At 62.8% G+C, this 57671-nt stretch carries 64 protein-coding genes (2 of these 64 only partly in view); 39 read left to right on the top strand and 25 right to left on the bottom strand.

Translation table 11 applies throughout. The annotated features are described in order from the left end of the window. Positions 1-595 carry the 5' portion of an LON peptidase substrate-binding domain-containing protein gene (locus VGF98_06840; GenBank protein ID HEY1681331.1) on the bottom strand. 131 nt of this gene lie to the left of the window's left edge, so the window shows 595 of its 726 coding nt (coding positions 1-595); the start codon lies at positions 593-595; its stop codon lies off the left edge, out of view. Positions 596-615: 20 nt separating this feature from the next. On the opposite strand from VGF98_06840, the gene VGF98_06845 reads away from it, so the two are divergent. The 3 genes from VGF98_06845 to VGF98_06855 are packed head-to-tail and all read left to right on the top strand — an operon-like array spanning position 616 to position 2356. Beyond that, a complete protein-coding gene (locus VGF98_06845; GenBank protein HEY1681332.1) occupies positions 616-1239 on the top strand; it encodes an O-methyltransferase in 624 nt (207 codons plus the stop codon). A gap of 26 nt (positions 1240-1265) precedes the next feature. Beyond that, positions 1266-1718, top strand: coding sequence for a flavin reductase family protein (locus VGF98_06850; protein HEY1681333.1), 453 nt, complete (start codon positions 1266-1268; stop codon positions 1716-1718). Then, a complete protein-coding gene (locus VGF98_06855; GenBank protein HEY1681334.1) occupies positions 1715-2356 on the top strand; it encodes an MBL fold metallo-hydrolase in 642 nt (213 codons plus the stop codon). The genes VGF98_06850 and VGF98_06855 overlap by 4 nt, the downstream gene beginning before the upstream one ends. Here VGF98_06855 and VGF98_06860 read toward each other — a convergent pair. Together VGF98_06860 and VGF98_06865 are read right to left on the bottom strand one after the other, a co-directional pair. Continuing rightward, entirely contained in the window at positions 2353-2832 is a 480-nt protein-coding gene (locus VGF98_06860; GenBank protein HEY1681335.1) for an iron-sulfur cluster assembly scaffold protein, read from the bottom strand. The two genes, VGF98_06855 and VGF98_06860, sit on opposite strands and share 4 nt — an antisense overlap. Before the next feature lie 21 nt (positions 2833-2853). Beyond that, on the bottom strand, positions 2854-3486 hold the full coding sequence (locus tag VGF98_06865) for a helix-turn-helix domain-containing protein (protein ID HEY1681336.1): 633 nt from the start codon (positions 3484-3486) through the stop codon (positions 2854-2856). Positions 3487-3602: 116 nt separating this feature from the next. Between VGF98_06865 and sufC the strand changes: the two genes are divergently transcribed. From sufC to VGF98_06900, 7 genes are read left to right on the top strand one after another with little or no spacing between them, the layout of a single operon-like run. Continuing rightward, positions 3603-4373 carry a Fe-S cluster assembly ATPase SufC gene (gene sufC, locus VGF98_06870; protein HEY1681337.1) on the top strand — a complete coding sequence of 257 codons (771 nt, stop codon included), beginning with the start codon at positions 3603-3605 and terminating at the stop codon, positions 4371-4373. Beyond that, on the top strand, positions 4366-5544 hold the full coding sequence (locus tag VGF98_06875; GenBank protein HEY1681338.1) for a SufD family Fe-S cluster assembly protein: 1179 nt from the start codon (positions 4366-4368) through the stop codon (positions 5542-5544). Before sufC ends, VGF98_06875 begins: the two co-directional genes overlap by 8 nt. Then, complete coding sequence (locus VGF98_06880; protein HEY1681339.1) at positions 5541-6803, top strand: SufS family cysteine desulfurase; 1263 nt, start codon at positions 5541-5543, stop codon at positions 6801-6803. The genes VGF98_06875 and VGF98_06880 overlap by 4 nt, the downstream gene beginning before the upstream one ends. 5 nt (positions 6804-6808) lie before the next feature. Further along, on the top strand, positions 6809-7198 hold the full coding sequence (locus VGF98_06885) for an SUF system NifU family Fe-S cluster assembly protein (GenBank protein HEY1681340.1): 390 nt from the start codon (positions 6809-6811) through the stop codon (positions 7196-7198). 18 nt (positions 7199-7216) lie between these two features. Next, on the top strand, positions 7217-7516 hold the full coding sequence (locus VGF98_06890; protein HEY1681341.1) for a hypothetical protein: 300 nt from the start codon (positions 7217-7219) through the stop codon (positions 7514-7516). A 35-nt stretch (positions 7517-7551) separates the two neighbouring features. Next, entirely contained in the window at positions 7552-7878 is a 327-nt protein-coding gene (locus tag VGF98_06895; GenBank protein ID HEY1681342.1) for a DUF485 domain-containing protein, read from the top strand. Further along, positions 7878-9503, top strand: a complete 1626-nt coding sequence (locus tag VGF98_06900) for a cation acetate symporter (protein ID HEY1681343.1) — start codon at positions 7878-7880, stop codon at positions 9501-9503. Before VGF98_06895 ends, VGF98_06900 begins: the two co-directional genes overlap by 1 nt. A 23-nt stretch (positions 9504-9526) precedes the next feature. On the opposite strand, the gene VGF98_06905 is transcribed toward VGF98_06900, so the two are convergent. Next, entirely contained in the window at positions 9527-10324 is a 798-nt protein-coding gene (locus VGF98_06905) for a hypothetical protein (protein ID HEY1681344.1), read from the bottom strand. Beyond that, positions 10321-10719, bottom strand: a complete 399-nt coding sequence (locus tag VGF98_06910) for a hypothetical protein (GenBank protein ID HEY1681345.1) — start codon at positions 10717-10719, stop codon at positions 10321-10323. Before VGF98_06910 ends, VGF98_06905 begins: the two co-directional genes overlap by 4 nt. Positions 10720-10778: 59 nt before the next feature. Between VGF98_06910 and VGF98_06915 the strand changes: the two genes are divergently transcribed. Together VGF98_06915 and VGF98_06920 are read left to right on the top strand one after the other, a co-directional pair. Next, on the top strand, positions 10779-11090 hold the full coding sequence (locus VGF98_06915) for a hypothetical protein (protein HEY1681346.1): 312 nt from the start codon (positions 10779-10781) through the stop codon (positions 11088-11090). 15 nt (positions 11091-11105) lie between these two features. Further along, a complete protein-coding gene (locus tag VGF98_06920; GenBank protein HEY1681347.1) occupies positions 11106-11924 on the top strand; it encodes a hypothetical protein in 819 nt (272 codons plus the stop codon). Between the two features lie 3 nt (positions 11925-11927). Here VGF98_06920 and VGF98_06925 read toward each other — a convergent pair whose 3' ends face one another. Further along, entirely contained in the window at positions 11928-12320 is a 393-nt protein-coding gene (locus VGF98_06925) for a hypothetical protein (protein HEY1681348.1), read from the bottom strand. A 241-nt stretch (positions 12321-12561) separates the two neighbouring features. Between VGF98_06925 and VGF98_06930 the strand changes: the two genes are divergently transcribed. The 6 genes from VGF98_06930 to VGF98_06955 are packed head-to-tail and all read left to right on the top strand — an operon-like array spanning position 12562 to position 20038. Next, positions 12562-13233, top strand: a complete 672-nt coding sequence (locus VGF98_06930; GenBank protein HEY1681349.1) for a sigma-70 family RNA polymerase sigma factor — start codon at positions 12562-12564, stop codon at positions 13231-13233. Then, positions 13220-13951 (top strand): MGMT family protein, encoded by a 732-nt coding sequence (locus VGF98_06935; GenBank protein ID HEY1681350.1) that lies wholly within the window; start codon positions 13220-13222, stop codon positions 13949-13951. Before VGF98_06930 ends, VGF98_06935 begins: the two co-directional genes overlap by 14 nt. A gap of 57 nt (positions 13952-14008) precedes the next feature. Then, positions 14009-15781 (top strand): hypothetical protein, encoded by a 1773-nt coding sequence (locus tag VGF98_06940; GenBank protein HEY1681351.1) that lies wholly within the window; start codon positions 14009-14011, stop codon positions 15779-15781. 30 nt (positions 15782-15811) lie between these two features. After that, positions 15812-17851 carry an elongation factor G gene (locus tag VGF98_06945; protein HEY1681352.1) on the top strand — a complete coding sequence of 680 codons (2040 nt, stop codon included), beginning with the start codon at positions 15812-15814 and terminating at the stop codon, positions 17849-17851. A gap of 7 nt (positions 17852-17858) precedes the next feature. Next, on the top strand, positions 17859-19496 hold the full coding sequence (locus tag VGF98_06950; GenBank protein HEY1681353.1) for a peptide ABC transporter substrate-binding protein: 1638 nt from the start codon (positions 17859-17861) through the stop codon (positions 19494-19496). Next, on the top strand, positions 19484-20038 hold the full coding sequence (locus VGF98_06955; protein HEY1681354.1) for a phosphoribosyltransferase family protein: 555 nt from the start codon (positions 19484-19486) through the stop codon (positions 20036-20038). The genes VGF98_06950 and VGF98_06955 overlap by 13 nt, the downstream gene beginning before the upstream one ends. Here the strand turns inward: VGF98_06955 and VGF98_06960 are convergent. The 3 genes from VGF98_06960 to VGF98_06970 are packed head-to-tail and all read right to left on the bottom strand — an operon-like array spanning position 20035 to position 23177. Beyond that, positions 20035-20823: an MBL fold metallo-hydrolase gene (locus tag VGF98_06960; protein ID HEY1681355.1), complete on the bottom strand. Its 789-nt coding sequence runs from the start codon at positions 20821-20823 to the stop codon at positions 20035-20037. The two genes, VGF98_06955 and VGF98_06960, sit on opposite strands and share 4 nt — an antisense overlap. Then, complete coding sequence (locus tag VGF98_06965; GenBank protein ID HEY1681356.1) at positions 20820-21275, bottom strand: peroxiredoxin; 456 nt, start codon at positions 21273-21275, stop codon at positions 20820-20822. The genes VGF98_06960 and VGF98_06965 overlap by 4 nt, the downstream gene beginning before the upstream one ends. A gap of 12 nt (positions 21276-21287) precedes the next feature. Then, complete coding sequence (locus tag VGF98_06970; GenBank protein ID HEY1681357.1) at positions 21288-23177, bottom strand: NAD-binding protein; 1890 nt, start codon at positions 23175-23177, stop codon at positions 21288-21290. A 2-nt stretch (positions 23178-23179) separates the two neighbouring features. On the opposite strand from VGF98_06970, the gene VGF98_06975 reads away from it, so the two are divergent. Beyond that, positions 23180-23776: a methyltransferase domain-containing protein gene (locus tag VGF98_06975; GenBank protein ID HEY1681358.1), complete on the top strand. Its 597-nt coding sequence runs from the start codon at positions 23180-23182 to the stop codon at positions 23774-23776. Here VGF98_06975 and VGF98_06980 read toward each other — a convergent pair. The 5 genes from VGF98_06980 to VGF98_07000 are packed head-to-tail and all read right to left on the bottom strand — an operon-like array spanning position 23773 to position 27887. Beyond that, positions 23773-24090, bottom strand: coding sequence for a rhodanese-like domain-containing protein (locus VGF98_06980; GenBank protein HEY1681359.1), 318 nt, complete (start codon positions 24088-24090; stop codon positions 23773-23775). The genes VGF98_06975 and VGF98_06980 overlap by 4 nt on opposite strands. 10 nt (positions 24091-24100) lie before the next feature. Beyond that, positions 24101-24886 (bottom strand): thiazole synthase, encoded by a 786-nt coding sequence (locus VGF98_06985; protein ID HEY1681360.1) that lies wholly within the window; start codon positions 24884-24886, stop codon positions 24101-24103. 1 nt (position 24887) lies between these two features. Next, a complete protein-coding gene (gene thiS / locus VGF98_06990; protein HEY1681361.1) occupies positions 24888-25088 on the bottom strand; it encodes a sulfur carrier protein ThiS in 201 nt (66 codons plus the stop codon). A gap of 3 nt (positions 25089-25091) precedes the next feature. Next, positions 25092-26228 carry a glycine oxidase ThiO gene (thiO, locus tag VGF98_06995; protein ID HEY1681362.1) on the bottom strand — a complete coding sequence of 379 codons (1137 nt, stop codon included), beginning with the start codon at positions 26226-26228 and terminating at the stop codon, positions 25092-25094. A 6-nt stretch (positions 26229-26234) separates the two neighbouring features. Next, on the bottom strand, positions 26235-27887 hold the full coding sequence (locus tag VGF98_07000) for an electron transfer flavoprotein-ubiquinone oxidoreductase (protein ID HEY1681363.1): 1653 nt from the start codon (positions 27885-27887) through the stop codon (positions 26235-26237). Positions 27888-27983: 96 nt separating this feature from the next. On the opposite strand from VGF98_07000, the gene VGF98_07005 reads away from it, so the two are divergent. Then, positions 27984-29033 (top strand): beta-eliminating lyase-related protein, encoded by a 1050-nt coding sequence (locus VGF98_07005; protein HEY1681364.1) that lies wholly within the window; start codon positions 27984-27986, stop codon positions 29031-29033. Here VGF98_07005 and VGF98_07010 read toward each other — a convergent pair. Then, positions 29030-29551, bottom strand: a complete 522-nt coding sequence (locus VGF98_07010; protein ID HEY1681365.1) for a hypothetical protein — start codon at positions 29549-29551, stop codon at positions 29030-29032. The genes VGF98_07005 and VGF98_07010 overlap by 4 nt on opposite strands. A gap of 59 nt (positions 29552-29610) precedes the next feature. Continuing rightward, positions 29611-30834, bottom strand: a complete 1224-nt coding sequence (locus VGF98_07015; protein ID HEY1681366.1) for an NAD(P)/FAD-dependent oxidoreductase — start codon at positions 30832-30834, stop codon at positions 29611-29613. Between VGF98_07015 and VGF98_07020 the strand changes: the two genes are divergently transcribed. Next, the gene (locus VGF98_07020) at positions 30809-31255 is read left to right on the top strand and encodes a hypothetical protein (protein HEY1681367.1); all 447 of its coding nucleotides are present in this window, start codon (positions 30809-30811) and stop codon (positions 31253-31255) included. The genes VGF98_07015 and VGF98_07020 overlap by 26 nt on opposite strands. Here the strand turns inward: VGF98_07020 and VGF98_07025 are convergent. Then, a complete protein-coding gene (locus tag VGF98_07025) occupies positions 31252-32418 on the bottom strand; it encodes a M20 family metallopeptidase (GenBank protein HEY1681368.1) in 1167 nt (388 codons plus the stop codon). The genes VGF98_07020 and VGF98_07025 overlap by 4 nt on opposite strands. A 190-nt stretch (positions 32419-32608) precedes the next feature. On the opposite strand from VGF98_07025, the gene VGF98_07030 reads away from it, so the two are divergent. The 15 genes from VGF98_07030 to VGF98_07100 are packed head-to-tail and all read left to right on the top strand — an operon-like array spanning position 32609 to position 46993. Continuing rightward, positions 32609-33547, top strand: a complete 939-nt coding sequence (locus VGF98_07030; protein ID HEY1681369.1) for a thiamine pyrophosphate-dependent dehydrogenase E1 component subunit alpha — start codon at positions 32609-32611, stop codon at positions 33545-33547. A 28-nt stretch (positions 33548-33575) separates the two neighbouring features. Beyond that, positions 33576-34601 (top strand): thiamine pyrophosphate-dependent dehydrogenase E1 component subunit alpha, encoded by a 1026-nt coding sequence (locus tag VGF98_07035; GenBank protein ID HEY1681370.1) that lies wholly within the window; start codon positions 33576-33578, stop codon positions 34599-34601. Then, positions 34592-35599: an alpha-ketoacid dehydrogenase subunit beta gene (locus VGF98_07040; GenBank protein HEY1681371.1), complete on the top strand. Its 1008-nt coding sequence runs from the start codon at positions 34592-34594 to the stop codon at positions 35597-35599. Before VGF98_07035 ends, VGF98_07040 begins: the two co-directional genes overlap by 10 nt. Then, positions 35599-36891: a dihydrolipoamide acetyltransferase family protein gene (locus VGF98_07045; GenBank protein ID HEY1681372.1), complete on the top strand. Its 1293-nt coding sequence runs from the start codon at positions 35599-35601 to the stop codon at positions 36889-36891. Before VGF98_07040 ends, VGF98_07045 begins: the two co-directional genes overlap by 1 nt. Before the next feature lie 11 nt (positions 36892-36902). Continuing rightward, positions 36903-37277 carry a 6-carboxytetrahydropterin synthase QueD gene (gene queD / locus VGF98_07050; protein ID HEY1681373.1) on the top strand — a complete coding sequence of 125 codons (375 nt, stop codon included), beginning with the start codon at positions 36903-36905 and terminating at the stop codon, positions 37275-37277. Then, a complete protein-coding gene (locus VGF98_07055) occupies positions 37243-37860 on the top strand; it encodes a 7-carboxy-7-deazaguanine synthase QueE (protein ID HEY1681374.1) in 618 nt (205 codons plus the stop codon). The genes queD and VGF98_07055 overlap by 35 nt, the downstream gene beginning before the upstream one ends. 8 nt (positions 37861-37868) lie before the next feature. After that, a complete protein-coding gene (locus VGF98_07060; GenBank protein HEY1681375.1) occupies positions 37869-38480 on the top strand; it encodes a hypothetical protein in 612 nt (203 codons plus the stop codon). Next, the gene (locus VGF98_07065) at positions 38477-39307 is read left to right on the top strand and encodes a 1,4-dihydroxy-6-naphthoate synthase (protein HEY1681376.1); all 831 of its coding nucleotides are present in this window, start codon (positions 38477-38479) and stop codon (positions 39305-39307) included. The genes VGF98_07060 and VGF98_07065 overlap by 4 nt, the downstream gene beginning before the upstream one ends. Before the next feature lies 1 nt (position 39308). Beyond that, a complete protein-coding gene (locus VGF98_07070; GenBank protein HEY1681377.1) occupies positions 39309-40535 on the top strand; it encodes a DUF1343 domain-containing protein in 1227 nt (408 codons plus the stop codon). Then, positions 40528-41940 (top strand): FAD-linked oxidase C-terminal domain-containing protein, encoded by a 1413-nt coding sequence (locus VGF98_07075; GenBank protein ID HEY1681378.1) that lies wholly within the window; start codon positions 40528-40530, stop codon positions 41938-41940. The genes VGF98_07070 and VGF98_07075 overlap by 8 nt, the downstream gene beginning before the upstream one ends. Then, a complete protein-coding gene (locus VGF98_07080) occupies positions 41937-43154 on the top strand; it encodes an FAD-binding oxidoreductase (GenBank protein HEY1681379.1) in 1218 nt (405 codons plus the stop codon). Before VGF98_07075 ends, VGF98_07080 begins: the two co-directional genes overlap by 4 nt. Before the next feature lie 6 nt (positions 43155-43160). Beyond that, on the top strand, positions 43161-44222 hold the full coding sequence (locus VGF98_07085; protein HEY1681380.1) for a DUF2600 family protein: 1062 nt from the start codon (positions 43161-43163) through the stop codon (positions 44220-44222). Positions 44223-44233: 11 nt separating this feature from the next. Further along, a complete protein-coding gene (gene pepP / locus VGF98_07090) occupies positions 44234-45547 on the top strand; it encodes a Xaa-Pro aminopeptidase (GenBank protein HEY1681381.1) in 1314 nt (437 codons plus the stop codon). Then, positions 45544-46389 carry a TIGR01777 family oxidoreductase gene (locus tag VGF98_07095; protein HEY1681382.1) on the top strand — a complete coding sequence of 282 codons (846 nt, stop codon included), beginning with the start codon at positions 45544-45546 and terminating at the stop codon, positions 46387-46389. The genes pepP and VGF98_07095 overlap by 4 nt, the downstream gene beginning before the upstream one ends. 34 nt (positions 46390-46423) lie before the next feature. Continuing rightward, on the top strand, positions 46424-46993 hold the full coding sequence (locus tag VGF98_07100) for a DUF1990 domain-containing protein (protein HEY1681383.1): 570 nt from the start codon (positions 46424-46426) through the stop codon (positions 46991-46993). On the opposite strand, the gene VGF98_07105 is transcribed toward VGF98_07100, so the two are convergent. From VGF98_07105 to trxB, 3 genes are all read right to left on the bottom strand, one after another. Beyond that, positions 46971-48398, bottom strand: a complete 1428-nt coding sequence (locus tag VGF98_07105; GenBank protein HEY1681384.1) for a serine hydrolase domain-containing protein — start codon at positions 48396-48398, stop codon at positions 46971-46973. The genes VGF98_07100 and VGF98_07105 overlap by 23 nt on opposite strands. Continuing rightward, complete coding sequence (locus VGF98_07110; GenBank protein HEY1681385.1) at positions 48395-48886, bottom strand: hypothetical protein; 492 nt, start codon at positions 48884-48886, stop codon at positions 48395-48397. Before VGF98_07110 ends, VGF98_07105 begins: the two co-directional genes overlap by 4 nt. 64 nt (positions 48887-48950) lie before the next feature. Next, the gene (gene trxB, locus VGF98_07115) at positions 48951-49889 is read right to left on the bottom strand and encodes a thioredoxin-disulfide reductase (GenBank protein HEY1681386.1); all 939 of its coding nucleotides are present in this window, start codon (positions 49887-49889) and stop codon (positions 48951-48953) included. Between the two features lie 85 nt (positions 49890-49974). Between trxB and VGF98_07120 the strand changes: the two genes are divergently transcribed. Continuing rightward, a complete protein-coding gene (locus tag VGF98_07120; GenBank protein HEY1681387.1) occupies positions 49975-50808 on the top strand; it encodes an MBL fold metallo-hydrolase in 834 nt (277 codons plus the stop codon). A 4-nt stretch (positions 50809-50812) separates the two neighbouring features. Here VGF98_07120 and VGF98_07125 read toward each other — a convergent pair whose 3' ends face one another. From VGF98_07125 to VGF98_07145, 5 genes are read right to left on the bottom strand one after another with little or no spacing between them, the layout of a single operon-like run. After that, positions 50813-51574, bottom strand: a complete 762-nt coding sequence (locus VGF98_07125) for an ABC transporter permease (protein ID HEY1681388.1) — start codon at positions 51572-51574, stop codon at positions 50813-50815. Then, entirely contained in the window at positions 51571-52311 is a 741-nt protein-coding gene (locus tag VGF98_07130) for an ABC transporter ATP-binding protein (GenBank protein ID HEY1681389.1), read from the bottom strand. The genes VGF98_07125 and VGF98_07130 overlap by 4 nt, the downstream gene beginning before the upstream one ends. Then, complete coding sequence (locus tag VGF98_07135; GenBank protein HEY1681390.1) at positions 52296-53021, bottom strand: metallophosphoesterase family protein; 726 nt, start codon at positions 53019-53021, stop codon at positions 52296-52298. The genes VGF98_07130 and VGF98_07135 overlap by 16 nt, the downstream gene beginning before the upstream one ends. After that, positions 53022-53858 carry a hypothetical protein gene (locus VGF98_07140; protein HEY1681391.1) on the bottom strand — a complete coding sequence of 279 codons (837 nt, stop codon included), beginning with the start codon at positions 53856-53858 and terminating at the stop codon, positions 53022-53024. It lies immediately after the preceding gene. A gap of 60 nt (positions 53859-53918) precedes the next feature. After that, entirely contained in the window at positions 53919-56198 is a 2280-nt protein-coding gene (locus tag VGF98_07145) for a bifunctional YncE family protein/alkaline phosphatase family protein (protein ID HEY1681392.1), read from the bottom strand. A 99-nt stretch (positions 56199-56297) separates the two neighbouring features. On the opposite strand from VGF98_07145, the gene VGF98_07150 reads away from it, so the two are divergent. Both VGF98_07150 and VGF98_07155 read left to right on the top strand, forming a co-directional pair. Continuing rightward, positions 56298-57365: a 3-oxoacyl-[acyl-carrier-protein] synthase III C-terminal domain-containing protein gene (locus tag VGF98_07150; GenBank protein HEY1681393.1), complete on the top strand. Its 1068-nt coding sequence runs from the start codon at positions 56298-56300 to the stop codon at positions 57363-57365. Continuing rightward, a protein-coding gene (locus VGF98_07155; GenBank protein HEY1681394.1) for an isoprenylcysteine carboxylmethyltransferase family protein crosses the window boundary here: on the top strand, positions 57362-57671 show its 5' portion. It continues 191 nt past the right edge of the window; only the first 310 of its 501 coding nucleotides appear in the window; the start codon lies at positions 57362-57364; the stop codon falls past the right edge of the window. The genes VGF98_07150 and VGF98_07155 overlap by 4 nt, the downstream gene beginning before the upstream one ends.

Here is a 57671-nt window from a genome sequence, read left to right on the forward strand (position 1 = left end):
CGGCCAACAGGCGTTCTTTGGTGGTCGGTAGTTCGAGCAATCGCTGTTTTACGTGTGCCGTCGCCGACAGCGCGTCGGCTATGAAAAACGACGCTTCGGTCGCATCGTCGGGAACGGCAGCCACCAACCCGGTATCCGGAAGATCGTCGGCCATGCGCACGTATTCTTCAAATAGCACCCGCACGCGGCTGCACTCGTCGTCCACCGCTTGTATTCCGTCGCCCAGTTCGTCGCCGATCGATCGCACTTCGCCGATCAGAAACGGACGGCGCGCGACGATTTCGTCGATGCGAAAACGATCGCGTCCGACGGCTGTAACGTACGAACGCCCTTGCGTTAACGCCGTTACGCCGACAATTTCAGCCACGCAACCGACGTGGCGTGGTATCACGTCGACGTCACCGGCTTCGGCGCCCTCGGCAATGAGCGCCACGCCGAAGCCTTCGCCGCCGGCGACGCACTCGGAAATCATCCGCTTGTAGCGTTCTTCGAAAACGTGCAGGTTCAACACGGAACCGGGAAACAGCACCGCGTTGAGCGGGAATAGCCGCAGACGGCTCGTCATCGCCGCAACTTCGGGGAGGGCGCGTTTCATTCCCGGCCAACATCCGGGCGATGGAGCAGACGACGCGCTACCTGGAAACGGCACATCGGCGTCCGCATCCGCTTTTGCTCGAGCTAGAGCAGCGTAGCCGCCAAGACGGCATCGCGCTCGTATCGCGCGAAACGGGCCGGCTGCTTTCGACCATCACCCACGCGATGCAGGCGAGCCGGATCCTCGAAATCGGAACTGGATATGGCTATGCAACCCTCTGGATGGCCCTCGCGCAACCTCGCATGGGGAAAATCTGGACGATCGACCCAGACACGCGCCGTACGGACTTGGCACGTTCCTATTTCAGACGCGCCGAAGAAGATGACTTTATCGAAATCTTCAACACGCCGTCGCTGGAGCTGCTCGAGAATTTCTCGCATCGCAACTTAGACATGGTGTTTGTCGACGCCCCGCTCGATCAATACGAGTCGTACCTCGACTTGATCGTTCCGATGCTCAAACTTTCCGGCCTTGCGATCTTTAACGGCTGTTTGCTCGGCGGCCGGGTGGCCGACGAGGACGACGACGCGCCCGACGTCTTGGTTGCGCGAGCGTTCAACGAGCGTTTTCTCGATCATCCGGAGTTAGACGCCACGTTGCTGACCGTCGGCGACGGTACGGCGATCGGCGCACGCAAACAATGACCGCCGGGGCCGAATTCCGCGCGGCCATGCGTCACGTTCCGAGCTCGGTCACCGTGGTCACGAGTTTACGCGATGGAGAGCCACGCGGCCTGACGCTGACGTCGTTCGCCAGCGTTTCGGTCGACCCGCCGGCGTTGCTGGTGTGCGTCAATCGCGAGGCGCGCAGCTATCTCTACATTTCCGAATCGAAAGTTTTTTGCGTCAACGTTTTGTCGGGCGAGCAGCGCCACATCGGAGAGCATTTTGCCGGTAAAGTGCGCGATCGCCAATTCGAAACGATCGAGTACGGCGTGGACGCCACCGGCGCACCGGTCTTAGCCAACGCTATCGCGCATTTCGATTGCCGCGTGCTCGAAGAGCATCACGTGGGGTCGCATTCGATCTTTGTAGGCGCCGTCGTATCGTGCTCGGCCCGCACCGGCTCTCCGCTGGGCTATTTCGACGGCGGCTATCGAGATTTCGGAATTCGCGTCGAGTGATTCGCGAAACGTTTGCCGTCGGTCCGCTGGATTGCAACTGCACGATCTTGGCCGACGAACGCAGCGGCGAAGCGATCGTCGTCGATGGTGGGGATGGCGTCGACGAGGTCGTCGCCCGCCTCAATAAACGCGGTTGGCGCGCGCAGTTTTTGCTGCACACGCACGCACACATCGATCACATCGGCGATCTCGGCCTTCTGCGGGAATCGACGGGTGCGAAAGGATTCTTGCATCCGGCCGATCTGCCGCTGTATCAAGCCATTGGGGAGCAAGCCGGCTGGATCGGTTTATCGGTCGCTCCGGCGGTCGTGCCGCTCGATGGAAAGTTGCACGACGGTCAGATCGTGGAGACCGGTGATTTTCGCGTCGGCGTGCTGCATACGCCCGGACATACGCCGGGAAGCGTCTGCTTCTCGATCGGCAACCGCGACGAAGCGACGTTGCTCACCGGCGACACGTTGTTCGCCGGTTCGATCGGACGCTGGGATTTAGGTGGCACTTCGATGGGCGACATCGTTTCGTCGATCCATCGCAAGTTGATGCCGTATCACGACGCGACGCTGGTGGTACCGGGCCACGGTCCGTTCACCACCGTGGGAACGGAGCGGGCGCACAACCCGTACCTCGCTTCGCGTTAATGCAGCTTGATCAGCAGTTTTTCATCCGGCACCGCGGCAACCACGGGCCCTGACGCCGGTTCGATCGCGCGAGCCGGTAACGACGACAGATCTTCGATGGCACCCGACGCGATTTTCGCACGGTAGTCGTCGATCGCCACGTGCAGCGCCTCGAGCGCGCGCTGCGGATAGTCTTTTTTCTTTTCCGGATAACCGTCGAGCTCGGCCTCGACCTGCTCGCCCGTAATCGCCGACGCTCCGTCGATCGTTTTACCGCGAGCCAGATCGACCACGAGACTGCACGTCGCGGTTCCGAATCCGCACCCGGTGGTGAAATACGAAATATCCTCGATCACCGCGCCCGGACCGACCTTCAGGAAAAAGTTATACATGTCGCCGCACGAGTCGCTAAAATACTCGCCGCTGGCGGTCGGATTTTCCATCGTGCGGAATCCGCTGCGTTCTTCGACCAAGCGCTGAAATTTCGGAAAGTCCATGATCCTCTTTCGACTACGGTTTTACGACTGCGGTTTCATTTCGAAGCGACACTCTTTGTCGCCGCGCGCCAGCGACTCCGTTTGTTCGGGCGCGCAGCCGACGGTTTCGTCGATGACGCGATGGATGACCCGGCACATCTGCGGATGCTCGCGAGCGACGCTGGTGTACGGGCAGGTATGTTCGTGCAAGGCGAAACCGCCCTCGATCGGCGTGTAATCGACCACGACGCCGTCCTCACGCAGCATATCTGTGAGCTGCGCGAGGCGGCCCTCCAGCGAGGGAGCGTTAACGTGCCGTCGCGCCCGTTCGACCGCTCGCTCGGACAGGCCGTCGAAGATACTGTCGATCGCCGGCGGACCGAACTGATCGCGCACCTCGCGCAGCACCGCCGACAACATGCGGCCGTGCGATTGCGGAAACAGCTCGGCGGCTCGATCCGTCAGCGAGAATTCCAACGTCGGCTTGGTGGGCCCTCGCCGTACGGCTTTCTCTTCGACCAAGCCGTCGCGTTCCAAGAGCACGAGTTGCTGGCGCACGGCGTTCGACGACAAGGCTAGCGAGGCGGCCAGATCTCCGGCCGAAGCCGTACTCCGGCGCCGCAGTTCCGTCACGATCCGTCCACGGGTTGACGAGAAAAACCGGCTGTCGTGCATCGACGCAATCGTACCACGCACCCGGCAGATAGTAAAGTTTCTCCTTGACTTTCTATGGAAGGCTGGGTACGATTACGCGTGCGCACTGCGCCCACACTACTGAGGAGGAACACTGGGTGTCCGACCGGGGCTTACGTATTGCCGATCTGCACTGCAGCGTCGAGGGCAAGGAAATTCTCAAGGGGATCGACCTGGCGGTCGAGCCCGGTAACGTGCATGCCCTGATGGGTCCGAACGGCAGCGGTAAGTCTACCCTCGCGTTCGCGCTGACGGGACATCCGCATTACGACGTCACCTCCGGTACCGCGTCGCTCGACGGCGAGAATCTGCTCGAGATGTCGCCCGACAAGCGAGCGCGCGCCGGTCTCTTTCTTTCGTTCCAGTATCCAGCGGCTATTCCGGGGATCAAGGTCGCCAACTTCTTGCATGCGGCCCGTCAAGCCGTGCGTCCGGACTCGCTTGCGCCGGCCAAGTTTCGCGCGTTGCTGCTCGAAAAAATGGACGTGCTGGGCATGGATCCGGCATTCATGGGGCGGTATCTGAACGACGGTTTCTCCGGCGGTGAGAAAAAGCGACTGGAAATGCTGCAACTCGCGGTGCTCGCACCGAAATATGCCATCCTGGACGAAACGGATTCGGGTCTGGATGTCGACGCCTTGCGCGACGTATGTGCGTCGGTGCAGGCGTTGCGCCAAACCGAAGAAGGTCGCAGCGCGGGCTTTTTGATCATCACGCACTATCCGCGCATTCTGCAGTACATCGCCCCGGACGTCGTGCACGTGATGATGGATGGACGGATCGTGAAAACCGGCGGCGCCGACTTGGCGCATCGCATCGAGAGCGAAGGGTACGACACGATCCGCGAAGAGATCGGCAGCGTTGTCTAGCGCGGTGGCGCCGGCCGGCTTGACCGGGCGACTGGCCACGCTCGATCCCGCGATTCTCTCGCAAGAACGGCGACTACAAGCGTTCGAGCAGTTCTCGCAACTGCCAAGCCGGCGCGAGCGGGTGGGACGATATTGGCGCATCGATCTGGAGACGCTGTCGCCCGATCCGGCGGCCGATGTCGCAGAGTCGTCGCCGCGCATCGACAATCCGAACGCTCGCATCGTCGCCTGCGATTTGCGCGTCGCAGCGACGGAATACGCCGAAGAATTCGCTCGCGCATTCGGCATGACCGAGATCGGCTCGTCGAAGTTCGGCGCGTTGGCACGCGCCTTCGCGCAGGGCGGTGCGTTCGTGTACGTGCCACCCAACGTCGCGGCAACCGAACCGGTCGTGATCGATTTCGATTTTGCACCCGGAACCGCAGCCTTCGCGTACACCGTCGTGTACGCCGCGGCCGGCTCGGAAGTGACCGTCATCGAGCGCTTCAGCGGCGCCCCCGCTTTCGCGTGCGGCGCGACCGAAATCGTTACGGATGAGAACGCGACCGTGACCTTCGCCAACCATCAAAACTTGACGGATGCGGCGCAATGCGTGCATTCGCGTTTCGCGCGTCCCGGAAAGGACGCGACCGTGCATTGGGCGTGCGCCGACACCGGAGCGGCGCTGACGGTCGGCGAGATCGCCGTTGCGATCGAACGGGAAGGCGTCGAAGCCGGCGTTACGTCGATCTTCTTCCCTAACGGCACCCAGCACGTCGACCTTGTCGCCCGACTGGACCACACGGTCGGAAATTCCGTTTCAGATACGGTCGTGAAATCGGCCGCGATCGGTTCGGGGCAGGCTCGCTTCGTCGGCGGCATTCGCATCGCCGAACGCGCCCAAGGCAGCGACGCCGCGTTGCGTGACGACGCGTTGCTCCTGTCCGAGCGCGCGCACATCGACTCCGTGCCGGCCCTGGAGATTGCCGCCAACGACGTCAAGGCATACCACGGCGCGACGGTCGGGGCGCTCGACGGCGATCAGATTTTTTACATGCAAAGCCGCGGCATCGCGGCCGCCGACGCCGAGCGCATGATCGCGATCGCGTTCTTCGAGCCGGCGATCGAGCGCTTTCCGACCCAATCGCTCCGCAGCAGCATTCGCGACGCCATCGAGGCCAAGCTGGGATGACCGTCGCCGCCCAACATGCCGGCGTGGATCCGAAGCTTGCGCGGATTATCGCCGATTTCCCGATCCTCAAGCGTCCGACGTCGCGCGGTAAACGCTTGGTCTATCTCGACTCTGCCGCCACGTCGCAAAAGCCGCAGGTGGTGATCGACGCATTAGTCGACTACTATCAAAACTACAACGCCAACATCCATCGAGGCGTATACGAGATCGCGGAGCGCGCAACCGATGCCTACGAGTCGGCCCGCGGCAAAGTCGCGCGTTTCGTTGGCGCCGAGGCACGAGACCTCATCTGGGTCCGCAACACCACCGAGGCGATCAATCTCGTTGCATATACGTGGGGCGCGCAAAACGTGGGCCAAGGCGAAGCAGTTCTCTCCACCGAGCTCGAGCATCATTCGGATTTGATCCCATGGCAAGAACTGTGCCTCCGTAACGGCGCCGAGTTTCGCCTAATTCCGGCCGACGAACGCGGGCTACTCGTGCTCGACGATCTGGATACGTTGTTGCGCGGCTGCAAGCTCGTCGCACTCGGTCACGTCAGCAATACGCTGGGCACGGTGGCTCCGCTCGAAGAGATCGTTCGACGAGCGCACGCTGCCGGCGCGCGGGTCTTAGTCGACGGCGCGCAAGCGGTGCCGCACTTCCCCGTGGACGTACGCGCGCTCGATGTCGATTTTTACGCATTCAGCGGCCACAAGATGCTCGGTCCAACCGGTATCGGCGCCCTGTACGGCAAACGCGAGATTCTACAGTCGATGCCGCCGTTCGAGTTTGGCGGCGATATGATCCATACGGTCGCATACGATCGCGCCACGTTCGCCGAACCGCCGTGGCGCTTCGAAGCCGGAACCGGTAACATCGCCGATGCGATTGCGCTTGGTACGGCGGTCGAGTATTTGACGCGCACCGGAATGGATTGGGTTCACGAGCACGAGCGCGAGCTCACGGATTACGCACTCGAACGCTTGGCCGAATTCGAGACCCGCGGTTTGCGCATATACGGCCCGCGCGACTCGCGACTGGCGGCCGGCATCGTCTCGTTTAACTTCGCCGACATTCACGCCCACGATCTCGCGTCGATCTTGGATACCGAGGGGATCTGTATCCGCGCCGGCCACCACTGCACGATGCCGTTGATGGGCAAAATGGGTTGGTCGGCGACCGCGCGCGCCTCGTTGTATCTGTACAACACGCGCGAAGACGTCGACGCGTTAGCCGCCGGGCTCGAGAAGGCGGCCGGCGTTTTTGGAATCGCGTAACCGGCGTGGATGATTTTTACCGCGATTACATTCTCGACCACTACCGTAATCCGCGTAACTTCGGCCATCTCGAGCATCCCGACGCACGCGCATCCGACGTCAATCCGTTGTGCGGAGACGCCATCGAAATGGAACTGCGCCTGGAGGGCGGGACGGTCGCCGACGTACGATTTTCCGGGAAGGGCTGCGCTATCAGTCAGGCATCGGCATCGATGTTAACCGAATCCATCAAGGGGATGAAGCTCGAGGACGTCGCGCGTCTGTCGAAGGAAGCCGTTCTCGAGAACGTCGGCATCGGTATCAGTCCGACCAGAATGAAATGCGCGATGCTCGGCCTGCGGGTGCTCAAGAGTGCCGCCGTCGGTGAAATCGCCGGCTGGCCCGACGAAGAGTAAGCCCCCGCGCGGCGCGTTTTGACCGCATTCCTCATCTTGACCGGCGTGCGGCTCGCGTTGGCAGTAGCGGGCGCGTTCGTCGCGATCGTCCTGATCCGGCTTCCGCGCCGGAGCGGCTTCGGCTGGATCGCTCGGTACTGCATCGCGCTGGCACTACTGGCGCTTAGCGTACTGCAGATTGCGTTTGCGTTTCCGCCGCGAGCCGCATCCGCGACGGCCGTGGAAATCGTCGCTGCCGGCGCGCTGATCGCCGCGTTGGCTATCGACGAATTGATCGGTTCCGACCTTCGGCGCGCGCTCCAAGGGACGCGCCGTTAGAGGTAGCCGCCTGCCCGTAGACAACTCGACTCGTCGTGTCGCACCATCCCATCGATCAAGAGATGTGGGAAACGCTGGCCGAAGAGCCTGAGTTTCGCGCGCTTACATCGCAACGCCGCCGGTTCGTAATTCCGGCCACCATCTTCTTTATCGTCTACTATCTTACGCTGCCGCTTTCGATTGCAATCGCGCCGCAGTTTATGAGCCGCCAGTGGGGAGCGCTGTCGATCGCGTACTGGTTTGCGCTCTCGCAGTTCGCGATGGCGTGGCTGTTGATGGCAGCCTACGTAATACGCGCGCGCAAGTTCGACCTTGCCGCCGCAAAGTTGCGGCATCGCGAAATGCACGAGATCCGCGGCTAATGCACGAACCGTCGCTGGTGATGTTTGCGGTCTTCGTGGCGATCACGTTGATCGTTACGGTCTGGGCGTCGGGCTCGACGACGACACGCAAAGGCTTCTATACGGCGCACCGCCGTATCGGCGGAATTCAAAACGGTTGGGCGATTACCGGCGACTATCTTTCGGCGGCGTCGTTTTTGGGCATCACCGGCCTGATCGCATTTTACGGGTTCGACGGATTCATGTATTCCGTCGGCTGGCTCGTCGCATATCTGGCGGTGTTGTTCCTGGTAGCCGAACCGTTGCGCAACGCCGGCAAATACACCATGGCGGATCTCATATCGTTCCGGCTTCGTGGCCGGACGGTACGCGCGCTGGCCGGCGTCTCGACACTCGCGATCACGCTCTTCTACATGATCGCGCAGATGGTCGGCAGCGGTTTGATCGTTTCGTGGCTGATCCCGCAAGTGCCGGAGTGGCTAGCGATCGGCATCGTCGGAATGCTCATGGTGATTTACGTTTCGTTCGGCGGCATGCTCGCGACCACGTGGGTCCAAATTATCAAAGCCGGGTTGCTGCTCATTACGGCTGCGGTCTTAACCGTGCTGGTCTTATCGCGCTTCGGTTTTTCACTCACCCACTTTCTGCACGCCGCGTCGGCGGTCCCCACCGGAACCGGCGTTACCAATTTACTCGCTCCGGGGCTGATGTTTCACGGCACGCAGGGCGCGTGGAACATGATTTCCTTGGGGTTAGCGCTAGTACTCGGCACCGCCGGTCTTCCGCATATCCTGATGCGATTCTTCACCGTGCCGTCGGCCAAAGCGGCGCGCACGTCGGTCGCGTGGGCGATGGTGTTGGTCGGCCTGTTCTACCTGGCAACGTCATTTATTGGATTGGGCGCGGCTACGCTCGTCGGCCAGCAGCATATCGGACAACGAATGTACGCCGGACAAGCGATCGAGTATATCGCCAAGCACGCGAGCGAAGCGCACGCGCTGAACTCGCAGCTGGCGCACAACGGCTTCATCGTGCCGGTCCTCAACAATAATCTCGCCGCCCCGCTGCTGGCTGGAGAACTGGGCGGGTCGTTGCTGTCGTCGTTCGTGGCTGCGGTCGCGTTTGCGGCGATTATCGCCGTCGTTGCCGGCCTGGCTATTACCGCGTCGTCGGCCTTCGCGCACGACATTTGGTTCAATCTGGTTCGCGACGGTGAAGGCGACGAAAGAGAGCATCTCTTCATCGCACGCGCGACGGCCGTCGTGGTCGGCGTCCTCGCCGTCATGCTTTCGATCGCACTGCGCACTTACAACGTCGCGTTTCTCGTCGGCTTGGCATTCGCGGTAGCGGCCAGCGCGAACGTTCCGGTGATCTTGCTGGCGCTGTCGTGGCGCCGCTTCTCGCGCGGCGGAGCGATCGCCGGGATGTTGTGCGGGTTAGGAGTTTCGCTAGCAGCGATTCTCACGAGCCCGATCGTGCTCGGCGCGCATGCGATCTTTCCACTCGAAAACCCGGGAATCATATCGATCCCGGCCGGCTTTCTCGGGGCGTTTGCGGGTTCGTTGATCTGGCCCGACGCGGAGGCCGAGGCGCTGTTCGATCGCCTGCGCGTGCGCGCGGCGACCGGCCTCGGCGCCGAAGTTTGATTCGCTGCCGCGGGTTGCCGGCGTTAATGTTCCTTGATCGCGTAGTGATCGGTAATTTGTAAACCCGACGTGCCGGGTTCGACACTGAACGTCACCGCATACGCCCCCGCCGCCGTTTGAACTTCTGCGGCGACGTGGTAGCCGGTGCCGCTCGCGGTCGATTTGAGCGACACGACGTGCGCGGTCGAGTCCATGAATACTTCGCCCGGCGTACCGCTTGAGAGATAGGTCGTCGCCAGGGCACGATTACCGCTTGCCAACGCCGATAGGTAGGATCGTACGACGCCTGCCGCGCGTTCCGACCCATCCGGTGCGGCGGGCGCCGGCGTTGCTGCGGGCGTCGCCGTGGGTTCAACGGCCGGTCTGGAAGGAACGCCGCGGTCGGGTTGCGGCGGCGCCTCTGCAATTTGATGCACGATCGCGCTGCTGACCGGATGTGGCGAGAGCGCGACCCGCGTTGTCTGGGTAGGCGATGCTTTGGGACTCTTGGACGGCTGCGGAGAGGTCGACGGTGAGGTCGACGGTGACGCAGTGGGCGACGGCGTGGACGATGCTGTGTGCGTGGGCGATACGGCCGGGCTGGGACTCGATCGCGGGTTCAGAACCGGCTGTTCGGTCGGCACCGGCGTAACGAGCAGCGGCGTCGATTGCGCAACCGTCGTTCCCGACGATTGTTTGCCGGGTCCGCCGCCGAAAAAGTGCGCGAGCAACGCGCCCAACAGCAAACCTGCGAAGACCACGACGAGCACCAGCGGGATTAACGGCAGGCCGCCCGATTCGCGTCCCTCGTCGGAACGGCGGCGGCGACGGTAATCGCTCACGATCCGGGTGCGAGCCGTTGCGACACGGCATCATACAGCCCCCGCGGCAACACGTCGACGAGATCCGGGCGTCGCTCGACGAACACCGCTGTGCTTTCTTTCAAGAGACCGGGGCTGGAGGCGGCGTAGTCCAAAATAGCCGATACCGCGTCGGTTTCGCGGGATGCGACACGTTCGAGGGTCGTTCCAGCTTCCTCGACAACGTCCTCAGACGACTCGCCGCGATCGCGAAACGCATCGAAAATGGATTCCACGAACGCCCCGCACGCTTCGTCAGGCATGTCGGGAACGGCCGCGCGATACTCCGCCGCGAGCTCGCCGTCGTCCATTTTCGCAACAAGCTTTTCAACGGTTCCGACGAGTAGTTCGGCAGGTACGTTGCCCAGGTGGGACACGGCGGTACCGTTTATTCCAAGCGGCAGGCAGCTCCTCGGCACGGACGAAAATGAGCGCCGTGATTCGCGTCAGGATACCGATGGATATCCGGGCCGTCGCCGACGGAGGGTCGGCGGCGTTTGCACTGGTCACGCCTCTGCGCGTACGCGACCTCCTGGCGATGGCGGTGCGTGAGGTGATTGGCTCGCGAGCGCCAGACGACAAGTTCGCACGCAGCGTCCGGCGCACGCTCAATGGGTTTCTGGCAGGCGACTATACCGTTCAGATCGACGGCCGCCGGTTCGCAGATCCCGAAGACGTCGTCGTTTGCGACGGCGTCGCCGACGTGCGATTCTTCCTCAACCATCGTCGCGAACGTTTGCATCGCTGACACGCCTGGCCGCTCTTGCGGCGCAATGTTAGTCTAGAAGTAGAATCGCACAAACGTTCCGGAACGGAGCCTCACATTTCTGCATCCCGCGTCGCCGGCACGCTCGCCGTTGTCGCTGGCCTTTTTTCCACGTTCGCACCAGCGCGAGCGGACGTTCGCTATTTCATCACCGGCCAAGACGTGTACGGGATCGGATCCGGAGTACAGGTTTCATCGGTGCGCTACTCCGGTGACCAGCAGCTGACGATCCGCCACGACGGCGCACGTATGAAGTACACGGTGCGCGCCGTTTATACTCGGTATGAAGGCGACGACGCGACCAAGCATACGGCCGTCTTCGAGCAAGAATCGCGTTCGGACGGATCGTTGCAAAATATGCTCGACGACGATCCAGATTTTTTAACGATTCTCAATCAGCCGTTCGCCATCTCGCTGGACCGTGCGACGCTGCAAGATTTGCGAACGCTTCGCGCGTCGGTTCCGTTTACGGCCGGTTCCCCGCTCGGGGATGGGGCGACGATGCGCGGCTTTCTACGGCCGGCGGGTGGTGGTCTCGTTGCCGGCCGGCCCGCGGTTGCGATCGTCTTCGACGCTCAAGGTTCGATGGACGGCGCGGTGCCTAGCCACGGGCAAACGCGTATGTCGGGACGCATTCACATGAATGGCATCGCGTATTACGCGTCGAGCGATGCGCTGTTGCTCGAACTCGACGCGACCTTGCGCGTCGATGCCAATTTGCGCGCACCCGGCGCGGCGCCGACGCCGGTGAAGATCGTCTACCGGCGCACGATTCGCGCCGAAGCCGCCGCATCGGATGCAGCGGCGCAGCACTAGACGCTAAAACGCGCCGACGAGTTCGACCTCGAGCGGATGCCGGAACGGCGATTCGCGCAACTGTGTGAACGGCGTAAAGGCCAAATGATTCTGGTGACAGTCGATCAACATCTCGATACCGCGCTTTACGCAGCCGGTTTCTTCGATGTATTTTGCAAGCTTTTTCGTGAAGTAGGCCTTCGGAGAGCGAAGGACTTTGGCGTAATACGGATCCTCCGTTAAGTCGTCGCGATACACGCCCTCTTCGGGAACGAGCCAAACGAACCACGGATCTTCATTCTGCCGGTAGCCGATCAGCACGAGTGGAATCGCTCGCACCGACTCGAGGTTCGGAAGAAAACTGCACAACGTGTACGCGTCGAATGCTATTTCCGTCGGTTCGATCGTTTGCATCATCGATTGAATCCCTTCATAAGCCGTACGCCCGCGCAAACAAAAACCGCCTCAGCGTTGCGTTGCTGAAGCGGCGTTTCAAGTCGATTGGCGGGCTGTACGGATGAGCGCCATACCCGGGGTATTGGCGAGCGAACGAGACGCTCCTCGGATGCCGGCGCTCGCTCGCGCCGTGAGGTTCGCTCAGGAATTACTCGGGCATATGTGAAACCACAAAGGAGGCTGCAGGGGTCCGGGTCACTGTATGAGTGCACTCGCCGCGCCGCTGCTGCAGGGAGTTTTCGTGCCAACAGCGGTTCCGACCGGGACCATGGCGGCCGCCAGGCTGCCGTCCGCGAGCGTGCCCACTATCGAGACGTTCGAACGGGTCGTCGACGACTACCAGCGCCGTCTCTACGGGTTCGCGCTTCGCATGACCGGCAACCGAGAGGATGCCGAAGAGATCGTGCAAGATGCCTTCGTGCGCGCCTATCGCGCCCTCGGCAAGATGTCGCTCGAGCAACGCTCCGAGCTGCGGCTTCAGCCGTGGCTGTACACGATCACCCTCAACGTCACGCGGAATCGCCTGCGCAGCAAGCGGCCGTCGAACGTCGCGCTCGACGCGCTGGCCGACCCGGATGCGCTTCTGCGGGAGTCCAACGAGGGACCGCCCCAGCCTGAAACCATCGTGGAGCGCAACGCCGAGGTCGCGCTGGTCGAACGCGCGCTCATGCAATTGCCGATGCACCTTCGCGCCGCAGCGACGCTGCGCTTCATCGAAGGCCGCAGCCATCCGGAGATCGCCGAGATCCTGCACCAGCCGATCGGCACGGTTAAATCGCACGTCCATCGAGCGGTACGTATTCTTCGCCGCATCCTCGGACCGCAAATCGGGAGATTGACCCCCCAAGGAGCACCGTTACATGCGCTGTCGTGACGTCGAAGCTATGTGGGACGAAATCCACGGCGACTGTATAAAGTCACTGCGGGAGACCGTCGCCGAGCACGTGCGCGGATGTATGCCCTGCCAGCTGCTGTTCGAACAGTACGAAGGCGTCGCGTACCGGCTATCGACGCTGCCGCAGCCCCAGCCGTCGTGCGATCTCACCAAGCGCGTGGTCGAGCACATCGCGGCACTCAAATTCAAGACGCGCGAACCACTGCTGCTATGCGCCGTCGACACACCGATCGGACGCGTCCACGTCGGATTCAAACAACGCCGGATCGCCTACGTCGGCATCGACACGGGCGAAACGCCCGATGAGGTGCGCGATCGGGTGGAGCGTCGCTTACGCCGTCCGGTCGCGATGGGTCAAGTTCCCACCTGGCTGCTCGAAACGCTCGACCACTTTTTCCACACCTGGCGCATCGAGGACGCGATGATCGATATCAGCGATCTCACGCCGTTCGAGCAAGCGGCGCTGCGCGCCACCGCGCAGATTCCGCCGGGTGAAGTCCGCTCGTATTCGTGGGTGGCCTCACAGATCGGCCGCCCTCGAGCGGCGCGCGCGGTCGGCCGCGTGATGGCGCGCAATCCGCTTCCGTTGCTTTTTCCATGTCATCGCGTCGTCGACTCGTCGGGCGCCTTGCACAATTATTATTACGGCTTGGACATGAAGGCGCGTTTGCTCAAGATGGAAGGCTACCCCGGTTAAGTAACCGAGTACCGAAGGGGAACGTTCGCACAAAGCCAACTCTGCCAACGTGCCGGAGTGTTATTTCTGAACGACCCACGTACCGCCGCCATCCCCGACGTTCACGGCCACGCCAAAGGCGAACATCGACCGTTCGCAGAGGAACGCCCGATCGCGTATTCCGCGCGGATGCTGTTCCTTTGGTTCTTCCACGCGTGTCGCCGCGGAATGCCGCGATTCTTGATGGCCGCCGACCACGTCAATTACCTGACGTTCGAAGATCCCGGCGCCGTCAATACGGTCCGCCGCGCGCTCAAACTGGCGGAGGCCGGCGATCTACACGGTGCGGCTGAAGCCGCCGGCGTCGACCCCGGGCACGCGTCGGTCGTCTCCGAAGCGTTGCGGCGAGGCATGCGCTTCTCGCTCGGCGCGGAGGTCGACAACGATCCGCGCGCCAGACCGGATGCCCAAAACATCATCGACGCCATGCGCCCCGACGGAATCATTCGCTGCGTCAGTTTTTTGACGATCGAACATCCCGAAAAGGGCTCGGATTTTAGCTGGTCCTTCGACGATGAGGAATTTGCATCGCTGCACGAGTCGTTCGGAACCGAACGCTTGTGGGAGCAGTACGTCGCCAAGCTGCTGGACGATCTTGAAAAGTTGCCGTCGCACGTCGCCGGCAACTTCTACATGCCGGCCCGCTTGGGCGGCTGGCCGGCACCCGAACGCCTCGAGGAATATGAAGACCGCCTGTTAGCGGTCTGTCACGCCCGCAAACTGGCCGTCGAAATCAACACGCGCTTCCTCTACCGCGAAACGTCGGACGAGCAAAAGAAAGCATTTCTCGACGCCAATGCGCGACTGGCACGCAAGGCTCAAGGGCTGGGAGTTGGCATCGCAATCGGTTCCGACGCGCATAGCCCCAAAGACCAAGGCAATCATTTCGATATCGTGCTGCGCATGCTCGACGACGCGGAGATTAACGAGTTGGTCTTCCCGGTCGGCGGCCGGCTCGCTCGCGTCGCATTACGCGCCACGCAGGAGCATCTCGAGGCGCACGATCGTTCCCGCGAAAAGAACGTGCCGGGCAGCAGCATCAGCGGATTCAGCCGCGCCGAACTCGGCCTCCCGGAACATATCGCAGTCCCCGGTAAAGGCCGAGCGAAAAAACGCGCCGGTGGTCCGGCGCGGCCGACCAAACGTGCGGCAGCCTCCGGAAAATCCTCGTCCAAGAGCACGTCCAAGCGCAGCGCCGACTCGAGCGAATCGTCGACGCAAGCAAAGGCTGCGCTCACCGAGCTCGGTGCCGATGCGACCGCGGAAACGCCAACGGCCAAGCCCGTGAAACCGGCGTCCAAGAACAAGGCCGCATCCAAAACGTCCGAAGCAAAAACGCCGGCAGTTAAAGCCGCTCCACCTGCGAAGGTCGCCGCCGCAAAGGCGACGCCGGTGCGCAAGGCCGCCGAGAAACCGAAAGCTCCCGAAAAAACCAAAGCGGTCGAGAAGCCGAAAGCCGCCGAGAAGCCCGTTGTCAAAGCCAAGGCGGAGAAAGCCAAACCGGTGAAGGCGGCCGTCGCAAAGACCGCTCCGGCCAAGCGCGCCGCAACGGCCAAAGCGCCTGCGCGCAAGAAGACGCCGGCGCCTGCAAAGAAAGCTGTAAAGACACCGGCGCGCGCGCCGGTGAAGAAAGCGGCTGCAAAGAAGCCGGCGCCCAAGCCGGCCGCCAAAGTCCCGGCTCGGCCTGCCAAGACCGCGGCAAAAGCCGCGAAGAAGACGACCGTTAAGAAATCGAGCAAATCCGCGGCGGCCCCGAGCGCGAAAAAGCGGCCGGCGCCTAAGCGCCGCTAGCCCTTCTTCGTCGTTCAGAGGAGGTACCCGATGGCGAACGTCGATCGCCTGCGGAACGTCGCATTCGTCGGTCCGCATCACGCCGGAAAGACCACGTTGGTCGAAGCGGTACTCGCAAAAACGGCGGCAATCTCGCGCCGCGGCTCCATCTCCGATGGAACGACCGTAACGGACCACGAGCCCGAAGATGTCGCGCACGTTCAGTCCACCAGCGTCGGGTTCGCACATTTTACCAGCGACGGCACCGACGTTACGATCGCAGACTGTCCCGGCTTCGTCGATTTTTTCGCCGAAACGAAAGCCGTGTTGCGCGGCGTCGATGCCGCGATTATCGTGATCGAAGCCGACCCGCAGCGCGTCGTACACGCCAAGGCGACGGTCGATTTCCTCGACTCGTTACGGTTGCCGCATCTGTTCGTCGTCAATAAAATGGATCGTCCGGGAGCGGATTTTCCCGGCACCCTCGCCGCGCTGCAAGACGCCTACGGGCGCCACGTCGTCGCCGAACAGGTACCGATCGGCAGTTCCGAACAGTTCGCCGGCTATATCGACTTGGCCGAAATGAAGGCGTGGAACTTCGCCGACGGTTCCGAAACGGAGCGCCCGGTACCGCCAGATCTCGAGTCAACGGCACGCGAAACGCGCGGACAGTTGCTCGAAGCGATGGCCGACTTCGACGATCACCTGATGGAAGAGTTGCTCGAGGGCGTCGATCCCGATGCCGAAGAAATCGAGCGCGATCTGTGCGACGAATGTTCGCACGATCAAATCATCCCGGTGGTGGTCGCTTCGGGTGCGACCGGTGCCGGAGTCGATGCACTCGTGCGTTCGATCGTGAAATGGTTTCCGTCGCCGGCCGCGGTTGAAAAGACCGATGTCGACGGCACTCCGATTACGCCGGACCCGGCCGGACCGGTCATCGCACAAGTCATCAAGACGTCGATCCATCCGCAAAGCGGAAAAGTGTCGATTGCGCGCGTGTACTCGGGCACCGTAAAGTCGGACGCGACGTTGTCGGATGCCAGCCGGGACGGCGAAAAAGTGCGGCTCGGTGGCTTATACCGCCTGCAAGGCAAAAAGCAAGAGCCCATTGCCGAAGCCGGACCGGGCAGCATCGTCGCGTTCGCTCGATTGGAAACCGTCGCCACCGGCGACACGCTCACGTCCGGCAGCGCTTCGACGCGCATGGCGCCGATCGCACCGGCCGAACCGGTGTTCGCGGCCGCGATCAAACCGAAAGATCGCATGGACGAAGCCAAAATCTCGCAGATGCTCGGACGCATCGTCGACGAAGATCCGGCGTTACAATTGCGCCGCGCCGATGTGACGCACGAATTGTTGCTGCTGGGTGCGGGCGAACAGCACGTCTCGATCGCCATCGAGCGCTTGGCGCGCAAATATAAGGTGGAAGTCGAAGTGGCGCCGCCGGCGATCCCCTATCTCGAAACGATTACGTCCAACACGGAAGTTCACTCCCGCTACAAACATCAAACCGGTGGACACGGGCAGTTCGGGGACGTCTGGCTCCGGTTCCAGCCGCGAGATCGCGGCGCCGGCGTCACGTTCGAAGACAAAATCGTCGGCGGCGTCGTGCCACGTCAGTTTATCCCGGCCGTCGAAAAAGGGGTGCGCGAAGCACTAGCGCACGGACCCAACGGAAATCCGATCACGGATCTGCACGTAACGTTGTTCGACGGCGCATATCACGACGTCGACTCGAGCGAACAGTCGTTCAAAACCGCCGCCAGCATGGGCGTACGCGACGCGCTGCAAAAGTGCAGCCCGGTCGTGCTGGAGCCGATCGTCGCGGTCGAAGTGGAAGTCCCTAATAATTATACGTCGACCGTCATCCAGCAGCTCACCGGCAAACGCGGTCAAATCCTTGGTATGAACCCGGCCATCGAGCGCCCGGGCTTCGACATCGTCGAAGCGTTCGTTCCGCAAGTCGAGCTGGCCCGATACATCACCGAACTGCGCACCGCGACACAAGGGCTCGGCACGTATCGCTGGCGGCACGAACGCTACGACCCCGTCTCGAATCAGCGCGGCGCTTCGAAAGCAGCGGTATAACACGACCGTGAAGATACTCCGAAACACGCTCGCGGCGGTTGCGACGCTCGCCGTGGCATGCGCCTGTAGCAAAACCGGTGGAACCGAAAGCGGCGGCCGCCACTCGTGGACGAAACCCGGCGAATTGCGCATTGCGATTCAACAAGATTCGAAAAACTTGAACCCGCTGCTCAACTCGAACACGACCGACGGCTTCCTAGCGTTTTTGATGTTCGAACCGTTGCTCTCGGCCGACGATAAGGGCAACCCGGTTCCGGTGCTCGCGACGAAAGTCCCGACCATCGAGAATGGTGGAATCGCTCGCAACGGCCTAACCATCACCTATCATCTGCGCAAAGACGTGAAGTGGAGCGATGGCGTTCCCGTGACGGCTAAAGACGTTAAGTGGTCGTGGCAAGCGCTCATGAACCCGAATAACAACGTCGTTTCGCGCCACGGCTACGATTTTATCGCGTCGATCGATACGCCCGATCAATATACGGCCGTCGTCCATCTCAAGCGCCCGTTTGCGCCTTTCGTCAATACGTTTTTTGCCATGAGCGATCAGCCGTTTCCGGTCGCCCCCGAACACGTACTTTCCAAATATCCGAACATGAATCAGATTCCGTTCGATTCGGCCCCGACCGTCAGCGACGGACCTTTCAAATTCGTCGAGTGGTCGCACGGCGATCGTATCGAGCTGGCGCGGAACGACGCGTTCTTTATGGGACCTCCCAAGCTCGACAAGATCAACATCAAAATCGTGCCCGACGAGAACACCAGCGTTAATTTGCTCCGCACGCACTCGGTCGACTACATGTTCCAAGCCTCGCCGAACACGTATCCGGCACTGCAAACGTTGAGCGACGTCAAACTCGATTTCGTCAACGTCAACGGCTACGAGTCGGTACAGCTCAACGTGCAGAGCTCGCAGCTCAAGGATCCGCGTGTTCGGGAGGCCATCGCGCTATCGCTCGACAAGCCGCAACTGGTCGCGACGCTCGCGCACGGCGTGATGAAAACGGCAACCGAAGACATTCCCGACTGGATGTGGGCGTTCAATCCGAGCGTCCATTCGTATCCGCACGATCCGGTTCGCGCGCGTTTCTTGCTGCGCGAAGCCGGCTGGAGTCCGGGCGCCGACGGCATCATGCAAAAGAACGGCATTCCGATGGATCTGGTGATCGTCACCAACAACTCCAACGCGACGCGTCGCGAGGGTAGCCTTCAGGTGCAAGCGATGCTCAAGCAATCCGGAATCGGCAGCACTATTAAAAGCTATGCCGGAGACGTGCTATTCGCACCGGCCGGCATGGGCGGAATCCTGCAGCTCGGTAAGTTCGATCTGTCCATCGCCGGCTGGTACGCGGGAATCGACCCCGACAACAGCTCGCAGTATATGTGCGAAAACATTCCGCCGGGCGGCTACAATTACTCGCGCTACTGCAATCCCGACATGCAAGCGGCGCAGACTGCCGCCCTAACGCATTACGATCGCGCCTCGCGGCGCGCGGCCTACTTCCGCATCCAGGAGCTGCTGGCGCGTGATAACCCGCAAATCTTCTTCTGGTGGACCCGCCAAGTCGAGCCGATCAACGTCGACTTCAAGGGGTTCGATCCGAACCCGGTCGTCGAATCGTGGAACGCGTGGCAATGGAGCATCTAGGCCCGCGCGAACGAACGTCGGCCACCCATCCAGAATTGGTGTGGCTTCGTAAGACGATCGTCGAGCGAGCCCTGACCCGCGGCGACTATCTGTTATCGGGGGGCATTCGCAGCGACTATTATATCGACAAGTTTAGCTTGTTTTCCGAGCCGCACGTCCTGCGGCGGATCGCACGGCTGTTCACGCCGATCGTCAGCGAAATCAATCCCGATATCATCGGCGGAACGGAGTTAGGCGGCGTCGTGATCGCTACCGCGGTTTCGTCCCTGTGCAACATTCCGATGATCGCCGTCCGCAAGCAACCTAAGGGCTACGGGGCGTTCGCCGACGAGTACGTCGAAGGGCCGTATTCTTCCGGGCAGCACGTGCTGTTACTCGAGGACGTGGTGACCAACGGGCGCGAGGTATTGACCGCAGCGCGCCGTCTCGAGGAGCTCGGCTTGCGCGTGACGCCATACGCAGTCATCAGCCGCGGCCTGGCGCCGGTGAACGCGCTGATCGCGTTTTCGCTCCCCAGCAGCGACGCAAAAACCGAGAATTAAAGAAGGCCAACGCCTCCGAGCGCAACCTCGAACCCGTCGTCGACGATGGTTATGGGGCCGTCGAAGGCGCCTGCCGCGTGCCTTCTCAACTGCTCCGCCGCGCATTCGGCCGGGTAATGCGTCAGGGCCAATGCCCGCACGCCGGCCGCGGTAGCGATCTCACCCGCTTCACGAGCGCAAAGATGTCCGCGTGGCGCGTCCTCGACGCCGGTGCCGAGCGTCGCTTCGCATAAAAAAAGATCGACGTCGCGCGCTAGACCTACGAGTTCGTCGCACGGGGCGCTGTCGCCGGAATACGTCAGCGTCGCACCGCGCGATTCCGCTCGGACGGCGAACGCATCGATGTAATGACGAACTCGCGCAAATCGCAAACCGATCTCGCCCACCGTAAGCGACGTCGATTCGCCGTATTCGCGGATGTCGAACCCAGCCAAGAATTCGCTTCGCCCCTCGCGTGCGAAGGCCACGCAAACCCGCTGCAAGACGTCGCTTCCGCCGGGCGGCAGCCAGAGTGGGAGTGGGGCCGATCGCAGCGACGGCCCATACGTCAATCCGTAGCGCAACGGAATAACGTCGAGGAAATGATCGGCGTGCATGTGTGTAATGACGACCGCATCGAGCGCCGCATAATCCATCGCCGTTCGCAAGGCCGAAATCGCACCGCTACCGGCGTCCAATACGATCGACGTTGCGGCGGCTCGCAGTAGATACGAACTGCACGCGCGTCCCGGGCGCGGAACCGACGGACTCGACCCGAGGACGCGCAGGCGCAGTCCACCGGTCACGCTAGCGACGCGAGCACCGCCTGCACGTGACCGACGACTTTCACGTTCGGCCAGACCTTGACGATCGAACCGCCGGCGTCGATGACGAAGGTCGAACGCGCCAGACCCATCCGTTTTATACCGTACATCGTCTTCTCGACGATGACGCCGAACGCGTCGCACAACCGGGAATCCGTGTCGGCGATCAACGGATACGGGATGCCGTACTTCTTTTTGAACCGCTGGTGCGACTCGACCGAATCGCGGCTGACGCCGACGATCGTCGCGCCGCGCCGTTCGAACTCGTCGAACGCGTCGCGAAACTGTGCGGCTTCGCTGGTGCAGCCCGGCGTATCGTCCTTGGGATAGAAATACAACACCAGCGTACCCGCGGCCAAATCGGTCGTCGACAGATGACGGCCCGCGTCATCGACGACGTCGAGCTTGGGCAATCGGTCTCCAGCTTGCAGCATACGTGAGAAACTCTACCTTCCTTCGATTGGCGAAACCGGCTGTGCGAACTGCTCGAGCGGAACGAGAAACAGCAGCCGGTCGCCGGGCTCGACTTGGTCGCGAAATCCGCGTATCGCAACCGCTTCTCCGGAGGCGTCCGCGTTCCGCCGCCACACATACAGCGGAACCCATTGAACGCGATAGCCGGGCCGCTCGGGCGGTGCGGGCGGCGGAACGTTGTTCGCATCTTGTACCCGCTCGGCTAGTTGAAACGACGCTGGGCCGTTCGGCCCGTCGAGATCGAATCGTCCGCGCGTGCTTTCGAAGCGCGCCAATCCGGCGATCGTCGCCGCCGTCAGTTCTGTGGTCGAAAACGATGCAATACCGAAATGCCGGTCGATCGAACGCCCGAACGCAAGATCGTCGATGCGCAGCACGATGCCGAGGTCGTCGTCGCCCGGCGTACGCTGTCGCGAACGCGCGCCCAAAGCCGCTTCCAAATTCGCAGTATCGCTGTTCGTGACGCCGACCAGTCCGAGCGCACGCTCGGGCGAACACAGCGCGATCGTTTCGTCGTTGGTCGCATCCCCCGTGAGCAGATCGATCTTGCGATCGCGCGCCATCTCGATGAGGACGCTATCGGGCGACTTTTCTACCACCACCACGCGTTCGCCCAACCGGCGCAGATACTCGATCACCAACGTTCCGACGTTGCCCGCGCCGCACACGATCACGTGGCCGGTGCGGTGAATCCGGCGCAAGCCTTGCGTACGCCGTTCCGATGCGGCATTCAGACCCGACGTCACCGAAGCGGTAAAGATCGCCACCAGGACGAGTCCCGCCAACGTGACGCTTACCGCTGCGGCCATCTCGCCGATCTGCCACAGCGCGACGTTGCCCGGCGCGCTGCAGTCGCTGCACAGGTTGACGTCGGGGGACCCCTCCATCATCGTCAGCACGTAATACGCAACGCCCCACACGTTCCAATGCGTCGCAGCGGCAAAGATGACCACAAAGGTCGCAAACGCGCCGAGCGCCATCAATGCTGCGGTACGCAACACCGGTTCCACGCGCCGTATCGACGTTGCGGCCTCGTGAACACGGGAAGCGAAGCGGCGGCCGGCGGCCCCGGCGCGCACCGTGCGTTTACGTTTGGCATAGCGCACCGGCCCGAAGAGCGTCAGCTGGTCGCCGGCCGTTAACGGACGCTCTAGGAGAGCGGTGTCGTCGTCGGAATCCGCACCGCGGCACGCATACGGTGGGCGTCCGTCGATCGAAATCACCCGCGACCGCAGATGGCTTTCGGCCTGCGCGACGGTCATGCCATCGACGCCGACATCGCCGGCCGTGCGCCGCGAAAATGCGAATAGATCGTACGCTTCGCCCGTGCCGGCGGCGTTGGATTCCAGCGTTGGAAAGCGGAGCGCGTAGAAACACGATGGTTCGACGGCCGCCGCGGCATACGTGGCCGCCGCATGCGCTGCCGGCGAGATCACGGTGCAGTTGAATTTTAACCCGTCCTGGATTTTGCGGCCGAGCACCGGGTTGAACTGGCGGAGCGTGATTCGGACTCGGTCGTCGATATCGCGCGCCAGCAGCGAAACGCGCAAATTCAGCCGATCGTCATCGGAAACGGCAACCAGCGCGCACTGCGGAGCGTCCGATTCGGCGCCCGGCGCGTGCAGCCCGGCGCGTTCGAGCGTGGCCGAATCCAGCGGATCGGCGTCGATGCGCGAAAACGCAGCGTCACCGAATCGCCGGAGCAATGCGTCGGCGTGGCGTTGTAAAAACGCTTCCTCACGAGGATCGGCGGCCTTCCACACCAACGTTACGGCGTGACCTGCAGTCTTCAATATTTCGCTGCAGATCTCGAACGCGAGGTAGTCGCCGCCCACGACGATAATTAACGCCCGGGACGCCATTTATGGATACTTCGCCGCACGACCGCTCCATCCGGCCGCCTCATCCGCTGGCCGTCGAGCTCGCCGGACGCCTGCGTGGCGTTCCGCACGCGCACGTTCTCGATTATTGCACTGGAAGCGGACGCAATGCGAGATGGCTGGAGCGTGCGGGGTTCTCGGTCGCGATTGTGTCCGACGACGAAGCACCGGCCTTCGACCGAACCGATCCGCACCCGTCATACGACGGCATCGTCGCATCGCACGGTCTGCTGCACGGCATCGCGACCGCAATGCCCGGATGCGTCGCGCGCTTAGCACGAAGATTGCGGCCCGGCGGATGGATGTGCGCGACGTTCGGCTCGACCCACGACAAGCGTTTTGGTGTGGGAGAGCGTCTCGGCGATGCGACGTTCGCGCCGCTTGACGGGGACGAAGCCGGCGTCGCGCACGCCTACTTCGACGAACCTTTCTTACGCACGATGCTCGACGCATATTTCGACATCGCCGTGCTGGATCGGCACGACGCAGTGCAAACCGCCGGACGATGGGCGCACTCGCAGCCGCTAACCGGCGCGGTGCATTGGTTTTTTGTGGGAAGCGTGCGCGAGCGGGAGCGCTAGTAGCGCGCGATCGACGGATCGACGCGTTGCGCGTACGATTCGATACCGCCGGTGAGATTGTAGACATCGGGCCGTCCGATACCGGTAAGATACTCCGCGACCATGGTCGACCGTGTTCCGTGGTGGCACATTACCACGATCGGAACGCCTGACGGCAGCTCGTCGATACGTTCGATCAGTTGTCCCATGGGGATCCAGGTGGCGCCATCGAGCGACGCTGCTTTCAGTTCGCCTGCTTCGCGAATATCCAGCAGTACGTGAGGATTGCGCTGCTCGCGCCACTCACCAAACGTCGCGACGTCGAGTTCGCGCATTTCGTTCACGTTAGCGCTCCGGCGCGGCGATGAGGTCCTGCATCGGGCTGGACGCATTTGCGTACAGACGCTTCGACATCCGTCCGGCCAGAAACGCCTCGCGTCCGGCTTTCACCGCATACTGCATCGCGCGCGCCATTCGCACCGGATCGCGTGCGGCCGCGATTCCGGTGTTCATCAACAGTCCGTCGACGCCCAACTCCATCGCGATGGCAGCATCCGACGCCGTACCGACGCCGGCATCGACGATCACCGGAACCTTGGCGCGCTCTTTGATGATCGCGATCGAATACGGATTGCATACACCCAAACCGCTGCCGATCGGCGCGGCCAACGGCATAACGGCCACGCATCCGGCGTCTTCCAACCGGCTGCATGCGACCGGATCGTCGCCGATATACGGTAGTACCGTAAATCCATCCGCCACCAGTCGTCGCGCCGCAGCGATCGTTTCGGTCGCGTCGGGATACAGCGTTTGCGGATCGCCGATCACTTCGAGCTTGATCAAATTGGTTTCCAGCAGTTCGCGCGCGAGCTGCGCGGTCAGCACCGCTTCGTCGGCGGTGTAGCAGCCGGCGGTATTCGGCAAGATCGTCATGCGCGAACGATCGATGTAGTCGAGCATCGACTTCCCGCTTGCGTCGTCTAAATTAATCCGGCGAATGGCGACGGTCACCATCTCGGCGCCGCTGGCTTCATGCGCGGCTTGCATGGCCGCCATCGACGGATACTTTCCGGTACCGACGATCAGCCGCGATTCCAATCGATACGATCCGAGTACCAGCGTGTCGCTCACGTTAACCGCCCGCCACCGCTTTGATGATTTCGATGCGATCCCCGTCTACCAATACGTGCGACGCATAATCGCCACGCCGCACGACGGAGTCGTTCTTTGCGACGGCGATTCCAGCCGAAGGCGTTCCCAACTCATCCAGGAGCGAGGCGAGCGTCGATCCCGCCGGCAGGTCGCGCGGTTCCCCGTTAATCGTGGCTTTCACGCATTACCGGTTCGCGCCGGCCGCGTGCGATTCCATCCGGTCGACCGGGCCGCGAAGCGGTGAGAATGCCGGCAGCACATCCGATCGGCCTTCGATCGCGTCGGCGATCGCCGTTGCGGTCAAAGGAGCGAGCAGAATCCCATTGCGATAATGACCCGCCGCCGTAAACAAACCGTCGAGCGCGGTGCGGCCGACGTAGGGTAGGCCATCCGGCGTTGCCGGACGCAAACCCGCCCATTGCTCGCTGACGGTGAAGCTCGTGAGCGACGGCGCGGCACGAAGCGCGGCATGCAGCAACTGCGCGAGGCCGCCGGCGGTCACCCGCTCGTCGAATCCGCGCTCTTCCACGGTCGCTCCGACCAGCAAACGCCCGTCGTCGCGCGGCACGAGATACGCTTGCGGCGTCCAAACCGGCCGTCGAACGAAACCGTGTGGAACTTCGATGGCCAGCATCTGGCCCTTCACCGGCCGCACGGGCGGCAAGCAATCGTCCGGAACGCCGGCGACGCCGGCGGCCCACGCGCCGGCGGCGTTCACGATCGCGCCGGCCGCAGCGAAACCATCGTCGGTAGCGACGCCCAGCGCTCGGCGCGCGTCGCATCGAATTGCGATCGAAGCCCCTTCCACGATGCGAACGCCGCGAGCGCGACATGCGGCGATCAGTGCACGCCCTAGGCGGCGATTATCGACTGAGCCTTCGACCGGTATCAACAACCCGCCGCGCACGCCGCTCGACAACGCGGGTTCCGCCGCCAATGCAGCCGCACGATCCAACGACGTCGCCTCGACGCCTGACGCGCGCAGCCCGATTGCTTCGCGCTCGAGGTCGCGCAACTCGTCGTCGGATGTGGCAGCGTGGACGATTCCACTCACGTGCAAACGCGGATCGACGCCGCTCTCGGCCGCGACGGCGGCCGCGAACGCCGGATAGGCGCGCAACGATCGCTCGCACGCGTCCAGCAACGCGGGAACCGGGCGTTCCGAGTAGGGTGCGAGCAATCCGGCGCCGGCCCACGAAGCGCCGCGTCCGGGTTGCGCGATGTCGTACACTCGAACGGTGGATCCTCGCCGCGCGAGTTCGAATGCGATCGAAAGGCCGATCAATCCGCCGCCGACGATCGCGACGTCGCTGGTATGCAGGTTGCGCTACATTCCCGTGTAGACGGGGCCTTCACCACCCTGCGGCGGCACCCACGTGATGATTTGATATGGATCGATGATGTCGCACGTCTTGCAGTGCACGCAGTTCGTAAAGTTGATCTGCAACCGTCCGTCGACTGCGTCGCCGGTTTTTTCGAACATCGGCTCGTAGACCGCCGCCGGACAGAAATACTGGCATGGGTTTCCGTATTCCACCGTGCAGCGGTCGCGACAAATATTCGTGTCGGACACCAGCAGATGACTCGGCTGATCTTCTTCGTGCATCGTACCGCTATTGAACACGTCGGTCAGTTTGTCGAAGGTCAGCACGTTGTCGATCGTCGCGCGCGGCGTCTCCTTCGGACGGTATCCAGCTTTCACCATCACTTCGTAGCCGGGTTCTTGATCGAGTTTGTCGATCGCGCCGAAGCCGCGTCCTCCGGTAAACGTGGCCAGACCCGCGTTGAGCAACCCGGCAAAGCGTCCGTTCTTGAAACCCTGATGGAAGTTACGCGACGTCCGGAGCTCTGTGTATGCCCACGATGCTTTGAAGCGTTCCTCGAACGCGCTCAAGGTCGTCGCGTCGTACGTATCGGCAGTCAGCGCATCCCACAGCGTTTCGGCCGCCATCATGCCGGACTTGACCGCGAGATGAATGCCTTTTAAACGCATGCCGTTGAGAAATCCGGCGCTGTCGCCGATCAGCAGCAATCCGTCGGCGTACGGCCGCGGCATCGCAAACAGTCCGCCTTCGGGAATCGCCTTGGCGCCGTACCGGATGAGCTTGCCGCCGTCCAACAGCTTTGCCACCGAGGGATGTTGTTTGAGCCGCTGCAGTTCATTCTGCGGATCGGTGGTCGGGTTTTTATAGTCGAGTCCGGTGACGTGCCCGATATCGAGGACGTTGCCGCTCATTCCGTAGATAAAGCCGCCGCCGAACGTTTCGGCCGGCAACGGAAAGCCGAGCGTGTGAATGACCGAACCCGCTGGAAAGCGATCGTCCGGAAGCTGCCACAGTTCTTTGATTCCGGCGGCGTACACTTGCGGTTCGCGTCCGGCATCTAAATGCAAACGCTCGATCGCCTGTTTGGAAAGCGTTCCGCGCGGGCCCTCGCACAGCACGACGACTTTGGCGTACAAGTCGGCGCCGGGTTCGTAATTCGATTTTGGTTGGCCGTTGTGATCGACGCCCTTATCGCCGGTGCGCACGCCGACGACGCGGTCGCCGTCCCACAGCAACGTCTGACCGGGGAAGGCCGGGAACACTTGGGCACCGGCTTCTTCAGCTCGCTCGCCCAGCCACTTGCTCAGTTTTTGCAGCGACGCTACGTATTTACCATCGTTGCGTAACGGCGGCGGCGTGAACGGCGCTTTGATGCGTCCGCGTTGGGTGAGGTACCACAGCTCGTCCGACGTCACGATGGATTCCACCGGCGCGGTATCGCGCCAATCCGGCAATAATTCGTCGAATCCGCGCGGATCCACGACCGCGCCCGAAATGCCGTGATTGCCGATCTCGCCGCCCTTCTCGATGACCAGCACCTCGAGGTCGCGCCCGGCCGTTTTGGCCAAGCGGCTCAGGTGCAACGCGCCGGCGAGTCCGGCGGGACCGGCACCGACGAACAACACGTCGACGTCGAGGCGGTCGCGATCAGGCATGAACGAGTTCCTGCGGCATACTGCGGCTATTCGCGCATCGGCCGCGCGTTACTGTGCCCGGTAGGGGGTCGCGCCCCGCGTCGCGCATCGGTGCGCATGCAGCCGAGTCGAAGCTTTGCGAGCGACAATAACGCGCCGATCGCACCCGAGATTCTGCAAGCGATCGTGGATGCAAACGAAGGCGATGCAATCGGATACGGCGACGACCGATGGACCCGTCAGGCCGAGCAACGCTTTCGCAGTTGCTTCGGAAACGACACGCAGGTGTACTTTACGTTCAACGGCACCGGGGCGAACGTCACAGCGCTCGGTACGGTACTGCGGCCGTGGGAAGCCGTGCTGTGCCCGGAAACCGCGCATCTGCAGACCGACGAATGCGGCGCGTTCGAACGCTTTAGCGGATCGAAAGTCATCCCCATTCGAACGGCCGGCGGAAAACTGCAACCGGGCGATCTCGAACCATATCTTCGCGCGGGGCACGGGGTGCATTTTCCGCAACCGCGAGCCATCTCGATCTCGCAACCGACCGAATTCGGCGAAGTGTATCAACCGGACGAAATTACCGCGCTGTGCGAGTACGCGCACCGGCACGGCCTAATCGTTCACGTCGACGGCGCCCGGATCGCGAATGCCGCCGCCGCGCTCGGCAAACTGCCGCGCGAAATCACCGTCGACTTGGGAGTCGATATTCTCAGCTTCGGCGGAACCAAGAACGGTCTGATGCTGGGTGAGGCGGTGTGCTTCTTCTCGAACGACATCGGCGCGCAGAATGCGCCGTTCGTTCAGAAACAAGCGATGCAGCTGGCATCCAAGATGCGCTACGTGGCCGCGCAGTTCGACGCATTGCTCGATGCCGGCCGCTGGCTTGCGTACGCGCGTCACTCGAATGCGATGGCCCGGCGTCTGCACGAACGGATCGCTGGAATCGACGGAATTCGGGTGACGCGTTCGGTCGACTGCAACGCAATATTTGCGGTGATGCAGCGCGACGCCATCGAGCGCGTGCAGCGCGAGTTTTTCTTTTACGTCTTCGACGAGGGCCCGCCCGAAGTGCGCTGGATGACGCACTGGGCGACGAGCGAGGAAGATGTCGACCGTTTTGCGGCCGCGCTCGCTCGCGCGTGTTCGGAAGGCGAAAACCCTTAGACGCCCTGATCCATCACGACCGACCCATCGACCTCGATATGCAGATGGAGATCGCGGCGATGCGCGATCAACCAATGTCCGGTAGCGTTGCTCCACGTGTCCTGCGTGGTCATGACGAGTCCGAACGGATGATTCGAACCCGACAACGGCGCCGAACCGCTCAAGTGGAGGACGTTCGTCGTGACGACCGTTCCGTCGGGAGCGGTTTGGCTCGCTGTTATCTTTTGATCGCACGCCGTCGTGTGAAAGGTCTTGAGCTGGCCGCCGAATTGGCTGACGATCTGCGCTCTCGTTACTTGCTCGCCGCTGATGTTGGTGTCGGTAAAGGCCGGCGCTAACATCGAGAACATCGCCTGCAGCGTGTCGTCGGTCGGATTGAGCGCAGCGGCACACGCCAGTTGATAGTTCGCGGTCAACGCTTGCTGCATCGCTTGGTCGAGTGCAGGCGCGGGCGCGTCCGCGCCGGCGGCGACGGGCAGGGAGAACGCCAGACAGGCGAGGAGGATCGGCAACTTCATGGCGGCGGTGTTATACAACGGGCCGCGCCCGTTTCCTAGGTTCGCGCGTTAACGCCCGATTACGCGGTCCATTCGAGCAGTGCTTCCCAATCCGTCCGTTCGAACGCCTGTTTACTCTTAATCGCTTCGACGTACTTGCGCTTGCCTGCGCGGTTGCCCTTACCGAGCATCAGGCCACCGACCAAGCGTCGTTCGAGGAAGAACAGCGCTCGATACCAGCGCTTCTCGCGATCGACCGACCGTACGATTTCTAGGTCGGCGCGTAGTTCGGGGCTCATGCCGAACTGCGTGATCGTCTGGCCCTTAAAGAGCAGCGACGAATATTCGGGAACGTCGGAATAGGATCGATCGCCGCCGGCCATATTCACGGCGACGAGCTTGCCTTGTGCCCCGGCGTTGTTCCACGTACCCATGCGGTAGCGCATCTCGAGAATCGGGTCGAAGAAATCCGCGACGTCACCGGCGGCAAAGATTCCCGGCACGCTGGTTTCAAGGCGCTCGTCGCACATGATTCCGTTGCGACTGACCTCGATGCCGGCGCTCGAGCACAGCTCGGTATTCATCGCCAACCCGAAACCGTAGGCGTAACACTGCGCCTCAATTTCCTTTCCACTCGACGTTACGACTTTGACGATTTCGCCGTTCGAGCGAACGAACGAATCGACTTCCTCGCCATAGTGCATGTGCACGCCGTCGGCGATCGCCGCATCGTGCAGCAGTTCGCCCGCTATTTCGTCCATGATTCGATGCAGTCCGCGCGGGCCGCGCATTAGCCAGTGCGTCTCTAACCCGCGCGAAGCGAATGCTTCGGCCAGTTCGTAGGCGATAAACGAACCACCGATGGCGACGCCGGCTTTGCTGCGGTCGATGCGTTCGGAAATCGCGATGGTGTCGTCTAAATATTGAAACGGGAAAAGGTTGGCAGCACCGTCGGCGCCCGGTTTGCCCGTTGGATTCGGACGTCCGCCAGTGGCGACCAACAGCGCGTCGTACGGATACGATCGGCCGCCCGACTCGACAATCCGCTCTTGCGGAACGATGCGGTCGACGGGTGCGCGCAGATGCAACCCGATGCGCTGTTTTTCGTGCCAAGCCTCGTCGCGGATCATGACCTTGGCCTGCGGAATTTGATTGCGCAACATCGGCGGCAGCGAAATGCGGTTGTAGAGCGTATAGGGCTCGTCGCCGAACAGATCGATCTCGCACGCGGGATCGATCTTGCGGAGCTGCTCGGCAGCAGTCGTACCGGCAAAGCCGTTGCCGACGATAACGTATCTGCGCACGCCGGATTCCATCCGCCGGTCGTTCTGTGCTGCGCCGTACGCGGCCTACGCAGGGTGCGCCGGCGCGCACGTGCTAAAGCTTTCGGCCGTGGACGTCCGTCTCGTGCAATTGCTGGGCTCCTTCATCGCCGCGCGCGGCGAGTATTTGCTGGCGCGTCTCGAGTTCGCCGGGCGCCATCCGCAAATCGGGTCGCCTCCGACGATCGACGGACTCTCCGAAACGTCCGAACGAGCGTTGCGCGAGGAGTGGCCGCTGGTCGAACGCCAGTTGCAATCTGCGGTCGATTTCGCACGCGATTTCGAACGTCACAACGGCGTGGGAGAACTCACGCACGTGAGCTACCGGCGCCTGGAGCGATCGCTACGCGAACTCGATCAATACGCGCGCGCCATCGCGTGGGTCTTGACGGTAACCGGTTAGCCAGCGACGGCTAACCCGACCATCATTGCGAAACCGACTTCCAACGCGCGCTCGTCGATGTCGTAGCGGGCGCTGTGCTGCGGTTCGTGTCCCAGCTTCGCTCCGCGCGCTCCGATCAAGAAATACGCACCGGGCCGCTCTTGCTGCATGAACGACATGTCTTCCGACCACATGACGATGTCGTGCGGATCGGAAACGTTTTCGGCGCCAACGACGATCCGAGCCACGTCGCGCACGACGTCGTTCATCGTCCGGTCGTTGACGGTCGGCGGATACCCCCAATCGTAGCGCAGCGAGTGTTCCAACCGCATCGAGGCGCATACCCCGGCCGTCAGTCGTTCCAAGCGCTCCGGCATTTCCGAGCGAACCTTCTCGTCGAGCGTGCGCACGGTGCCGCCCAGCAGCGCCGTATCCGGGATCACGTTGAACGTGGTGCCGGCGTGCAGCGAGCCGACCGTGACGACCACCGGATCCTTGGGAGAGATTTCGCGGCTGGCGACGGTTTGTAAGGCGGTCACGAGAGCCGCTGCTCCGACGATCGGATCGACCGAAAGCTGCGGCATGGCGCCGTGGCCACCGCGCCCGGTCAGTTCGATGGTGAAGCGGTCGGACGACGCGAAGAACGCCCCGTCCCGAATGCCGACCTGTCCGGCCTCCAGTCCGGTGTAGAGGTGCAGGGCGAAGGTCCGGTCGACGTGCGGCCGTTCGAGCACGCCATCTTCGATCATCAGTTTGGCCCCGGCGAAGCCCTCTTCGCCCGGCTGAAAACAAAACACGATCGTTCCGGCGACGTCGTCGCGGCGCGACGATAGTTCGAGTGCGGCTGCCAGCAGAATCGCCGTGTGGCCGTCGTGGCCGCAAGCGTGCATCACGCCCTCGCGCCGCGACCGGTACGGCACGTCGGAAAGCTCGGTGATCGGCAACGCATCCATATCCGCCCGCAACAAGGTCACCGGACCGGGACGTTTTCCGCGCAGCACGGCCTTGACGCCGGTCTTCCCGACGCCCGCGGCGATTTCGTCGAAGTCCCCGGTCGCCAGCTCGCGCTGTACATAGGCCGCGGTTTCGTGCTCCTCCATCGAGAGTTCCGGATGCGCGTGCAGGTGGCGGCGATAGCGTGCGAGGCGTTCCCGCTGCGCGTCGTTACACAAGATCGGGTCCATCGCCGAGGCCTTGCGGCGCGCTCGTATCCGAGCCCTTTGCGACGGCAGACTGCCGCAGGATTTCAAGCGAGCGCCGTGCAGTACCGATATTCGCGTGCCGAACAAACGTCGATCCACCGCCGCCGAGCCTGCATTCGAGCGCCACGGCCTATCCGACCAGCAACTCGTCGAGATGTTGCGGACTATGGTCATGCAGCGTACGCTGGAAAACCGCGGCTTCCAGCTCAACCGCCAAGGCAAAATTCCGTTTGCCTCGGCCAGCGAGGGCCACGAGGGCGTCCAGGCCGGGGCGGCGATGGCGTTCGAACGCGGCCGCGACATCCTGGTGCCGTACTACCGCGACCTGGGGTTGGCCCTCGGAATCGGCGTGACGCCGTACGAGGTGCTGCTGTCGCTCTTTGCGCGGGCCGACGACCACAACTCCGGCCGCCAGTTTCCGCACCATTACGCCAGCCGGCGCCTGGGTTTCCAAACGATCAGCTCGGTGATCGCGGCACAGCTGCCGCACGCCGTCGGCGCCGCATATGCCATCGCGTATCGCCGCCAGGCCGGCCGCGCCGTGTTGACCACGTTCGGCGACGGAGCTACCAGCGAAGGCGAGTGGCACGAATCGCTCAACTTTGCCGCCGTCCATCGCCTGCCCATCGTGTTTCTGTGCGAGAACAATCAATGGGCGATCTCGACGCCGCTGCGCAAGCAAACGGCGGAGCCCGACCTGCACCTGCGCGCTGCAGGTTACGGCATGCCCGGCGAGGCCGTGAACGGCATGGATCCGCTCGCGTGTTATGCGGCAGTGAAGCGGGCGCTGGATACCGCTCGAACCGGCGGCGGCCCGTCGCTTATCGAAGCCAAGTGTTATCGGTTTTTGTCGCACACCACCGACGACGACGATCGCACCTACCGCAGTCGCGAAGAGGTCGCCGAGCACAGGCTCAACGATCCGGTCCCCGGCTTCGAAGGCCTTCTGGTGGAACGCGGGGTGCTCGCCGCCGACGAAGCCGAAGCGCTGAAGCGTTCGGTGCTGGCCGAGGCGAACGAAGCCACCGACCGCGCCGAGGCGATGCCCTATCCCCCGGCGAGCGATTTATTCGAAAACGTGTACGCAGACGACTACCGCCCCTGGCGCTAGCGCCCGCATCGATGAGAGGCATCCGATTATGACCGACGTGGGCACCCGGCCGGCAACGCTCGACAAGCGCGGCCTTTCCGACGAGCAGTTGCTCGCGATCTTCCGTAATATGCTGCTGCAGCGGCAATTGGATAACCGCGGCTTTCAGCTGAACCGTCAAGGAAAGGTTCCGTTCGCGCTCGGCAGCGAGGGCCACGAAGCGCTGCAGGCCGGAGCCGCGATGGCATTCCATCGCGGCAAAGATATTCTCGCGCCGTACTATCGCGATCTCGGCTTGGCCGTCGGCATCGGGCTTACGCCGTTCGAGATCTTGCTGTCGTTGTTCGCACGCGCCGACGACCATAACGGCGGACGTCAATTCCCCAATCATTACTCGTCCAAAGCTGCCGGCCTCATGTCGTTCTCGTCGATTCTGGCCGCCCATATTCCGCACGCAGTCGGTGCAGCGTACGCGATCAAGTATCGGGGCGAAACTGGCCGCGCCGTGCTCGCGACCTGCGGCGACGGAACGACCAGCGAAGGCGAGTGGCACGAGTCGATGAATTTCGCCGCGATTCATAAGCTGCCGTTCGTCATGTTGGTCGAAAACAACGGGTGGGCGATCTCGACGCCGTTGAGCAAACAAATGGCGGAGCCGGAAATATGGAAACGCGCGGCGGGCTACGGACTACCGGGCCGGCGCTTCAACGGTTTGGATCCGATCGAAACCTACGCGGTCGTTAGCGAAGCGATGGAACGCGCCCGCTCGGGCGCCGGCCCTTCCTTGATTGAAGGGACGTGTTACCGCTTCTTAGCGCACTCGACCGACGACAACGACATGACCTATCGCACGCGCGAAATGGTCGAGGAGTATCGCAAGCACGACCCGGTTCCGAGGTTCGAAGCGTTGCTGATCCAGAACGGCCTCGCGACCAAAGAACAAGTCGACGCATTGCGCAAAGACGTGCTTCGCGAAACCAACGAAGCAACCGACGCGGCCGAAGCGTTACCGTATCCGGTACCGGCCGATCTCTATACGAACGTTTACGAAGGAGCCTGGCAGCCGTGGCAGTGACCGAAACGTCGGCGACGACCGTGATGAACAACGTCGAAGCGGTGCGTGCGACCCTCTACGAGGCGATGAAAAATGACGACCGCACGATCATCATCGGCGAGGACGTCGGTCCGCGCGGCAACGTCTTCCTCATCACCAAAGACTTTATCGAAGAGTTCGGGGAATCGCGCGTGATCGATACGCCGATCGCCGAAGCATCGATCGTCGGCATTGCGGTCGGCATGGCGATGGAAGGCTTGCGCCCGATCGCCGAGATCCAGTTCGCCGACTTCATCTATCCGGCGTTTAATCAAATCGTCGGCGAAGCCGCCAAGACGCGCTATCGCTCGAACGGCGAGTACACGTGTCCGCTCGTGATTCGTACTCCCTACGGCGGCGGCGTGCGCGGCGCGCTTTCGCACTCGGTTTCGATCGAAGCGTTGTTCTATCACGTTCCCGGCCTCAAGATCGTCGCGCCGTCGTTTCCAGCCGACGTCAAAGGCTTGCTCAACGCGGCCATCGACGATCCCGATCCGGTACTCTTCTTAGAACACAAGAAGACGTATCGCCTGATCAAAGGCGAGGTGCCGAACGGTCATTACACAATTCCGATCGGCAAAGCCAACGTGCTGCAAGAAGGCACGCGGCTCACGGTCGTATCCTACGGCCTCTACGTTCATTGGGCGCTCGAAGCCGCCAAACAACTCGCCGGCGAGGGTCTATCGGTCGAGGTCATCGACCTGCGTTCGATTCGTCCGATGGATAAAGAAACGATCCTGGCCAGCGTCGAGAAAACGCGCAAACTGTTGATCGTGCACGAAGATAATAAGTTCGGTGGTATCGGTGCCGAAATCAGCGCGATGGTCGCCGAAGAAGCGCTCTTCCATCTCGATGCACCGATCCGCCGGCATTGCGCTCCCGACGTTCCGGCGATGGGCTACGCGCTGCCGCTCGAAGAGGAATATATGTCGTCACCCGAACGCATGGCGCAAGCGATGCGCGACTTGGTGGCGTTCTAATGGCGACCACCATCACGATGCCCCAGCTGGGCGAAACCGTCACCGAAGGCACGGTCGCGCAGTGGCTCAAGAAAGTCGGCGACAACGTCGAAAAATATGAAGCGTTTGTCGAAGTTTCGACCGATAAGGTCAACGCCGAAGTTCCGTCGCCGGTAACCGGAACGATTCGCGAAGTGCTGGTCGCCGAAGGCGAAACGGTCGCAACCGGCACCCCGATTGCGATCATCGACGAAGTCGGCGCAGCGACGCAAGAAACGGCTCCGGCCGCGCCGGCGGCCGCTCCGCCGGCTCCGGCGCAAGCGTCGAGCAATGGTGCATCGACGGCCGGACAGAGTATCGCTTCATCGGCCAACGGCGAGGCCGGACGCGAAGCCGCATTGCGCGGCGCGTCGCCCGCCGTTCGCCGCTTGGCGCGCGAACACGGCGTCGACATTCGCACCGTTTCTGGCAGCGGCGCAAACGGACGCGTAACGGCTGACGATATCGTCAAAGCTGCGCAACAGCCGGCAGCGCAAGCCGCTCCGGTGGCAGCGTCTTCGACGTCGACGGCCAAGCCGGCCGCGGCGAATGGAACGTCGACCTACGCGAGCCCGGTTCCGGGAACGACGATCAACCTGTCGCCGGCGCGGCGTATTATCGCCGAACGCATGGTCGAAAGCGTGCACAACGCGCCGCACGCGTGGTCGATGGTGCAAATCGACGTCACCAACGTGTGGAAGTGGCGCGCGCGCGAGAAGGATCGCTTCGAACGCGATACGGGTTATAAACTCACGCTGTTGCCGTTCTTCATCCGCGCGGTCGTCGAAGCGATGAGTGCGTTCCCGTTGATGAACGCGCGCTTCAACGACGGCGGCATCGAAGTTCCGGCCGACACCAACATCGGCATCGCGATCGGTTTACCGACCAATCTGGTCGTCCCGGTCGTGCGGAATGCCGACCGGCTGTCGATTCGCGGCCTGGCAGTCGCCGGCGGCGAATTGATCGAGCGCGCCCGCAAGAACAAACTCACGATGGACGATCTCACCGGCGGTACGTTTACCGTGAACAACAATGGCGCCAACGGTTCGTGGGCGTCGGCACCGATCATCAACGCCGGACAGGCCGGCATTGTCACGATGGAAACGGTCGTCAAGCAGATGGTCGTGCGTCCCGACGACTCGTTCGCGATTCGCAGTATGATGAACGCCTGCTTGTCGCTCGATCACCGAGTGGTCGACGGCTACGTCGCCAGCGGTTTCCTCGCAGAATTGAAACGGCGTTTGGAAGCCATGGGACCGGACGGCACGCTATAAGCGGACCAGCCTTGCAGATCCGGCGCCGCTTTCGGTTCGAAGCGGCGCACGTTCTCCCGCACCACTTAGGCCGTTGCGCGCGCATGCACGGACACTCGTATCGCCTGGAAGTCGCCGTGCGCGGACCGCTGCGCGATGCGGGTCCGGCGCAGGGCATGGTCGTGGATTTCGACGACATCAAGCGCGTGGTTCGCGAGCGCGTGGTCGACGTGCTCGACCACCAGACGTTGAACGATATCGTCGACAATCCGACGGTCGAACGCGTCCTCGTATGGGCCTGGGAACGGCTGGACGGAACGCTGGAAGGCCTCGACGAGTTGGTCTTGTGGGAAACGCAAGACTCATGCGCGCGTGTCTGCCGGGACGACGTCGCCGGCGCGTCGTGACGCGCACGTGATCGCGTTGTCGGAGATCTTCTACACCGTGCAGGGTGAGGGAACGTGGACCGGCATGCCCGCCGTGTTCGTCCGTTTGGCGGGCTGCAATCTGTCGTGCGATTTTTGCGACACGGATTATTCGATGAAAGCACTTTGCAGCATCGAGCAGATCGTCGACGACGTCAGAGCGTGGAGCCCCGATCGTCCCGCCATCGTGCTGACCGGCGGTGAACCGTTCGCGCAAGCCGAAACGCCGGCATTGATCGACGCGCTGCGCGCCGATGGCAGGCGCGTGCATGTCGAGTCCAACGGCACGGTCTATGCGCCGCTTCCGGACGACGTGTGGCTCTGTGTCTCGCCGAAAGAACGCGTCGATCCGCGCATGGCGGCGCGCGCCGACGAGGCCAAACTGATCGTCGACCGGCGCGTTCCCGAAGAGCACGTTGCGCTGTTCGAGCGGCTCCCGGTTTTGCTGCTGCAACCCGAAGGCAACAAACCGCAAAACGTCGCGATCGCCATCGAGTATGCCAAAGCGCACCCGCAGCGCTTCCGGTTGTCGCTGCAGACGCACAAATTCATCGGGGTACCGTAATTCGCTCCGTGTTGCTCACCTGCGCGGTGGACCGGGAGCTGTCGTGGTGGGCGCCTCGTGCTAACGTCGACGTGCTCGTATCCGGCGTCGGTCCGGTCGAAGCAGCGTGTGCCGTGGCGACCGCCCTCGCACGCAACCACTACGATCTAGTGGTCGATGCCGGCATCGCGGGAGCGCTGGGCGGCGCCGCTGCGATCGGTGACGGCGTGATCGTGGTCGACGACCGCATCGAGTTGACGCTCGAGGATGGCCGCCCGCTGGCGCTGCCGCCGCATTCTACGATCGTCGATCGGGCCGTTTCTAATAGCGCCTTGGTTTCTGCGATAGCGGCGCACGGGTTCGCGACGCTTCACGGCGTGACGGTCTGTCGCGTCACGTCTACCGAAGCGACCGCAGAACGCCTCAGCGGCGCCGGCGCACAGGTCGAAACGATGGAAGGTTTTGCCGTATTGCGTGCGTGCGCTCGCGCTGCCGTGCCCGTCGTACAGCTGCGCGGCATCTCGAATCGCGCCGGCGACCGCGAGCGCTCGGGATGGAATTTCCAGGCCGGTCTTGACGGTCTCGCGCGTATCGCCACCGTACTGTTCGATCACATCGCCGACGAGGACGCCGCCACATGACACCGTTGACCCTCGCGTATTCGCCCTGTCCCAACGATACCTATATCTTTGCCGCGTTGACCAACGGTTTGCTCGAAGACGCGCCACCGGTGCGTGCCGAATTGCTGGACATCGACGAACTCAACGCCGGCGCGGCGCGGGGTGCCTACGAGTTGGTCAAGGTTAGCTACGGCGCCGTGCCGTTTCTCACCGGCAGATATCGTCTGCTGCGATCGGGCGGGGCGCTCGGACGCGGTTGCGGTCCGTTGGTTGTCGCTCGACCGGGCGGCGTACCCGAGCTGTTTTCGGGTCTTGCAGACTGCACGATCGCGATTCCGGGCGAACGTACCACCGCGTTTCTGCTCCTGCAACTCGCGCTACGAAGCCGCCCCAAAACCAAGGTCGTGCGCTTCGACCGTATCGTCGACGCGGTCGTGGCCGGAGAGGTCGATGCCGGCCTCATCATTCACGAATCGCGCTTCACGTATCGCGACGCGAATTTGATCTCGGTGACCGACCTCGGCGAATGGTGGGAAGACGCGACCACGCTGCCCATTCCGCTCGGCGCGATCGCCGTTCGCGACGACGTCGCCGATCCCAAAGCGCTCTCGGCAGCCGTGCGCGCTAGCCTCGCGTACGCGCGGGGGAACGAAGCTGCCATCATGCCGTACGTGCGCGAGCACGCCACCGAAATGGACGAAACGGTGATGCGCTCGCATATCGATCTGTACGTCAACGAGTTCAGCGACGACATCGGTAAACTCGGCATCGAGGCGGTGCACGCACTATTCGAGCGCGCGCACGACGCCGGCCTGATCGATCGCGCGGCCGAACCGCAGTTCGTGTAGCGTGAACCGCAGGCGTTTCATCACCCAAACCGCGACCGGCGCAATGCTGGCCACCGTGCCGCGTGCACTCGTAGCGCAATCGGTGCCGTTCGCCTTGGGCGACGACGTTTTTCTCAACGGAGCGTGGCGCGAACTAGCGGGCGGTGGCGTCGGCATCATCACCAATCAAAGCGGCGTCACATCACAGGGTGAATCCATTGTCGACGCGGTGCGCCGTCGCACGCAACTCGACGTGCGCGCGATTTTTGCGCCCGAACACGGCTTGCGCGGGGACCGGCCGGCCGGTGCGACCGTGTCGTCGTACGTCGACTCCCAAACCGGTTTGCCGGTATACAGTTTGTACGGCGCAACCCGGCATGCCGATGCCGCCGAACTCTCCGGGATCCGCACGCTCCTGTTCGACATTCAAGACGTCGGCTCGCGGGCGTATACGTATATCTCGACCATGGCGTACGCCATGCAGACGGCTCGCGCGCGCGGCATCGCGTTTTGGGTGCTCGACCGGCCCAATCCGGTCGGCGGTGTGACGGTCGAAGGGCCGGTATTACAGCCGGCGTTTTCGTCCTTCATAGGGCTCTACCCGATCGCCATGCGTCACGGAATGACGGTCGGCGAACTCGCACGCCTGTTCAACGATCGCTTTGGCATCGGTGCCCAGCTCCATGTGGTTCCGATGCGCGGCTGGCAACGTTCGATGGTGTGGCCCGACACGGGATTGCGCTGGGTTCGCACGTCTCCGAACGTGCCGCAATGGCAGACGACGTTCGTACTGTTATGCACCGGCTTAATCGACAACGCCGGCATCAACAACGGCGTCGGCACCGACACTCCGTTTTTTCTCGCCGGCACGCTCGGGCTCGACGGCAACGCGCTCGCGGACGCGATGAACGCGCATCGACTGCCCGGCGTATCGTTCGAGGCGGCGCGCTGGTCGCCAAGCGCCGGCTTCTGGAAAGGCCGAACGCTGAGCGGCGTGCGTTTGTCGGTCGACGATCCGGCGGCGTTTCTGCCGGTCAAGACGTCGGTTTCGCTGTTGGTAACGATTCGGCAAATCGCGCCGAACGCGATCGTCATGAAGGACCCGGCCGCTCTCGACCGCGACTGGGGAACCGACGCGTTGCGGCTCGGATTGCGGCACGGTCTTTCCACCGACGCGATCCTCGCACAATGGAACTCGCGCACGAGCAACTTCCAAGCGTTGCGTTCGAAGTATCTGTTGTATGCCTGATAGCGTGCACGACGGGCTGCATCGCCGGCTCGTCGAAGCGCTCGGTCCGGGCGCCGTCAAAACCGAACCGGAAGATCTTGCCGTCTATTCGTTCGACGCCTATACCGGCGGCGGCACGCCCGCAGCGGTCGTGCTTCCGGCCTCGACGCGCGAGGTATCGGCCGTCGTCAAGATCGCACGCGATTGCGGACAACCGATCGTCGCGCGCGGCGCTGGAACGGGATTGTGCGGCGGCGCGGTTCCGGTCGCCGGCGGCGTCGTCATCGGGACGGCGCGCATGAACGGTGTGCTCGAGGTCGACGTACGAAACCGGCGCGCGCGCGTCGCACCCGGATTGATCAATCTCAATCTTTCTCGCGCGGTGCGCTCGGAGGGACTGTTCTACGCGCCCGATCCCGCGTCGCAAAAAACGTCGACGATTGGCGGCAACATCGCCACGAACGCCGGCGGCCCGCATTGTCTGTCGTACGGCACCACCGTGAATCACGTGCTCGGTTTGGAAATCGTCGACGCCGACGGCGAAGTGACCACCACATCGGTCGACGACTATGGTTACGACCTAACGGCGGTGCTTACCGGCAGTGAAGGCACGCTCGGCATCGTCACCTCAGCGTGGGTGCGGCTACAGCGATTACCAGAGGCGGTCGGTGTGTGGGTCGCCGCTTTCGGCGATATCGAAGCGGCGTCGGAAGCGGTCTCATCGATCATTGCCGCCGGCATCGTACCGACCGCGCTGGAAATGATGGACCGCGTGATTGCAGGCGCCGTCGAAGCCGCGTTCAAGGCCGGCTATCCGACCGACGCGGCAGCGGTGTTGTTGATCGAACAAGCCGGCTATGCCGACGACATCGCGGCCTGCGAACGCGCGATCGCCGCGATCGCGAAACAGCACGGCGCGGTATCCTGGCGCAGCGCTCGAACGCAGGCCGAACGCGATGCACTATGGGCCGGACGCAAGGGTGCGGCCGGTGCGACCGGACGGATCGCACCCAATTACTACACCCAAGACGTGTGCGTTCCCAGGAGTAAACTTCCGGCAGCACTACGCGTCGTCGAGGAGACGGCGCGCGAATACGATCTCACGATCGGCAATGTCTTTCATGCCGGCGACGGTAATCTGCATCCGCTGATGATGTACGACCGACGCGACCGCCGCCAAGTCGCGGCCGTCGTGGAAGGCGGCAACGCGATCTTACAGGCTGCGATCGATTTGGGCGGCACCATCAGCGGCGAACACGGCATCGGCTACGAAAAGCGCGACGCGATGACGCGCGTCTACAGCACCGAAGATTTGGCGACGATGGGTCGCGTGCGCGACGTCTTCGATCCGCACCGTTCGCTCAATCCGGAGAAGATTTTTCCAGCGGGAACGCGCTGCGCCGAAATGGTCCCTCCACCGCAGTGAACGACAGCGAACGTGCGGCGCCGGTCGATGAAGCCGAGCTCAGCAGTCTTCTTGGCGGCGCAGATCGCGACGGCCGCGCGGTACGCGTCACCGGCGGCAACACGCTCGCCGGCATGGGCGCACGCCCCGCGGTCGACCTCGAAATCCTGACCACGACGATCGCCGGCATCATCGACTTCGAGCCCGATGATTTAACCGTTGCGGTTCTTGCCGGCACGCGACTGTCGGAACTTGCCACCACGCTCGCCGAACGCCGTCAGATGCTGCCGTTCGACGCGCCGCTTGCCACGAACGCAACGGTCGGCGGAACGTTGGCCGCCGGTTGGCGCGGACCGCGCCGCCACATATACGGACCGCCCCGCGATTGGGTGATCGGATCGCACGTCGTGCTCGCCGACGGAACCGTCGCCCGTGCGGGCGGCATGGTCGTTAAGAACGTCGCCGGATACGATCTGAGCCGCTTGTACGTCGGTTCGTTCGGAACGCTATCCGTGCTGGTGCGTGCCAACCTCAAAACGTTGGCGCTGCCCGAGCGCACGCGTGCGTTCTTCGCCGCGCTTCCCGATGGATCGCTCGAACCCACCATCGCACAGTTGCGCGATCTGCGCGTCGTCCCGGCGGCCGCGTTTTGGTTCGACGGCTTTTCGGCGGCCGACGATCGGCCCACCGGCGACGACGGACGACTCGCAATCTTTCTCGAGGGCAGCACTGCGCTCGTCGATCGCGCCGGCCTCGAGTTACGCTCGGCGCTCGGCCGGGGTGGTGTTCCCGCGGCCCACGTGCTCGATAACCGTGCGCCCGCGGCGCTGGAACGCATCGTCGATGCCTATGTGTCCGCCCTCGGACAACGTTCGATCTCGTATCGTATCGGCTCGTTGCCGAGCGAGGCGATCGCAACCGCCGAAGCGGCCGCCGAATGCGCGCGCCGTTTCGAGCTGCGCCACGAGCGAATCGTCGACCTCATGAACGGCGACACGATCCTGCGCGTCAGCGAGCTCGACGTGCGGCGACTCGCAGCCTGTATGAACGATTTCGACGACGCGTTGCACCGGGCGCTCCCGAACGCGATCGTCATCGCCTGCGAACACCCGGACCGCGACACGCTGCAACTGTGGGGACGCGAACCGGGCGCAATCGCAACCATGCGCGCGCTCAAACACCGCTTCGATCCAAACAACGTTTTGAATCCCGGACGCTTCGTCGGCGGAATTTGAGACCGGTTGCGTAGCGAAATCGCGTGGGCGGTGCGGCACGTCGTCGGCAGCCCGCGCCGCCTCGCGTATCTTCTCGCCGGCGGCGTGCCCGACGTCGCTGCGCTGTCAAAGTTTCTGCTGGCGATCGTCCCGCGCGCGTCGCGCGAACTGCGGACGATCCGGGCCCGGGCGGAGACGATCGCCGACGTACACCTGCGCCGCCAAGCGCTCGACAGTATTCGAGCCAAGTCGTATCACGCGGCGGGCGCCGGCGTGCTCGCAGCGTTCTTACCCTCGGCGCAAGCAGCGCGGTACGTCGACATCGTCGTGCCGCTCGAATCGATCTACGATTACCTCGACAACTTGTGCGACCGCCATCCAAACGTCCCGGCGGCGGCGTACCCGGTGCTGCACGGTGCTATTGCCGACGCGCTCGACCCGTCCGCATCGCCCGGCGATTATTACGCCGCCGGGCCGGGTGGCGACGATTCCGGATATCTGCGCTGGCTGGTCGACCGCGTTCGCGCGCGGCTCGCCGCCGTCGACGGATACGAACGGCTGCTACCGAACTTTCGTGAAGCCGCGCTGTTATACGGCGAAATGCAGACGTTCGCGCACTTTCGGCCGGACGAGCGTGAAGCAGCTTGCAAAGCCTGGTTCGAGCTGCGCTTCGACGCACGCTTCGAGGCGCTCACCTGGGACGAATTCGCTTGCGCCGCCGGATCGCAGCTGCAAGTTTACGCACCGTTGTTCGAGCTACTTGCAGACGGCGCGGATGCGCTCGACGCAACGTACGACGCATATTTTCCAGCGATCGCAGCCTTGCACGTGTTTCTCGATTCGTATATCGACCAGGCCGAAGATCGCGCCGGTAACGACTTGAATTTTGCCGCCCTGCGTCCGCCCGAAGAACGCGACCGGCGCGTCGCAGTACTGGGGGCGCTCGCTCGCCGTGGGATCGATCGGCTCGTACGGCCGGCGCCGCATCGCTTCACCATGCGAATCATGGCGCTTTTCTATTTGACGCACCCCAAGGTGTATGCGCAGGGGCTCGATTCGGAGGCGCAGGTGCTCCTGGGCTTGATCTAGGAGGGAGCACGATGCAGCCCTATGCTTCACGCCGGAACGATGCGCTCGCCACACTAACCGGCGGCGTCGCGATCGTCCCCTCCGCAAGAACGGTGTTGCGAAACGCCGATTCGAGCTACGCGTTCCGGCAAGATTCCGATTTCTATTACTTGACCGGTTTCAACGAGCCCGACGCCGTGTTGGTGTTGGCACCCGAGCGCGACAAAGCGCGCAGCATTCTCTTTATGCAGCGGCGCGATCGTGACCAGGAAGTATGGACCGGCGGCCGCTTGGGCGTCGAGCGCGCCCGCGAAACGCTGCTGGTCGACGAGGCCTATCCGATCGACGAGCTGGAGCAACGTTTGCCCGATTTATTGATCGGGGCGACGACGATGCATTATGCGTTCGGTGCCCACGGCCCGGTCGATCGGATCGTCCGCAACGCGCTCGAAACCGCTCGCGAGAAAACGCGGCGCGGCGGCCGTTCGCCCTACGTCGTTGCCGAACCGTCCGCCACGCTGCACCTCATGCGCCTGCGTAAAACCCCCGACGAAATCGAAGTGCTACGCCGCGCCTGCGCGATCACGCATGCCGGACACGCGGCGGGCATGCGCTCCACGCGGGCCGGAGCGTACGAATACACCGTACAGGCGGCGATCGAAAGCGAGTACCGGCGGCTCGGCGCGGAGAGCATCGCATACGAATCGATCGTCGCGACCGGCGATAACGCCACCGTGCTGCACTACGTCAACAATCGCGACCGGCTCGAATCAGGGCAACTGCTGCTCGTCGATTCCGGCTGCGAACTTAACTGCTACGCTACCGACGTCACGCGAACGTGGCCCGTCAACGGACGCTTTACACCCGAACAACGCGCGCTGTACGACATCGTGCTGGCCGCACAAGAAGCCGCCATCGATCGGGTCCGGCCCGGCGTCCAGCGCAACGAGTTTCACGATACGACGGTGCGTACGATCGTCGAAGGCTTGATCGACGTCGGCTTGCTGAAGGGATCGGTCGACGAAAACATCGCGTCCGATGCCTATCGCGAATATTACATGCACGGGACCGGGCATTGGATGGGATTAGACGTACACGACGCCGGACCGTATCGCGAGCCCGACGACACGCCGCTTCGCTTGCAGCCGGGTATGATCACCACCGTCGAGCCGGGGTTGTATGTCCGTCGCGACAGCGATGCGCCCGAGCGTTTTCGCGGTATCGGCATCCGTATCGAAGACGACATTCTGGTGACGCCCGGCGGCTACGAAAATTTAACGGCCGCAATTCCAAAGGCTCCCGAAGAAATCGAAGCACTCGTCGGTACCGGCAGCGTCCCGGCATGAAGATCGGCGTCTTGGGCTCGACCGGCTTCGTCGGCAAACATCTTTGTGTGGCGTTGGCTGCGCGCGGAGACGACATCGTAGCCGCTTTGCTGCGCGATCCGCAGGTTGCAGCGCAAACCGTGGCGGGATGCGACGTCGTGGTCAACCTTTCCGGCGAACCGGTCGCACAACGCTGGACGCCCGAAGCCCAGCACGCGATCTCGTATAGCCGGATCGAGCTTCCCGGTCAGTTTCTCGACGCGCTGGGAGCGCAGGCTGCGCGACCGTCGGCGTACATTTCCGCATCGGCAATCGGTTACTACGGCGCGAGTGAAACCGCAACGTTTACCGAGACCTCGCCGCACGGCGACGACTTTTTGGCAAATGTGTGTGTCGGCTGGGAACGCCAGACGTTTCGTGCGCGGGATTTCGGAATGCGCGCCGTCGCGTTGCGCACCGGCGTAGCGCTCGGCATCGAAGGCGGAGCGCTCGCGACGATGCTCCCGCCGTTTCGCTTGGGTGCTGGCGGCCCGGTGGGTTCGGGAAAGCAATGGGTATCGTGGATTCACATCGCCGACGTCGTCGGCATCTATCTCGCGGCAATCGAGCGCGGCGACGGCGTGTACAATGCCACCGCGCCGAATCCCGTGACCAATGCCGAGCTCACGAAGGATCTGGGCAAGGTACTCAAGCGCCCGGCGTTTCTTCCCGTGCCCGAGTTCATGCTCAAGGCCATGCTCGGCGATGGTTCGTCGATCGTAACGACCGGACAAAAAGTGCTTCCGCAACGTACCGTCGACGAGTTGCATTACCAGTTCCGTTTTCCGGAACTGGCGCCGGCGTTGCAAAACCTCCTCGGATAAGGCCGGCTCGAAGCGCGTGTTCCGCCGGACGCGAATGAGCGAGAGCGAACGGCGACGGATCCTTTTTAGGGAAAGCCTTGCGCGCGGCACGAGTCCGCGGCTCCTGACGCTCGGAAAAGGACGTATCGGAACGTTGCCTGCAGGCTTCGTGCACGACCGTTCATGCGTCGAAATCGGTCGAGGCGCGCGTGTCCTCGCTGTAGCGCGCGAAGCATTTCTGAGGTGGCGTCAGTTCGACATGGGATGGGTCACGGTCGTCGATCCGACCGCAGCCATCGCCGACGGGCAAGTCATCGGGGTCGAGGCGCACACGGCCGGTCTATGGTCGCTCAATGTATGCCGAATCCTGGAAACCGTCGATACCGCAAACCGATCCGGGTTTCTCTACGAAACGACGGCCACACATGTGGAGGATGGCCAAGAGCGGTTCGTCATCGATCTCGACCCGACCACGCAAATCGTTTCGTACTGCATCGAAGCGGTGTCGCGTCCGCGGCACCCGCTGGTTTGGCTCGCATATCCGTTCGGCCGAGCCATGCAGCGCCGGTTCGTGCAAGATTCGTTCGCGCAAATGCGCGACGTTAGCCGAACGATAAACCCGTGATTTTTCCCGCTTGGTCGAAACTTACGGCGAATTTTAGCGTAACGCCGGGTCCGAAATGAACGACGTAGTCGAACCATCGCTTTCCCGCTTCTCCTCGCTTGCCTCGAAAGACGAATGCGGTCGGCGCGCCGTAGGGAGCGAATTCGGATGCAAACAGCGCCGCGAACTGGTTCTTGAACCGTTCGGCCAAATGAGGCGCTAAGGTCGAATAGGCTTCACGACCCGACTGCATGCTCGTAAATAATCTTGCGACGCCGGCGGTCACCGCCGTATCCTCGCCGGGCGCCGGCCGAAGCGCCGCCGCCGCGATCTCGGGGTGAATAGCTTCGAATGCAACGTTCGTCAAAATCTCGCCGGCTTCGGGATGACCGTTTGCGTTTCCATCGTTCGTCAGTGCAACGATGCGAACGTTCTGTTTGGGAAAATACTCGTTGGCCGCGGTAAAGCCAGGGTCGCCACCGGTGTGTCCGATTCGTGGTTGATCGTCGACCGAGTCGATGAATAACCCGAAGCCGTATCCGGATTCGCCTTGCGTCGTCGGTTGCGAGGTGATCATGAGGGCATAGTCTTGTGGCGAAATGACGCGTCCGTTCTGCAACGCGCTGCTCCACTTCTCCACATCGCCTACCGTCGAAACGAGATCGCCGGCAGACCATGCGTACGACTGACTGATGGCGCCGCGCACTGGAGACAGATGTCCGTCGACGAGCTGATAGCCGAACGCCATCCGCGGAATAGACGATTCGTCGCCGATCGTAAACGTATTCGTCATTCCGAGCGGCTCGAGAATGTGACGTTTGATGTAGGCCTCGTATCGTTCCTTCGATACGTTCTCGATAATGCGGCCCAAAATGATGTAGTTCGTATTGCTATAACGCCACGCGCTACCCGGCGGGAATTGCAACGGCTTGCCCGCGATACTCGCCATAAGTTGGTCGTAGGTGGCCGGCTTGCTCGAGTCTACGCCCGTGACATCGAGGTAGTCCGGAAGCCCGCTCGTTTGCGTGAGCAATTGGCGAACCGTGATTTCGTTTGCGTGCGGGGCGCTGGGAACGTAGACGGCGACTTTCGCATCGATATCGATCTTGCCGGCTTCGTGCAGTTGGAGGATCGCAGCGGCCGTCAATTGCTTGGTGATGGAGCCGATTTCGTAGTGGGTGTCATCTTGAGACAGGGCTCCGGTCGCAAGATCGCTCGAGCCGAACGCATGCGTATAGATAACGTGGCCGTCGCGCGTGATTACAACCGTAGCCCCCGGTATGTTATAGCGCTGCATCACGCTCGTGATATCGGAGGTGATTCGTCCGGCTGATGGCAGCGTCGATTCGACGGCTAGGACCGGCGCCGAAAAAGCGAAGAGAGCGCCCGCCAGAGCGATGACGGCGGACGCTCTCGCTACGTTCACCCTTGCGAGGACGGGGGAACCAGAATCACGCGAAACACAGGCTGCGGTCCGTTACCAAGTTCCTCGACCAGCACTTTGACCGGTTTGAACTGCGGATCGGTGATCTTGAAGCTAAACGAGTTGCGGCACGCGGCGCCGGGCGCCAGAGCACATGGGCCTCCATTCGGGTCGCCGGGCGACTGATTGAGCGTGACGCCGTCGGCATCTGCAAGATGGGCTTGCAGTAAGACCTCGCGATCTTTTTTGGTGCCGTTTGCGACTATGGTCGAAAAGACGAGAAAATTGTCGCCGAGGTCGGTCTTCGGCGTCAGCGACATCTTGCTAAGGCGAAGTTTACCGTTGAATAGCTGGCCGGTGATCGGCCCGGACGTACCGGCGGCCTGGTTCGCGCCTCCGGGCACGGGTGTCGGTGTTGGCGACGCGACCGTGCGTCCGAGTAAAGCGATGCCGAGCGCCGCAATCGTGACGGCGGCGGTAAATACGCGCATAAAGTTCCTCCGTAAAAGTAGCCCGCTTTTCTGCGCGGTCTGGAAAGCCCGAACCTGCCGGCCACTACACGGCGGTTGGTGTGATCGAGAACTCCATCGCTTCCAGGAACTTCTCGGCGTCCATCGCCGCGCGGCAGCCGGCGCCGGCGGCGGTGATCGCTTGTTTGTAGCGCAAATCGTTAACGTCGCCCGCCACGAACACGCCCTCGATATTGGTCGAAACGCCGTCGGGGGAAACGATATAGCCGGCTTCGTCCAGATCCAGCTGTCCGCGAAAAATGCCCGTGTTCGGCGTGTGGCCGATCGCGATAAACAGTGCGTCGGCGTCGAAGTCGTAGACGTTGCCGTCCACGATGTTGCGCAGCTTGAGCGCGCGCAGATGCGTCTCGCCGATCGCTTCTTCCACCACGGTGTCCCAGATAAAATCGATCTTTTCATGCGACGTCGCGCGCGCCGACATGATCTTACTTGCGCGCAACCCGGAGCGCCGGTGGATCACGGTAACGCGCCGCCCGAAGCGCGTGAGAAAGAGCGCTTCTTCCATCGCGGAGTCGCCGCCGCCGACGACCACGATATGTTTGTCGCGAAAAAATGCGCCGTCGCACGTCGCGCACGTCGAGACGCCGCGGCCGCGCAATTTCTCTTCGCCCGGAATGTTCAACCAACGCGCGCTCGCGCCGGTCGCCACGATGACGGTCTCGGCACGGTACTCCGCTTCGCTCGTCGTAAGCCGAAACGGCTTTGCCGCGAAGTCGACCGCGGTGACATCGACATTTTCGACGCGCGCGCCGAACCGTTCGGCTTGCTCGCGCATCCGTATCATCAGATCCGGCCCCATGATGCCGTCCACGAAGCCCGGATAATTCTCGACCTCGGTGGTCAGCATGAGTTGTCCGCCGTACAATCCGCCGGCCAGCACCAGCGGCGCCAAATTCGCTCGCGCCGCATACACTGCAGCGGTGAGTCCCGCGGGTCCAGAGCCAATAATCGCGACGCGTTCCATATCCGGATGCTTCGACCGCTCGGTAAGTGCCTCCGGTTGCCGCCGGGCATCCGGGAAGCGCCCCGCCATACGCGAACGAGGCCGCATGGACGCTTCGATTCTCGAGGACACCTTTGGCGACGTCCTGCGCAAAGCGATGCGCGGCAACGCCGTCCAGACGCCCCGCTTGGCGGCCGCGACCGGCATCGATGCCCGCGCCATCGAGCGTTGGCTCGCCGACGACGGCACCGCTTCGGCCGATGAGGCCGGCGCGCTCGCTAGGATCCTGAAGCTCGACCCCGGCAAGCTGGTCGAACGTGCGGCCGGCGCGTGGGCGCCGCCACGCATCTCGGTCGACGACGTACGCCATCACGCGCAACATCCGCATCCCAGCAACGGCTATGTCTTTTTTCTCGACGGCGGACGCCGTGCGGCGCTGGTCGATCCGGCCGGTGTTCCCGCCAACTTACTGCGCGTATTACGCGACGGCGACTATCATCTGCAGTACATTCTCGTGACGCACAAGCATGCCGATCACTGCGACGCGACGGCCGATATTGCGAAAGCCTTTCCCGACGCGCGTATCGTCATGCACGAACTCGACGTCGCGGCTATCGGTTCGCTGGCGCCCAAAGCACTGCGCGTTCGCGATGGCGAGTCGTTGCCGTTCGGCGAGGACGGCACGCAGATTCGCATGCTGCATACGCCGGGGCACACCGACGGTTCGTCGTGCTATCTCTTCCAGTCGACGGTCTTCAGCGGCGACACGCTGTTCGCGGGCAGCGTCGGCGGCGCGTTCGGCGACACGAGCACGTATGCGGATCTGCTCGACGGCGTGCGTACGAAGCTATTTACCTTACCGGATGAAACGGTCGTCATGCCCGGCCACGGACCGCCGACTACCCTCGCGCTCGAACGGGCGCACAACCCGTTCTTCTAGGCGGTTAGGTGCGCAGCTTGTAGCCGGTCGCCATCATACGCCAGATGATGAGGACGGCGGCAACGGCCAAGACCACGATCGCAGCGATCGACAGCTCCGGTGGCAAGAAACTCCGGCCGGTGTACGTGCGCCGGAACGCGTCGATCGTGTAAAACACTGGGTTGATCAGTTCCAGCTTCTGCAGATAGCCCGGCAACAGCGACGTATCGGTAAAGACTCCGCCGACGAACGTCAACGGCGTGATGACGAAGGTCGTGAGGACCGCGATGTGATCGAATTTTTCCGCGTACAGACCGAAGATCAACCCGAGCGCCGAAAAGAGCACCGAAACGACGCAGATTACCACAAAGTACGAAAGCCAATCTTGCGGGACCGCGTGCACCAGCACCACACCCAGCACCGTGATCAACCCGGCGATCAACAGCGAGCGAACCAGGCTGCCGAGAATGAAACCACCGACGATCTCGATGGCGGACATCGGCGCCACCAGCAACTCCTGGATCGAATTCATGAATCGCCCCTGAAAGAGCGAACTCGAGCACTCGCCGTACGACGAGTCGATCACTTGGAGCATGATCAATCCGGGAATCAAGAACTGTGCGTAGCTGACGTTCTGCATGCTCGGCAAACTGTGGCCCAGTGCCACACCGAAAACGAACACGTACAGCAGCGTCGTGATGATCGGAGGCCAGATGACTTGATTGATTACCTTGAGGCTGCGCACCATCTCGCGACGGGTCAGGGTCCATAACGCGACGCCGCTCACGCTCGCACAAGTTCCAGGAAGACGTCTTGCAAGGAATCTCTACCGGCGATCAACTCGGCGGTCGGTTTCTCGACGACGATGCGCCCGGCACGGATGATCGCAATCCGCTTGCACAGCGCTTCGGCCTCTTCCAGGTAATGCGTCGTGAGGAAAATCGTCATCCCCTCGGAATTGAGCTGCCGCAACCAATCCCACAGTTCGATTCGCAGTTCCACGTCGACCCCGGCGGTCGGTTCGTCGAGAATCAACACCTCGGGACGATGGATCAGCGCGCGCGCGAGCGACAAGCGACGCTTTTGGCCGCCCGAGAGTTTCGTGAACTCGACTTTCGACTTCGAGGCGATGCCGAAACGTTCGAGCAGTTCGTCGGCGCGATCGGCGACCTCGCTGCCACGCAAGCCGAAATACCCCGCAGCGTAAATCAGCACGTCGCGGATCGAAAGATAACGGTCGAAGTTGAACTCTTGCGGTGAAACGCCGATCAGCCGGCGCGCTTCGCGCCACTGCGTCTGATTGTCGTAACCCATGATCGAAATCGAACCGGCGCTCTTCTGCGCCAAGCCGACGATTGCGTTGATCGTGGTCGTCTTGCCGGCACCGTTCGGGCCCAAGAAACCGTAAAACTCACCCGCGCCGACGCTCAGCGAAACGCCGTCGACCGCGACGAAGTCGCCGTAGCGTTTTACGAGGCCATCAACTTTTATGGCTAACGGCGTAGGGTTTATGGAATTTGCGATTTTAGCCGTTTGTACCGATGGCGGCGCAGCGTCGCGATAAGTTCATCGCTTCCCGGAATCCCGCAATCGGCCAATTGGGTTGCAACTTTCTTCACGTCGAACGCCACCCTGCGATGTTTGACTTGCCAGCCGCCATTGCGTTCGGTGACGATCGCATAACACGCGCGCGAATCCCCGTCCTTCGGCAACCCGGCCGATGCCACGTTGATCAGCAGTTTTCCGCGCCACATGCGAACGTACGGAACGTGCAAGTGTCCGAACGCAATTGCCGTCGCCGGTTCGTCGCCGATCAGCCGCTCGAGCGTCGCCTCGTCGGCATCCGGCCACAAGTGCTCGTCGTCGGTTTTCGGATTCGCATGCACGATCAATAGTTCGTTACCTTCGTCGCCGATTCGCAAAGCAAACGGCAACTCGCGCAACCACGTCAGCCATTTTTCGCCCAACTCGCCGCGCGTCCACGCAACCTGCGAATCCTCGATGGGAGTGCCCTCTTCGTCGTCGCCTGCGATGTAGCGATCGGTGTTGCCGCGAATACAGCGTGCGCCGACCTCGGCAAGCCGCTGCAACACTTTCTTCGGCTTCGGACCGTCGAGGCAAAGGTCTCCGGCGGCCACGATCGCGTCGGCGCCGCCCTGTGCCAGCAAGTCGGCCAAACACGCATCGAGACCGACGAGATTCCCGTGGATATCCGAGATGATCGCTATTCGCATTTAGTCGCGCTTGAGCGCTAAAGCCAGCATCGACGGCGTGATGCCGAGCTTATAAAATTCGTACAGATCGAGCGATTCAACGGTAGCGCCGGCTTTACGCAGCGCGCGCAACGAGGTTCGAAAACGGATGTCCGAAATGACGCGTCCGTCTCCCAGACAGAGAACGCCCGCCCCTAGTTCCTCGCCGCGCTCGAGTTCGACGACTTTGAAGCCGTCGAAAACGGAGCGATCGATGAGATCCGCCGCGACCGCGAGGCGATCGTTCGCGATCACGCCTACGATCGAGGACAGAGCCGGAGCCGTATCGCCCAGTGGTACGTCGACCACGCGATAGCCGTGCGCGCGAGCAACTGCCGAGAATCCGTTGCGGCCCAACTCGTTTCCGCGCCGTCCGCGGCCGACGAAGGCCGTGGTTCCGGCCATCACGACGTCGCTGCCGTCGAGCAATCCGGGAGCGACGATGTGGCCCGCCAACGGAATGTCGATCCGCGCGAACTCGGCTTGAATGCGATCGGCTTCGGCGCGGCGGTTCATCGCGCTCGGCCGCGCGATCATAGCCCCGTCTGCGAACGTCACCGCCGCATCGACTGCCGAAACCTCGTATGCATCGGCGCTCTGCGCTTCAAGCGTCACGACATCGACGCCGAAGTATCGCAGCATATCGCACAGCACCTTATGCTGCTCGACGGCGCGCGAGTAGATCGCATTCGGCTCGCCCTGCAACGGCTTACCACGCTCCATCGTCTCGTTGGGGCGCACCAGCAGGGCGGCGCGCAGCGTGCCGGCCGGCGACACTACCAGTCGCGGGCCGAAATGCGCCGCACGTTCAGTGGTCATACTGCGTACAGGTTCCGGCTTGAGTACGCCTCAGCCTTGCGGCTTTGACGCGACTCGCCCTTACGGAATCGCTGTGTATGGCTGCGGATCGGGCGCGGCGGCAAAGAAGTCGGCCATATCGGTCGCAAGGAGATCGTTCAAACCGAGCGGATCGAGGCCGAGCATTTCTTCCTCGGTCTTTAGGACGCTCGCCACCGACAAATTGGCGTGCCCGACGTACGCACGCTTGGCGGCCGGCGAGACAACCACACAAAGACTATGCAGCGGATTGACGCGATCGGCGCTTCCGTCGACGCCCTCGGGTACGACGAACACCGCTGTGGAACTCCACACCGCCGTCGTGGACAGATATTGCACCACCCGGCCTAGGGCGCGGTCGTCGGCCGCTGGAGATGCGTGAGGCGCCCCAGTTAAACGCACGTAGGTGAAGGCCGGCACCTGACCGGCATCGACGTAGCGTTGCATGTCGCGAGCAAATTCATCGGCACGCTTTTCGGGATCGGCGGCCGCCGAATACGTGAGGTCGGCGTTGGCGGCGAGTCCCACCGGCGCCGGAACGTCGAGATGATAGGCCGCGCCGTCGAAACCCGACTGCGCTAGCCACGCCCCGTAATCGCGATACGTCAATCCCGCGCGCGACAACGCGTCGAACAGACCGCCGAAGCGAGCGTAACCCGCCGGATCGTCCGCTCCCGCTCCAGGCGGGACGTGCGTCCATCCAATCGGAGCGGCGAGTTCGGTAGCTAACGTCGCGGCTGCTGAATACGAAAACGCGCGGGCGACACCGCGATCGCGGTCGGCGGCATAAAAGTTGTCTGCCGATGCATACGCAGCGGCCAGGGCGCGCAAATTCGGTTCGGCGTTGGGGTTCGCACCGTCCCCAAACGCAGCGTCGAACGTCTGCGGATCGATGCCGACATAGACGATATGTTGCACGACCTCGCTACGGTGTCCCGAACGCAACGGCGGAACGACCGGGTTGAAGCGCGCGATGCCGGCGACGCGCGTGTAGCGCAGCGTGTTCATGGTCGCCTTGATCAAGGACGTGTGCTTGAGGTCGATGCGAGAAAGCACGCCCCATCCGTCGACACCTTTGCCGGCGACAACATACAGATAACGTCCGCTCGGCGAGACTGCCAGCGCCGTCGGAAACCAGCCCGTCGGCACGAGTCCGTAGCGATATCGCGCGGGGCTGCGCGCATCTAACACCGCCACCGAATCGAGGCCGGCTAATGCGACGAACAATCGTTTTCCGTCGCGGCTTAACGCCAAGGCACTCGGTAATGCGCCGTACGGAGCATTTGGAAACAAACGCAAATCCAGTCCGCGCACCACGCGCGGTTGGCCGGTGAGGTTGAGCACGGCAACCCGGTCGACATTGGAGAGCGCGACGTATCCGGTGGAGCCGTCGCGCGATACCGCAACCGCACCCGGAGCGTCGCCTCCAACCACCTGGGAGCCGTCGGGCTCCTGATCCATTCGAACGCGATAAGGCACGTTGCCGGGCAGGCCGTCGGGCCCGGGTTCAAAGACCGAGGAAACCATCGAACGGTCTGCATCGAACGGCGGTGCACCGAACGGGGGCGCCGGCGCCGGGGACGCTACGGGACGGAATGCTCCGGCGCCGCCCGAGGTGACGATAACGCGTCCGCGGGCGGCCGCGATGTATGCGGGAGCGTAACCGGCGGGGCCCTTCGATGCGAAGGCGCGCCGGGCGATGTCGATGGCGAAGACGGCGTCGCCGCGCTGATCGGCTACGTAGGCCGTGCGACCGTCGGGCGAGAGCGCGATACCGGCAGGGAAGGCCGGCGGCGCGTCTCCCAATGCGATCGGCCGCCCTTCGGGCGTGAGCGTCCCGTCCGCCCCGAGATCGAATACCAGGATCGCTCCGTGCGGACCGTCGGAAGCGAGCACGATCGTTCGTCCCGGCTGGGCCGGATCGTTCAACGCCGCTACCCCACCCGAAAACGACATGCCTGGATCTTGATAGACGCTCGCTAGCCGCATCGAGGTGGTGTCGACCACCGCCAGAGACGCGCCGGCCACCAACGGAGCCGCTTGCGCCTGAGTACCACCGAAACGATCGTCGCTGTTGGTGATGATCGCGAACCGCCCATTGGGCGTCAAAGCGATCGTCGCCGGGTCCGTCCCGACCGGAATGGACGTGCCGGCCGGAGCCACGATCCGTCCGTTCGGCAGAATGCCTTGCGTGCGATGTAACGAGTCCGTACCGGCCGGACGATTGCCGGCCGGAGCGGAGTACTGAATAAGCGGGTGCGCCGGGGCGGCGCCCAGGAAAACGGCGGCCAAAATCGCCGCCGCCATCGATCGACCAATCACGGAACGGGAGGCTTACGGGCGGCGTTGCGGGACCCCCTGCCGACGCAGGCGGCGATTCAGATTGGAAGGCAGTTTACCGTCGTAGCGAAAGGCGGGCGAGTGGCGACGGAAACCAGAGACACTTTAGGGCGAGCACGCCTGCTTTCCGTCGCGACGGCGATTCCACCCTATGCCTTGAATCAGGACGACGTCGCAACCCGGATTCGTCTGGCGCTCGGTCATCGATCGCCCGAAATCGTCCGGATGCTGCCCATGTTTGCAAATACCGGAATCGAGCGCCGCTATTCGTGCGTGCCGATGTCGTGGTATGAAGAAGCTCACGGCTGGGAAGAGCGCAACGCGATCTATCTGCAAGCCTCGCTCGACCTTCTCGAAGCGGCCACGCGCGACGCACTCGAGCGCGCCGGTCGTAGCGCCGGCGAAATCGGCGCGATCGTCGTCGTGTCGACCACCGGCATCGCTACGCCGAGCCTGGATGCCCTGCTCATGGAGCGCATGCAGCTGGCGCGCGACGTCGTCCGCTTGCCGATTTTCGGCCTCGGTTGCGTCGGCGGTGCGCTCGGTTTAGCGCGCGCCGCTACGATCGCGGCCTCGATGCCCGGACGGTTAGTGCTCTTCTTGGTTGTCGAACTGTGCGCGTTGTCGTTTCGACGGGACGACTTCACCAAAAGCAACATCGTCGCTACTGCGTTGTTCGGCGACGGCGCGGCGGCCGCGCTACTGGAAACGTCGGGCGATGGCCCTGCCGTCGGCCGTTCCGGCGAATATACGTGGCCCGCTTCGCTCGACGTGATGGGTTGGGACGTTACCGGTGAAGGGTTGCGCGCTATTTTTTCTCGCGATATTCCGGCTTTGGTATCGACCCAGTTGCACGATGTCGCCGTGTCGTTCTTAGAGCGCGACGGTCTGCATTTGCGCGACGTCGATCGGTTTCTGTGCCATCCGGGTGGGGCGAAAGTGCTGGATGCGCTCGAAACCGCGTTCGACTTGAAAAGCGGAGCACTGACCGAAGCGCGAACGGTGCTACGCGACTACGGAAACATGTCGGCCGCGACGGTGCTCTTCGTACTCGCGCGCGCTTTCGACGACCCATCCTGGCGACGCGCGCTCGTGAGCGCGCTCGGCCCCGGTTTTACCGCCGGATTCGTTTTATTGGAACGCCCGTGAGCGTCGTTCGAATCGTTCTTGCAATCGTGGTGTTGCAGCGTTGCATCGAACTCGTCTACGCGCGCCGCAACACGCTGGCGCTCCTGCGCCGGGGCGCGATCGAAGTCGGCGGCAATCACTACGCATTCTTCATCGCTCTGCATGCGGCGTGGCTGGCCGCGATGGCGTTGTGGATTCCGCCGTTTGCCGCGGTCGACTGGTGGCTTCTGGGCGTCTTCGCATTGCTGCAGGCGGCGCGCGTGTGGGTCGTCGCATCGTTGGGGCCGTACTGGACGACCCGCGTGCTCACGTTGCCGGGTGCGCCAC

Source organism: Candidatus Tumulicola sp., assembly GCA_036490475.1.
Taxonomy (GTDB): Bacteria; Vulcanimicrobiota; Vulcanimicrobiia; order Vulcanimicrobiales; family Vulcanimicrobiaceae; genus Tumulicola.

Coding starts and splice junctions, on each gene's coding strand:
- VGF98_06845 (HEY1681332.1), top strand. CDS start 616: ATGGAGCAGACGACGCGCTACCTGGAAACGGCACATCGGCGTCCGCAT.
- VGF98_06850 (HEY1681333.1), top strand. CDS start 1,266: ATGCGTCACGTTCCGAGCTCGGTCACCGTGGTCACGAGTTTACGCGAT.
- VGF98_06860 (HEY1681335.1), bottom strand. CDS start 2,832: ATGGACTTTCCGAAATTTCAGCGCTTGGTCGAAGAACGCAGCGGATTC.
- VGF98_06865 (HEY1681336.1), bottom strand. CDS start 3,486: ATGCACGACAGCCGGTTTTTCTCGTCAACCCGTGGACGGATCGTGACG.
- VGF98_06880 (HEY1681339.1), top strand. CDS start 5,541: ATGACCGTCGCCGCCCAACATGCCGGCGTGGATCCGAAGCTTGCGCGG.
- VGF98_06900 (HEY1681343.1), top strand. CDS start 7,878: ATGCACGAACCGTCGCTGGTGATGTTTGCGGTCTTCGTGGCGATCACG.
- VGF98_06925 (HEY1681348.1), bottom strand. CDS start 12,320: ATGATGCAAACGATCGAACCGACGGAAATAGCATTCGACGCGTACACG.
- VGF98_06930 (HEY1681349.1), top strand. CDS start 12,562: ATGAGTGCACTCGCCGCGCCGCTGCTGCAGGGAGTTTTCGTGCCAACA.
- VGF98_06935 (HEY1681350.1), top strand. CDS start 13,220: ATGCGCTGTCGTGACGTCGAAGCTATGTGGGACGAAATCCACGGCGAC.
- VGF98_06945 (HEY1681352.1), top strand. CDS start 15,812: ATGGCGAACGTCGATCGCCTGCGGAACGTCGCATTCGTCGGTCCGCAT.
- VGF98_06955 (HEY1681354.1), top strand. CDS start 19,484: ATGGAGCATCTAGGCCCGCGCGAACGAACGTCGGCCACCCATCCAGAA.
- VGF98_06965 (HEY1681356.1), bottom strand. CDS start 21,275: ATGCTGCAAGCTGGAGACCGATTGCCCAAGCTCGACGTCGTCGATGAC.
- VGF98_06970 (HEY1681357.1), bottom strand. CDS start 23,177: ATGGCGTCCCGGGCGTTAATTATCGTCGTGGGCGGCGACTACCTCGCG.
- VGF98_06975 (HEY1681358.1), top strand. CDS start 23,180: ATGGATACTTCGCCGCACGACCGCTCCATCCGGCCGCCTCATCCGCTG.
- VGF98_06980 (HEY1681359.1), bottom strand. CDS start 24,090: ATGCGCGAACTCGACGTCGCGACGTTTGGTGAGTGGCGCGAGCAGCGC.
- VGF98_07000 (HEY1681363.1), bottom strand. CDS start 27,887: ATGCCTGATCGCGACCGCCTCGACGTCGACGTGTTGTTCGTCGGTGCC.
- VGF98_07005 (HEY1681364.1), top strand. CDS start 27,984: ATGCAGCCGAGTCGAAGCTTTGCGAGCGACAATAACGCGCCGATCGCA.
- VGF98_07010 (HEY1681365.1), bottom strand. CDS start 29,551: ATGAAGTTGCCGATCCTCCTCGCCTGTCTGGCGTTCTCCCTGCCCGTC.
- VGF98_07025 (HEY1681368.1), bottom strand. CDS start 32,418: ATGGACCCGATCTTGTGTAACGACGCGCAGCGGGAACGCCTCGCACGC.
- VGF98_07030 (HEY1681369.1), top strand. CDS start 32,609: ATGCAGCGTACGCTGGAAAACCGCGGCTTCCAGCTCAACCGCCAAGGC.
- VGF98_07035 (HEY1681370.1), top strand. CDS start 33,576: ATGACCGACGTGGGCACCCGGCCGGCAACGCTCGACAAGCGCGGCCTT.
- VGF98_07045 (HEY1681372.1), top strand. CDS start 35,599: ATGGCGACCACCATCACGATGCCCCAGCTGGGCGAAACCGTCACCGAA.
- VGF98_07065 (HEY1681376.1), top strand. CDS start 38,477: ATGACACCGTTGACCCTCGCGTATTCGCCCTGTCCCAACGATACCTAT.
- VGF98_07075 (HEY1681378.1), top strand. CDS start 40,528: ATGCCTGATAGCGTGCACGACGGGCTGCATCGCCGGCTCGTCGAAGCG.
- pepP (HEY1681381.1), top strand. CDS start 44,234: ATGCAGCCCTATGCTTCACGCCGGAACGATGCGCTCGCCACACTAACC.
- VGF98_07095 (HEY1681382.1), top strand. CDS start 45,544: ATGAAGATCGGCGTCTTGGGCTCGACCGGCTTCGTCGGCAAACATCTT.
- VGF98_07100 (HEY1681383.1), top strand. CDS start 46,424: ATGAGCGAGAGCGAACGGCGACGGATCCTTTTTAGGGAAAGCCTTGCG.
- VGF98_07110 (HEY1681385.1), bottom strand. CDS start 48,886: ATGCGCGTATTTACCGCCGCCGTCACGATTGCGGCGCTCGGCATCGCT.
- trxB (HEY1681386.1), bottom strand. CDS start 49,889: ATGGAACGCGTCGCGATTATTGGCTCTGGACCCGCGGGACTCACCGCT.
- VGF98_07120 (HEY1681387.1), top strand. CDS start 49,975: ATGGACGCTTCGATTCTCGAGGACACCTTTGGCGACGTCCTGCGCAAA.
- VGF98_07135 (HEY1681390.1), bottom strand. CDS start 53,021: ATGCGAATAGCGATCATCTCGGATATCCACGGGAATCTCGTCGGTCTC.
- VGF98_07140 (HEY1681391.1), bottom strand. CDS start 53,858: ATGACCACTGAACGTGCGGCGCATTTCGGCCCGCGACTGGTAGTGTCG.